The organism is Pantoea sp. BL1, assembly GCF_000963985.1.
Taxonomy (GTDB): domain Bacteria; phylum Pseudomonadota; class Gammaproteobacteria; order Enterobacterales; family Enterobacteriaceae; genus Pantoea; species Pantoea rwandensis_B.
The window spans coordinates 114792-157596 of record NZ_JZRH01000011.1 but is presented as its reverse complement, the minus strand read 5'-3'; the positions used below and the strand labels follow the sequence as shown (position 1 = coordinate 157596).

The 42805-nt window shown below is 55.3% G+C and carries 32 protein-coding genes and 1 riboswitch (1 of these 33 running past the window's edge); of the genes, 18 read left to right on the top strand and 14 right to left on the bottom strand.

Going from position 1 to position 42805, the window contains the following annotated elements; genetic code table 11:
- Window positions 1-111 precede the first annotated feature (111 nt).
- Entirely contained in the window at window positions 112-249 is a 138-nt protein-coding gene (locus VH86_RS25700; protein ID WP_156150568.1) for a hypothetical protein, read from the bottom strand.
- A gap of 427 nt (window positions 250-676) precedes the next feature.
- On the opposite strand from VH86_RS25700, the gene metA reads away from it, so the two are divergent.
- The 4 genes from metA (at window position 677) to aceK (ending at window position 6663) form a co-directional block, all read left to right on the top strand.
- Window positions 677-1606 (top strand): homoserine O-succinyltransferase, encoded by a 930-nt coding sequence (gene metA, locus VH86_RS07465; protein WP_034827128.1) that lies wholly within the window; start codon window positions 677-679, stop codon window positions 1604-1606.
- Window positions 1607-1878: 272 nt separating this feature from the next.
- Window positions 1879-3477 carry a malate synthase A gene (gene aceB, locus VH86_RS07460; RefSeq protein WP_045832424.1) on the top strand — a complete coding sequence of 533 codons (1599 nt, stop codon included), beginning with the start codon at window positions 1879-1881 and terminating at the stop codon, window positions 3475-3477.
- A gap of 16 nt (window positions 3478-3493) precedes the next feature.
- A complete protein-coding gene (aceA, locus tag VH86_RS07455) occupies window positions 3494-4795 on the top strand; it encodes an isocitrate lyase (protein WP_045832423.1) in 1302 nt (433 codons plus the stop codon).
- 134 nt (window positions 4796-4929) lie between these two features.
- On the top strand, window positions 4930-6663 hold the full coding sequence (gene aceK, locus VH86_RS07450) for a bifunctional isocitrate dehydrogenase kinase/phosphatase (RefSeq protein ID WP_045832422.1): 1734 nt from the start codon (window positions 4930-4932) through the stop codon (window positions 6661-6663).
- On the opposite strand, the gene iclR is transcribed toward aceK, so the two are convergent.
- Window positions 6660-7490 (bottom strand): glyoxylate bypass operon transcriptional repressor IclR, encoded by an 831-nt coding sequence (gene iclR, locus VH86_RS07445; protein WP_038643723.1) that lies wholly within the window; start codon window positions 7488-7490, stop codon window positions 6660-6662. The two genes, aceK and iclR, sit on opposite strands and share 4 nt — an antisense overlap.
- 198 nt (window positions 7491-7688) lie before the next feature.
- Between iclR and metH the strand changes: the two genes are divergently transcribed.
- Window positions 7689-11372, top strand: coding sequence for a methionine synthase (gene metH / locus VH86_RS07440; RefSeq protein ID WP_045832421.1), 3684 nt, complete (start codon window positions 7689-7691; stop codon window positions 11370-11372).
- Window positions 11373-11491: 119 nt separating this feature from the next.
- On the opposite strand, the gene VH86_RS07435 is transcribed toward metH, so the two are convergent.
- From VH86_RS07435 to pgi, 5 genes are all read right to left on the bottom strand, one after another.
- A complete protein-coding gene (locus VH86_RS07435; RefSeq protein ID WP_045832420.1) occupies window positions 11492-13582 on the bottom strand; it encodes a YjbH domain-containing protein in 2091 nt (696 codons plus the stop codon).
- Window positions 13582-14319: a capsule biosynthesis GfcC family protein gene (locus tag VH86_RS07430; protein WP_045832419.1), complete on the bottom strand. Its 738-nt coding sequence runs from the start codon at window positions 14317-14319 to the stop codon at window positions 13582-13584. The genes VH86_RS07435 and VH86_RS07430 overlap by 1 nt, the downstream gene beginning before the upstream one ends.
- On the bottom strand, window positions 14316-14963 hold the full coding sequence (locus VH86_RS07425; protein WP_045832418.1) for a YjbF family lipoprotein: 648 nt from the start codon (window positions 14961-14963) through the stop codon (window positions 14316-14318). The genes VH86_RS07430 and VH86_RS07425 overlap by 4 nt, the downstream gene beginning before the upstream one ends.
- A gap of 77 nt (window positions 14964-15040) precedes the next feature.
- Entirely contained in the window at window positions 15041-15289 is a 249-nt protein-coding gene (gene yjbE, locus VH86_RS07420; RefSeq protein WP_034827112.1) for an exopolysaccharide production protein YjbE, read from the bottom strand.
- 523 nt (window positions 15290-15812) lie between these two features.
- Complete coding sequence (gene pgi / locus VH86_RS07415; protein ID WP_045832425.1) at window positions 15813-17459, bottom strand: glucose-6-phosphate isomerase; 1647 nt, start codon at window positions 17457-17459, stop codon at window positions 15813-15815.
- A 394-nt stretch (window positions 17460-17853) separates the two neighbouring features.
- Window positions 17854-18048: riboswitch (Lysine riboswitch) on the top strand.
- 109 nt (window positions 18049-18157) lie between these two features.
- On the opposite strand from pgi, the gene lysC reads away from it, so the two are divergent.
- Window positions 18158-19513: a lysine-sensitive aspartokinase 3 gene (gene lysC, locus VH86_RS07405; protein ID WP_045832416.1), complete on the top strand. Its 1356-nt coding sequence runs from the start codon at window positions 18158-18160 to the stop codon at window positions 19511-19513.
- A gap of 290 nt (window positions 19514-19803) precedes the next feature.
- Window positions 19804-20727, top strand: a complete 924-nt coding sequence (gene panS / locus VH86_RS07400) for a ketopantoate/pantoate/pantothenate transporter PanS (protein WP_038643713.1) — start codon at window positions 19804-19806, stop codon at window positions 20725-20727.
- 42 nt (window positions 20728-20769) lie between these two features.
- Here panS and VH86_RS07395 read toward each other — a convergent pair whose 3' ends face one another.
- Entirely contained in the window at window positions 20770-21363 is a 594-nt protein-coding gene (locus tag VH86_RS07395; RefSeq protein WP_034827091.1) for a YhgN family NAAT transporter, read from the bottom strand.
- A gap of 321 nt (window positions 21364-21684) precedes the next feature.
- On the opposite strand from VH86_RS07395, the gene asd reads away from it, so the two are divergent.
- The 6 genes from asd to glgP all read left to right on the top strand — a co-directional run bounded on the left by asd (window position 21685) and on the right by glgP (window position 32586).
- A complete protein-coding gene (gene asd, locus VH86_RS07390; RefSeq protein ID WP_045832415.1) occupies window positions 21685-22794 on the top strand; it encodes an aspartate-semialdehyde dehydrogenase in 1110 nt (369 codons plus the stop codon).
- A gap of 357 nt (window positions 22795-23151) precedes the next feature.
- A complete protein-coding gene (glgB, locus tag VH86_RS07385) occupies window positions 23152-25338 on the top strand; it encodes a 1,4-alpha-glucan branching enzyme (protein WP_045832414.1) in 2187 nt (728 codons plus the stop codon).
- Window positions 25338-27317 carry a glycogen debranching protein GlgX gene (glgX, locus tag VH86_RS07380; RefSeq protein ID WP_045832413.1) on the top strand — a complete coding sequence of 660 codons (1980 nt, stop codon included), beginning with the start codon at window positions 25338-25340 and terminating at the stop codon, window positions 27315-27317. The genes glgB and glgX overlap by 1 nt, the downstream gene beginning before the upstream one ends.
- A 10-nt stretch (window positions 27318-27327) precedes the next feature.
- Complete coding sequence (gene glgC / locus VH86_RS07375; RefSeq protein ID WP_045815762.1) at window positions 27328-28611, top strand: glucose-1-phosphate adenylyltransferase; 1284 nt, start codon at window positions 27328-27330, stop codon at window positions 28609-28611.
- Window positions 28612-28683: 72 nt separating this feature from the next.
- Window positions 28684-30117, top strand: a complete 1434-nt coding sequence (glgA, locus tag VH86_RS07370) for a glycogen synthase GlgA (RefSeq protein ID WP_038643704.1) — start codon at window positions 28684-28686, stop codon at window positions 30115-30117.
- Between the two features lie 21 nt (window positions 30118-30138).
- Window positions 30139-32586, top strand: a complete 2448-nt coding sequence (gene glgP, locus VH86_RS07365; RefSeq protein ID WP_045832412.1) for a glycogen phosphorylase — start codon at window positions 30139-30141, stop codon at window positions 32584-32586.
- 319 nt (window positions 32587-32905) lie between these two features.
- Here the strand turns inward: glgP and VH86_RS07360 are convergent, their stop codons facing one another.
- Window positions 32906-33463, bottom strand: coding sequence for a DcrB family lipoprotein (locus VH86_RS07360; protein WP_045832411.1), 558 nt, complete (start codon window positions 33461-33463; stop codon window positions 32906-32908).
- Window positions 33464-33702: 239 nt separating this feature from the next.
- The gene (locus tag VH86_RS07355) at window positions 33703-34368 is read right to left on the bottom strand and encodes a 7-cyano-7-deazaguanine/7-aminomethyl-7-deazaguanine transporter (protein ID WP_045832410.1); all 666 of its coding nucleotides are present in this window, start codon (window positions 34366-34368) and stop codon (window positions 33703-33705) included.
- Between the two features lie 307 nt (window positions 34369-34675).
- Between VH86_RS07355 and tusA the strand changes: the two genes are divergently transcribed.
- Window positions 34676-34924, top strand: a complete 249-nt coding sequence (gene tusA, locus VH86_RS07350; RefSeq protein ID WP_034827082.1) for a sulfurtransferase TusA — start codon at window positions 34676-34678, stop codon at window positions 34922-34924.
- Here tusA and VH86_RS07345 read toward each other — a convergent pair.
- Window positions 34921-37197 carry a zinc/cadmium/mercury/lead-transporting ATPase gene (locus tag VH86_RS07345; RefSeq protein ID WP_045832409.1) on the bottom strand — a complete coding sequence of 759 codons (2277 nt, stop codon included), beginning with the start codon at window positions 37195-37197 and terminating at the stop codon, window positions 34921-34923. The genes tusA and VH86_RS07345 overlap by 4 nt on opposite strands.
- A gap of 92 nt (window positions 37198-37289) precedes the next feature.
- Window positions 37290-37919: a lysoplasmalogenase gene (locus VH86_RS07340; protein ID WP_038643698.1), complete on the bottom strand. Its 630-nt coding sequence runs from the start codon at window positions 37917-37919 to the stop codon at window positions 37290-37292.
- A gap of 162 nt (window positions 37920-38081) precedes the next feature.
- Between VH86_RS07340 and VH86_RS07335 the strand changes: the two genes are divergently transcribed.
- Window positions 38082-38438, top strand: coding sequence for a DUF2500 domain-containing protein (locus VH86_RS07335; RefSeq protein WP_038643696.1), 357 nt, complete (start codon window positions 38082-38084; stop codon window positions 38436-38438).
- Between the two features lie 27 nt (window positions 38439-38465).
- Here the strand turns inward: VH86_RS07335 and VH86_RS07330 are convergent, their stop codons facing one another.
- Both VH86_RS07330 and rsmD read right to left on the bottom strand, forming a co-directional pair.
- The gene (locus VH86_RS07330; RefSeq protein WP_034827067.1) at window positions 38466-38735 is read right to left on the bottom strand and encodes a DUF1145 family protein; all 270 of its coding nucleotides are present in this window, start codon (window positions 38733-38735) and stop codon (window positions 38466-38468) included.
- Window positions 38725-39324 carry a 16S rRNA (guanine(966)-N(2))-methyltransferase gene (rsmD, locus tag VH86_RS07325; RefSeq protein WP_045832408.1) on the bottom strand — a complete coding sequence of 200 codons (600 nt, stop codon included), beginning with the start codon at window positions 39322-39324 and terminating at the stop codon, window positions 38725-38727. Before rsmD ends, VH86_RS07330 begins: the two co-directional genes overlap by 11 nt.
- Window positions 39325-39554: 230 nt before the next feature.
- On the opposite strand from rsmD, the gene ftsY reads away from it, so the two are divergent.
- The 3 genes in view from ftsY to ftsX are tightly spaced (at most 5 nt apart) and all read left to right on the top strand, a layout consistent with a single transcriptional unit that may run on beyond the window.
- On the top strand, window positions 39555-41243 hold the full coding sequence (gene ftsY / locus VH86_RS07320; protein ID WP_045832407.1) for a signal recognition particle-docking protein FtsY: 1689 nt from the start codon (window positions 39555-39557) through the stop codon (window positions 41241-41243).
- A 5-nt stretch (window positions 41244-41248) separates the two neighbouring features.
- Window positions 41249-41917, top strand: coding sequence for a cell division ATP-binding protein FtsE (gene ftsE / locus VH86_RS07315; protein ID WP_034827061.1), 669 nt, complete (start codon window positions 41249-41251; stop codon window positions 41915-41917).
- On the top strand, window positions 41907-42805 hold the 5' portion of the coding sequence (gene ftsX, locus VH86_RS07310) for a permease-like cell division protein FtsX (protein WP_045832406.1). 88 nt of this gene lie beyond the right edge of the window; the window shows 899 of its 987 coding nt (coding positions 1-899); the start codon lies at window positions 41907-41909; its stop codon lies off the right edge, out of view. The genes ftsE and ftsX overlap by 11 nt, the downstream gene beginning before the upstream one ends.

The following is a 42805-nucleotide window of genomic DNA, read 5'->3' as shown; positions in this document are numbered from 1 at the left end:
GGGAACTGCCAGGCATCAAACAAGTGAAGAAACCCTGAACGCAAGTTCAGGGTTTTTTTACGTCTGAAATTTACGCCTGAAGTTTAGCCAGACGATCATAAAACCCTCTGTTTACCGGCCATTTCTCAGCCATTCTTCGATAAAATCAGCAACCTTAACCGGCTGATTAATATCACGAAGAGGCCGGTCGATCGTTAATTTCTCATCGCTGGCCATCGCAATCACATATTCATCCAGTAAATCAGCCACTTCACCTTTGACACCACGCCGCCACAGCGCGATTTTGGCTACGGGTTAACCTCAAAACCTTAAGCTAATCCTGATAAATCAGCAGTACTTTGATTCTATTTTGTATCCACTGAACGGCTACCACTCCGGAACCGAGTCGCTGTAGTGTTGACTACAAACAGCGGTCATTATCTGTTGAATTAGATCCACATTTCAGCAATAAAAAACCATTCTCAGAATCACGCCTATATGCAAAATAGGCATAAATCCAAGCGTCAGCACGGTGAAAACGCGACTTAAATAACCTATTTGCCGGAATGAATCCCGCTTTAAACTGAAACATTTTCATAATCCGCATGAAGACTCGACATTCAGCGGATGCCAGGCTAACCTCGGGCATCTGGATGTCTAAACGTTTATACGGTTATCAGTAAGAGGTCAGTCAGTTATGCCAATCAGAATCCCCGACGAATTACCGGCAGTGAATTTTTTGCGTAATGAGAACGTGTTTGTCATGGCCTCATCGCGCGCCAGTGTTCAGGAGATTCGTCCGCTTAAAGTACTGATCCTCAACCTGATGCCAAAAAAGATCGAAACGGAAAATCAGTTCTTACGCTTACTCTCCAACTCGCCACTGCAGATCGACATACAGCTACTGCGCATCGACAGTCGTGAGTCACGCAATACGCCGAGCGAGCATCTCAATAACTTCTACTGCAACTTCGAAGATATTGAGCACGATAATTTCGATGGTCTGATCGTTACGGGTGCCCCGCTGGGATTGGTAGATTTCAATGACGTGGCATACTGGCCGCAGATTCAGCGTGTGCTGCACTGGGCGAAAGAACACGTCACATCCACGCTGTTTGTCTGTTGGGCGGTGCAAGCAGCCCTGAACATTCTCTATGGTATTCCTAAGCAGACGCGGCAGAACAAGCTTTCGGGTGTATATGAACATCAAATCCTGCATCCACATGCCTTGTTAACCCGTGGATTTGACGACAATTTTCTCGCGCCTCATTCGCGTTATGCTGATTTCCCGAGCCAGTTAATTCGCGACTATACCGATCTCGAGTTGTTTGCCGAATCTGACGCCACCGGGGCTTACCTGATGGCGAGCAAAGACAAGCGCCTGGCATTTGTTACTGGCCATCCTGAATACGATGCGCTGACGCTGTCCGGTGAATATCATCGAGATTATGATGCCGGGCTGCACCCGGAAGTACCGTTTAACTACTTCCCGCAGGACAACCCTGAACTGCCACCACGTGCCACCTGGCGCAGCCACGGTAATCTGTTGTTCTCAAACTGGCTAAACTATTACGTTTACCAGATCACGCCGTTCGATCTGCGTCATATGAATCCCACACTCGACTAAAGCAAAGCTCGCTTTTCTCGTTAAATGTGCCGTGACAGCCTCGTGCTGTCGCGGCATTTTTTTTGCCTTGCGCAAAGTGGTGGAATCCATTGCCTTTAATTCGAGAGTTTAAATTACATTTAAATCATAAAGATAAATCAGTTAAGAAATAAAAATGGAAATAGTTTTTGAAAACAAAGTAAAAATCATTATGCTCTGATCTTGCCGGTTAAAAATCACCCTACACCCGGATCCCCGTAAGTGGGGGACGGATCAAAACAGGAGCAGCCCGCATGACAGATTCGGTTATCCACAATACGCTGACTTTCACTCAGCCCTTTACCCAAGCGGAAAAGCAGCTGCTCACACCGGAAGCCATCGACTTCCTGCATACACTGGTTGCACGTTTTGCACCGGAACGTGAGCGCCTGTTAAAGGCACGTCAGCAGCGCCAGCAACGTTACGATCAGGGGGCTTTACCGGACTTTGATTCGGAAACAGCTTCCATTCGTAATCGTGACTGGCAGGTACGTCCAATTCCCCAACTGCTGCGCGATCGTCGCGTTGAGATCACCGGTCCGCCGGATCGCAAAATGGTGATCAACGCGCTGAATGCTAACGTCAATGTCTTCATGGCCGATTTTGAGGATTCACTGGCACCGACCTGGCAGAAATTGATGGATGGCCAGCTGACACTGCGCGATGCGGTTAAGGGCACGCTGAGCTTCACCAGTGAAGCGGGCAAGATCTACCAGTTGAAATCCGATCCTGCTCTGCTGATGTGCCGTGTACGTGGACTGCATCTGAATGAAAAGCATGTTGAGTGGCGCGATCGTGCCATTCCTGGCGGACTGTTTGATTTTGCGCTCTATCTGTTCCACAACGTTGATGCGCTGCTGGAGAAGGGGCACGCGCCCTGGTTCTATCTGCCAAAAACCGAGCATGCGTCTGAAGTGGCGTGGTGGCGTGAGATCTTCCGCTTTAGCGAAGATCGTTTTGATCTGCCGCGCGGCACCATCAAAGCCACGGTGTTGATCGAAACGCTGCCGGCAGTATTCCAGATGGACGAGATCCTGTGGGAACTGCGCGATCACGTGGTCGGCCTGAACTGCGGCCGTTGGGATTACATCTTCAGTTACATCAAAACCCTGGCACAGCACGGCGATCGCATTCTGCCGGATCGTCAGCAAATCAGCATGGATCAGCCTTTCCTCGATGCCTATTCACGGCTGCTGATCAAAACCTGCCACCGCCGCGGCGCCTTAGCGATGGGTGGCATGTCCGCGCTAATCCCCAGTAAAGACGCCGAACGTAATGCGTGGGTGATGCAGAAAGTACAGGAAGACAAAGCGCGTGAAGCCGGTAACGGTCATGACGGCACCTGGGTCGCACACCCGGGCCTGGCCGATATCGCGATGGCAGAATTTGTTCGCCAGCTGGGTGAGCAACCGAATCAGCTGCATGTCAGTCGCGATCAGGATGCGCCCATCACCGCCGAACGCTTGTTGCGCCCATGCCGGGGGCTGCGTACTGAAGCGGGTATGCGCGCCAACATTCGTGTGGCGCTGCAATACCTTGAGGCGTGGATCGGGGGTAACGGCTGCGTGCCTATCGATGGATTGATGGAGGATGCCGCCACGGCAGAAATTGCTCGTACCTCCATCTGGCAGTGGATTCACCACAAACAGATCCTCAGCGATGGCCAACTGGTGACCACCGAGCTGTTTGAACGTCTGCTGGATGAGGAGATGCAAGCGCTGCAACACACGCTGGGTGAAGAGCGCTGCCGTAGCGGGCGCTTCGCCGATGCCGCCGCACTGATGGCGCAAATCACCACGGATAACGAGCTGGTTTCTTTTCTCACTCTGCCGGGCTACCGCCTGCTGCCATGAACCTGGAGATAACGCTATGAATCGTAACCAACAGATCAAACAACTGGAATCGAGCTGGAACGACGCACGCTGGCAGGGCATTACCCGTCCCTACAGCGCAGAAGATGTTATCAACCTGCGCGGTTCGGTGAATCCGGCCTGTACGCTGGCAGAGCGGGGGGCCAATAAACTGTGGTCGCTGCTCAACGGTGAATCCACCAAGGGCTATATCAACAGCCTTGGTGCCTTAACCGGCGGGCAGGCGATACAGCAGGCCAAAGCGGGAATCGAGGCGATCTATCTCTCCGGCTGGCAGGTAGCAGCGGATGCGAATATGGCCGGGCAGATGTATCCCGATCAATCGCTCTATCCGGCGAACTCGGTGCCCAATGTGGTCGAGCGTATTAATCAGAGCTTCCAACGCGCCGACCAGATTCAGTGGGCGAATGGTGTGTCACCAGAGGATGAGGGCTTTATCGACTACTTCCTGCCGATTGTGGCGGATGCGGAAGCCGGCTTTGGTGGCGTGCTCAACGCCTTCGAGCTGATGAAATCGATGATACAAGCAGGTGCTGGCGCGGTGCACTTTGAAGATCAGCTGGCCTCGGTGAAGAAGTGTGGCCATATGGGCGGCAAAGTGTTGGTGCCAACCCAGGAAGCGATTCAAAAACTGGTGGCCGCGCGACTGGCAGCCGATGTCATGGGGGTGCCCACCATATTGCTGGCGCGCACCGATGCGGATGCTGCTGATTTGATTACCTCCGACTGTGACGAGCGCGATGCGCCGTTTATCACCGGGCAACGCACTGCGGAAGGGTTCTTCCGCACTCGTGCCGGTATTGAGCAGGCGATCAGCCGAGGTTTGTCTTATGCGCCGTACGCAGATGTACTCTGGTGCGAAACCTCGACGCCGGATCTCGAACTGGCGCAGCGTTTCGCCGATGCGATCCACGCACAATATCCGGGCAAATTGCTGGCCTACAACTGTTCGCCATCGTTTAACTGGAAGAAGAACCTCGACGATCGCACCATCGCCCGTTTCCAGCAGGCATTGAGCGACATGGGCTACCGCTTCCAGTTCATCACGCTGGCGGGTATCCACAGTATGTGGTTCAACATGTTCGATCTGGCGCACGCGTATGCGCAGGGTGAAGGTATGCGCCATTACGTTGAGAAAGTGCAGCAGCCGGAATTTGCCGCGCGCGAAAAAGGTTACACCTTCTCCTCACATCAGCAGGAAGTGGGCACCGGCTATTTTGACCGTATCACCAACGTGATTCAGGGCGGCCAGTCTTCCGTCACTGCACTGACCGGTTCCACTGAGGCCGCGCAGTTCTGATCAGTCTGCATGCGTACCCTACGAAAATCGCACGATACATTCGTAGGGTCGCCATTGATGACGACCAAAAACCGCATCCCGGACTTTCATCACGCCTGGCCCACGGACGGGCGCCCTTTGCCGGAGCGTTGCCGATGACACCAAGAGAATCTCTGATCGCCCACACCATTCTGCAAGGTTTCGACGCGCAGTATGGCCGCTTTCTGGATATCACTGCAGGCGCCCAGCAGCGCTTCGAGCAGGCCGACTGGCATGCCGTGCAGCAGGCGATGAAAGCGCGTATCCATCTTTATGATCACCATGTCGGACTCGTGGCCAACCAACTGCGCATCCTCAATGACGTGTCGAACTGGGATGAGGCGTTCTGGCTGCGGGTAAAAAGCCATTATGAGACGCTGCTCCCCGGCTATCCGCGCCATGAAATCGCCGAAAGCTTTTTTAATTCCGTCTATTGCCGTCTGCAAGGCCATAGTCATCTGGATCCCGAACGCCTGTTTATCTTCCCGTCGCAGCCTTATGCCCCGACGCCGCTGGCCCAGCGTCCGCTGTCACGCTTGTATCGCCCGCAGCACAACTGGCATGAGGTGCTGCGTCAGGTGCTCAATGATATTCCTTTGCGCTTACCCTGGCAGGATCTCACCCGTGATATTGGCTGGATTGTCCGCCATCTGCATGAGCAGTTCAGCTCCACTCAACTGGCAGCTGCCACGCTGGATGTCGCCGGTGAATTGTTCTACCGAAATAAAACCGCATGGATTGTGGCGCGATTACAGCTGAGTGATGGCATGGTGCCTTGCTTACTGCCTATTCAGCGTGATGAGGCGGGACGCTTGTGGATCGACACCTGCTTAACCGACAGCGACGACGCCAGCATCGTGTTTGGCTTCGCCCGCGCCTACTTTATGGTATATGCACCCGTTCCTGCGGCGTTGGTTGCCTGGCTGCAACCGATTCTGCCGGGAAAAACCCTTGCCGAACGCTACATGGCTATCGGTTGCCAGAAACACGGCAAAACCGAATGCTACCGCGAATACCTGGATTATCTGGTACACAGCGACGAAGATTTCACCATCGCGCCCGGCATCCGCGGCATGGTGATGCTGGTGTTTACGCTGCCAGGATTTGATCGCGTATTTAAGGTGATTAAAGATCGCTTCGCGCCGCAGAAAGAGGTCACTGATGCGCAGGTGCGGGAATGCTATCGCATGGTCAAAGAACACGACCGCGTGGGACGCATGGCGGATACCCAGGAATTTGAGTACTTCGCGATACCGTGCGCACGTATCCCGGCAGAGCTGATGGAGGAATTTCAACGCGACATTCCGGAGAAGATGGAACTGCGTGACGACGTGCTGATCATTCGACATCTGTGGCTGGAGCGTCGCATGGAGCCACTCAATTTGTGGCTGGCGCAGGCCACGCCGGAACAGCGTCAGCACGCGGTGGGTGAATATGGCGACGCGATTCGCCAGCTGGCGGCAGCCAACATTTTTCCCGGCGACATGCTGTTCAAAAACTTCGGCATGACGCGCCACGGCCGCGTGGTGTTTTACGACTACGATGAAATTCGCCCCATGACCGAATTGCAGTTCCGCGATGTGCCGCCAGCGCGTTACGAAGAGGATGAACTGCAGGCCGAGCCGTGGTACAGCGTGGGACCGGATGATGTGTTCCCGGAAACCTTCCGCTATGCGCTGTGCAGCGAGCCTGGCACCGGAAAGTTATTGCAGACGTTGCATCCGCAATTGTTTGATCCGGGCTGGTGGCGCGCGCTGCAAGCGCGCATTCGTCAAGGTCACATCGAAGAAGTGATCGCCTGGCGCGCTGGACAACGTTTCAGCGCGCGCTATGCATCAGTGGCCGCTTAGCGGCCAGAATAGGTTTGCGTGACCTGCCTGGCAGCGCGGATCACCAGCGCGCCCAGTTCGGTCACGCGGTCGTCGGTCATGCGCGCGATTGGGCCGGAAATCGAGATGGCGGCAAAAGGCTCGCCGTGCTCGTCATAAATCGGGGCCGCTACGCAGCGCAGGCCCAGCGCGTGCTCTTCATCATCGTGTGAAAAGCCCATCTTACGGATCAGCGCCAGATTCTCTTTGAGGCTGTGCGGAGACATCAACGTTTTCGGCGTGTAGTGGTGCAATCCTTTCTGATGCAACAGCGCGGTCACCTGCTCATCGCTGAGATGGGCGAGAAATGCTTTGCCAGCGCCAGACGCGTGCATCGGCAGCTTACCGCCAATTGGTGCCGACATACGCATCAGCTGCGTACACTGCACCTGGTCGATAATCACTGCCTGATAGTCGCTGAGATCCAGCACCGCCAGATTCACCGTCTCTCCGGCATCTTCCATCAGTTTACGCAGGATGGGATGCACAATCGCCAGCAGATTGCGGCTCTGCAGGAAGCTACTGCCGACCACAAACGCGTGCGATCCAATCGTCCAGAAGCCCAGATCGCCCACCTGATGCACAAATCCCTGCTGCTGCATGGTGGTCAGCAAGCGATGCGTGGTGGAGTTCGGTAAACCGGCCTGTTGAGCCAGCTCGGTCAGCGCGACGCTGCCGTGAGATTCGGCGATCAGTTCGAGTAAACGCAGACCGCGCGTCAGGGATTGAACTTGCCCACCTGCCGGGGCGCTGGTGGCTGTTGCGGCACGCGGTTTTTTTCCACGTTTCGCCGGTACTGGGGTTGCCATAACGTCTCCACAATCGCATCAATGCTGGAAACCATTTTCGTTTTTGAGCGTATGAATGCAAACGCTGCTTTACTGGTCGGATCTGTGATGCTTTCAGGCTGAAAATGTCTCATCTGTCGTGACTTTTGCTCACCGGAAAGTTATGCCAGTATGTCTGGCTGGCATATTAGCCAATGCAATGACGTGGACGGGGCGAGAGTGAGCAACAAAACCGAAATGCTGCATCAGCAGCTGGCACAGCGCATTATGATTTTGGATGGTGGCATGGGCACCATGATCCAGAGTTATAAACTGATTGAAGCAGATTTCCGGGGCAGCCGTTTTGCCGACTGGCCCTCTGATTTAAAAGGCAATAACGATCTGTTAGTGCTCACCAAACCGGACGTTATTCGCGAAATTCATGATGCTTATCTCGCCGCTGGCGCAGATATTCTGGAAACCAACACCTTCAACTCCACCACCATTGCGATGGCCGATTACGCGATGGAAGCTTTGTCAGCGGAGATTAACTTTGAAGCGGCAAAACTGGCGCGTGCCAGTGCGGATGCATGGACGGTAAAAACACCGGACCGACCGCGCTATGTTGCGGGCGTGCTCGGTCCCACCAACCGCACCTGCTCCATTTCGCCCGATGTGAACGATCCTGCCTTCCGTAACGTCACCTTCAATCAGCTGGTGGAAGCCTACCGCGAATCAACGCATGCCCTGATTGCGGGTGGCTCCGACCTGATCATGATTGAGACAGTGTTCGATACCCTGAATGCCAAGGCGGCGATTTACGCTGTGCAGGTCGAGATGGAAGCGATGGGTGTGAAGCTGCCGGTGATGATCTCCGGCACCATCACTGATGCGTCGGGCCGCACGCTCTCCGGGCAGACCACCGAAGGTTTCTACAACTCACTGCGCCACGCCGAGCCGCTGTCGTTCGGCCTCAACTGTGCACTGGGCCCGGACGAGTTGCGTCAGTATGTGCAGGAGCTATCCCGTATTGCGGAAGGCTATGTCACTGCCCACCCTAACGCCGGATTGCCGAATGCGTTTGGTGAATATGATTTAGATGCGGCAACCATGGCTGAACAGATCGGCGAATGGGCGCGAGCTGGCTTTCTAAATATCATCGGCGGCTGCTGCGGTACCACGCCGGAGCATATCGCGGCGATGGCGGCGGCGGTTGAGGGCGTTGCACCCCGTCAGCTGCCTGAGATCCCTGTTGCCTGCCGTCTGTCCGGTCTGGAACCCCTGAATATTCACGCTGATTCACTGTTTGTGAACGTCGGCGAACGCACCAACGTCACCGGTTCGGCCAAATTTAAGCGTCTGATTAAAGAAGAGAAATATAACGAAGCGCTGGATGTGGCCCGTCAGCAGGTGGAAAGTGGCGCGCAAATTATCGATATCAACATGGACGAAGGCATGCTGGATGCGGAAGCTGCGATGGTGCGCTTCCTTAACCTGATTGCCGGTGAACCCGATATCGCACGCGTACCGATTATGATCGACTCCTCCAAGTGGGAGGTGATCGAGAAAGGGCTGCAGTGCATTCAGGGCAAAGGCATCGTTAACTCCATTTCGATGAAAGAGGGCGTTGAGCCGTTTATCGAACACGCGCGTAAAGTGCGACGCTACGGTGCCGCCATGGTGGTGATGGCGTTTGACGAAGTCGGCCAGGCGGATACCCGCGCACGCAAAATCGAAATCTGTCGTCGCGCCTACAAGATCCTGACGGAAGAGGTCGGTTTCCCGCCAGAAGATATCATTTTCGACCCAAATATCTTCGCAGTCGCCACCGGTATTGAAGAGCATAATAACTATGCGATGGACTTTATTGGTGCCTGTGAAGACATCAAACGCGAACTGCCGCATGCGATGATCTCCGGCGGCGTCTCTAACGTGTCGTTCTCGTTCCGCGGTAACGATCCGGTGCGTGAGGCGATTCATGCGGTGTTCCTCTATTACGCGATTCGCAACGGGATGGATATGGGCATCGTCAACGCCGGGCAACTGGCGATTTATGATGATTTGCCCGCAGAATTGCGCGATGCGGTGGAAGATGTAGTGCTGAACCGCCGCGACGATGGCACCGAGCGTTTGCTGGAGCTGGCGGAGAAATATCGCGGTAGCAAGAGCGACGGTGAGCAGGAGAAGCAGCAGGCCGAATGGCGTAGCTGGGACGTGGTCAAGCGTCTGGAATACTCGCTGGTAAAAGGCATCACTGAATTTATCGAGCTGGACACCGAGGAGGCGCGTCAGGCTGCCGCACGGCCTATTGAGGTGATTGAAGGGCCGCTGATGTCCGGCATGAACGTGGTCGGCGATTTGTTCGGCGAGGGCAAAATGTTCCTGCCGCAGGTGGTGAAATCGGCGCGCGTGATGAAGCAAGCGGTGGCCTATCTCGAACCTTATATTGAAGCCAGCAAAGAAGCCGGGCGCAGCAACGGTAAAATCGTGCTGGCGACGGTGAAGGGCGATGTGCATGACATCGGCAAAAACATTGTCGGCGTGGTGCTGCAATGTAATAACTACGAAATTATCGATCTTGGCGTGATGGTGCCAAGTGACACAATCCTGAAAACCGCCATGGCTGAAAATGCCGATATCATTGGGCTTTCTGGGCTGATTACGCCATCACTGGATGAAATGGTCAACGTGGCGAAAGAGATGGAGCGCCAGGGCTTCACCATTCCGTTACTGATTGGCGGTGCGACCACGTCGAAAGCGCATACGGCGGTGAAGATCGAGCAGAACTACAGTGGTCCAACGGTGTATGTGCAAAACGCCTCGCGTACCGTGGGTGTTGTCTCTTCACTGCTCTCCGAAAGCCTCAAAGAGGAGTTTGTGGCACGCACGCGCAAAGAATACGACACGGTGCGCATTCAGCACGCACGTAAAAAGCCACGTACGCCGCCGGTCAGCCTGCAAACCGCACGCGACAACGATTATGCCATCGACTGGGAAAGCTATACGCCGCCGGTCGCGCATCGCCTTGGGGTCAGCGCGGTGGAAGCCAGTATCGACACGCTGCGTCACTACATCGACTGGACGCCGTTCTTTATGACCTGGTCGCTGGCGGGGAAATACCCGCGCATTCTCGAAGATGAAGTGGTGGGTGAAGAGGCTAAACGCCTGTTTGCCGATGCCAACGCTATGTTGGACAGGCTCAGTGAAACCGGCACCCTCAATCCGCGTGGCGTAGTAGGGATTTTCCCGGCAAACCGCGTCGGAGACGATATCGAAGTCTACCGTGATGAAAACCGCGATCAGGTGATAGGTGTGAGCCATCACTTACGTCAGCAGACCGAGAAGACTGATTTCGCCAACTACTGCTTAGCTGACTTTGTTGCACCGAAATCCAGCGGTAAAGCCGATTATCTCGGCGCTTTTGCGGTGACCGGTGGGCTGGAAGAGGATGCGCTGGCCGAAGCGTATGAGCAGCAGCATGATGATTACAACAAGATCATGGTTAAGGCGCTGGCAGACCGGCTGGCAGAAGCTTTTGCCGAATATCTGCATGAGCGGGTACGTAAGGTGATTTGGGGCTTTGCTGCCCATGAGAACCTGAGTAACGAAGAGTTGATTCGCGAAAATTATCAGGGCATTCGTCCTGCTCCGGGCTATCCGGCCTGTCCGGAACACACGGAGAAAGCGCAAATCTGGCAGTTGCTGGATGTGGAGACGCACACTGGCATGAAGCTCACGGAATCCTTTGCTATGTGGCCGGGCGCGGCAGTATCCGGCTGGTATTTCAGCCATCCGGACAGCAAATACTTCGCTGTGGCGCAGATACAGCGCGATCAGGTGGAAGATTATGCGGCGCGTAAAGGGATGAGTGTCAGTGAGGTTGAGCGCTGGCTGGCACCGAATCTGGGTTATGACGCGGATTGATGGGCTGATGGCGTAAAAGGACACGCAGAGCATGCAGTCGGGGCCCAACCAGGCAAGGCCCCGAGACCTCCAGGTAAGCACCTGGAGGTCAACGCCGTTTCAACCTTCCACACTTGTCGTTAATTAAACCGCGCATCACGATCTGAGGTCATGTCATACAGCTGATATTTACGCCCCAGCATCTGTCCGCCATCACGCGTTAGCGGCACCCAATTCACCTGCGCACGGCCACGAGTTGGCGTCACGGTAAACAGATCCATTGGAATCGAGATATAGAAGCCTTTGGTGAAGTCGCCTTCGCCATAGGCCTCGGCGGACACGTTGGTTTTAGTGGCGTAGAAGCCGACCATCACACCGCTGTCGAAGCGCTTCGACACATCAACCGTCACACCTTTATCTTTCGCCAGATATTCACCGACGCTGGCTTTCACCAGCACGTCCTGCATGAACCATGGGCGCCAGTACGCGGTGAAGTGTCCGGTTGGGGCTTTGTAGTCGGTGAACTGCATCATGTTGTCCCAGTCACGTTGTTTCACGTAGTTGGCATCAACACCAAAAGCCCAGTTGCTGTCTATCGGACGATACAACACTTCACCACCCACGCCGCCGTACATGGTTTCGAGATAACCGCCGTACACCTGGCCATAGAAGCCATTGCCGAGATACCTCATGTAGTTGGCTTGCAGGTCATTAACGTAAACATTGTTCTCGACGTAGTCGCGAATATGGGTTCGCACGCGCGGCAGGGTGGAGTCAGCCGGCGCGCCATTGTAGTTAAATTTGTCGTAGTTATTGGCGAGGTTACCAAACAGGCTACCGCTAACCAGCAGGTGATCGGTCAGTGCGTAATCAACGCTGCCCATCACGCCCAGTTGGTACATGTAGAAGCTTTCAGGCCCACCAACCGACTGATTGAGCACCGGTGCCAGATTGTAGTGAAGGCGATCTTTGCGGATAAAGAAGCCTTGTTCAGTCTCGCCTGGATCGACCGGATTCTCACGCGTCTGCTGCAGCGGCTGCTCATGACCCAGCGGGTAACCGCTGAGTTCGTTATGCAGGCTGGCAACGTCGGTGCGGGTGGTCACCTGCGGCATATTGAGGCGCGACTCGGTGACATCAATGGTATCAATGCCGGCCGGCAGGTTGTTCATGATGATGCGATTGGCACGATCGACGCCTTCGCGCGTATCGCGATATTTCGTCTGTTCGCCAGAGACATACAGCGTACTGCCTTTAGTCTGGATGCGCGGACCGCTTAATCCGGCGTTGTACTTCAGATCGGTCAGCTGGTTGGCTACCACCGTCGGTTGCAACAGATCGCCCTGCGGCTGCGGATGGTAAGCCGGTTTGGCACTATCAATGTGCGACTGGCGCAGATCGTTGAAGTTAGTGCGCACGGTCACGCCAAACATAAAGGTGTTGCCACGCTCATAGCTGGCGTTGATATCGGCCCAATCGGTCAGGCGATAAATCGCTCCAACGTTGACCTTGCTGCGCTGTTCCAGACGTCCGGCAAAGTCATCCTGATAGTCATTGCCTTCATATTCCAGCTTCAGGCGTAGCGGCTGCCAGGGGGTTTGATACTCCACGCCGCCAAACAAGGCTGCCGGGCCGTGGAACATCTGGGAACCATTGATAGAACCCGCTGAGCCACCGCCGGTGCGGCTACAGAAGCTGTCGCTGTAGGAGCAGAACGGGTTTTTGATGCTGCCGCTGTTACCGAGGTAGCCCCAGCCGATGCCCATGGTGAAATCAAACGGCCCCCAGGCTTTGGTTGCCACCAGATATTCACTGTCAAACAGGCCGGTACCGCCCAAATCACGCGATCCGACTGCCACTTCAGGCAGCCAGTAGCTCTCCTGCCACAGACGCAGTTTCACATCGAAGGCTTTGTCTTTATAACTTTGGTCGCCACTGAAGCCTTCAACTGCGCTGTAGCGACGCGTGCGCACGTCAGTGTAACGCACGGTGGTTTCCAGCCATGGGAACAGCTGCAGCGAAGCAGAGTAGTAGCGATATTGATCGTTATCGCGGAAGTTCAGGCTGAATTCGCCCTCTTTCGCCATACGTGCCGTGGGGGTCTGCATCAAACCCACGCCGCCGAAATCCGATTGTGATGGCCCGATGGGTTCCGGCCAGGTTTCCGCGTGCACCTGGCATGCCGCAGAGACAGAAGCAGCCAACAGGCTGAGAAGTAATTGTTTTTTCATCAGTCTGGAATCCGGTGTGTCAGAACAGAAAGCATGCGCGCATTCAAATCAGCTTTGCCCCAGGGCAGGCTCCACGAGGTAAAGCCCAGCCAGATGATGCTGCCGGGTGCCACTTCCACGTGACGTTGATTCCAGTAGGCGACCGGCACCTGCTGCATCTGACCGGCAGGCGAGATCACCGTGGCGAAACTGCGCTCGGCTCCTGACAGGCGATCGTGCGTATCAAGGTAATCACGCACGGTACGACCGGGTTGCCAGCTTGCTTTGCCGGGATGTTCCAGCGCGCCGAGAATCAGCACCTGATTAGGTTGCGACAGCGTGTAGAGGTCGTAGCTGCCCTGTAGCGTGCGATTGGCTTCTGGACGCAGGCGCACCCAATCAGGATCGAGCGCAGTGAACAGGCGCCCGGTGACCTGTATCGCGCTGAGCTGGTGGATCACCGCGCCAATGGTCGCTGCCAGCGTATCGCCGCTGTCAGCCTGCCAGGTGCGTAAATCAGCCAGCAGCTGTTTCTGTTGTTGCTGTGCCACCGTCGTTGCGTCACGTTCAGCGATCACCGTGCCGGACCACCAGGTGTGTATTGCCGGGTTGGTGACCAGCTGCGCCAGATTCTGTGCATGATCGATCTGCAGGCTGTTTTGGCTGTGCAGGTCATGCACCGTGACCTGACTATCTGCCAGCGCATAACCGGCCGTCAGCAGCGCGATGGCCGTTAACAGAGGGGAGATTATTTTCATGATTTCGCCGGCTTCAGAATAGTGGTTTCAACAGGGAAGGCATCTGCGGCGAGCATTTGATTTGCCTGCAAAACGCTGCCATCACGGTTATCGATCCAGAAGGTGTTTTGCCATTCTGCGCCGACATCATCCATTCGCACGGTCTCGATCCAGACACGGCAGGGCACGCGCTCACCAGCGATGTTCAGCACGGTGTCATAGCCGCGCTGAAAGGTGGAAATGGCGGTGGCAGCGCGCACTTTCTCTTTCTCGCGCCACTGCACCACGCGGGTCCAGTTGGCATTGTTTTGCAGATGCAGCGCATCGGCGAGCGGATCCTGCGCCAGATTGCTGACCTCATCAAGATTGCTGGTCAGCCCCAGCGTTTTGACCAGCCTGCCATGCTGCATCACCAGCATCGCCTTATCCTGAGTGATCCATTTCTGTTGGCCGTTTTCGTCGTAACCAAGCACCACAAAAATGCGTGGCCCTTCATTGATTCGCGCATACAGGCTGGCGTAAGGGAGACTGGCGACCTGCTCATCGGTGACGGTGACATCATCCGGACCGTTCACGGCCAGCATCACGGTTTGTTCCAGGCCTTTTTGCGTTTGTGTGCAGGCCTGCAGCAGCAGGCAGAAAAGCAGCAAGGAGAGTCGGTGCACTGTGTATATCCCTGTCAAAAATAAAACCAGGCAAAAAATAACCACACGGCTGTGTGGTTATGTTTAAAGGTGCTACATCAACGCGTGGTGCTCGTTGTGGTGGTCGTTGTTGTGCCGGTATTTGCGCCGTCGCCACCGCCAGCAGCAGCGATGCCGAGACCGACTAACGCGCCCAGTGCGCCGATACCTACAGCAGTAGTGGCACCGGTCGAGATTGCTCCCGCCTGCGCACCTGCTGCAGCACCAGCTTCTTCCGGTGCGGCAATCGCAGCGGAAGAAACGGCGACGTAAAGTAAGGCTGCACCGGCAACCATCAGTTTTTTCATAACAACGTTTCCTGCATTTTTAGAAACAAATGAATGAAGGATGTACCCTAATTTCGGGCGCGTTCAGTATAGGGCAACAAATTACCAGAGTTCATTGCCAGTAAAAGAGGGTGATAATCAGGGGTTATTCTGGTGATAAATACGGCGAAATGGCGATAGCTGCTTTTTTTTAATGAAGATTTTTACGAGGGTGGAATATTTGCGTGGCTGAGGTTGATGCGGCAGGATTTTTCACTTTTGCATTAAAAAATGGTACGGAATAGGAATAATCAGAATTTCCTGAACAGGGTTTAATTTTAATAACTGTTTAATCAATCAGATACATATTATAAGCGGCTTATTTAGATCCATTTTTTTATCAATGAACTGTCGTTGTTGAACGGCAACTTCCGATTTTCCTTAGACCATTTTAAGAATTATCTAACCGCGATGGGGCCACTCAGTATCAAATTTAGGAGGATAACCGCATGTTTGACAAAAATAAGGCGGCAATGAAGCCGCCTTATTCGTATCGGCAGGAAAATTAGCGCCAGGATTTGTAGCGGTTAATTAAGCCATTAGTGGAACTGTCATGGCTGTTAATCTGCGCTGCATTTTCCAGCTCTGGCAGAATACGGTTTGCCAGCTGTTTGCCCAATTCAACACCCCATTGGTCAAAGGTGAAGATGTTAAGAATCGCGCCCTGAGTGAAGATCTTGTGTTCGTACAGCGCAATCAGTGCACCCAGGCTGAACGGGGTGATCTCACGCAGCAGGATGGAGTTGGTTGGGCGGTTACCTTCGAAAACCTTGAACGGCACGATGTGAGCAACAGACTCAACGGATTTACCGGCATCGGTAAACTCTTTCTCGACCACATCACGAGATTTACCAAACGCCAGTGCTTCGGTCTGCGCGAAGAAGTTCGACAGCAGTTTCGGATGGTGATCGGTCAGTGCGTTGTGGGTCTGCGCCGGGGCGATAAAGTCGCAAGGGATGAGTTTGGTGCCCTGATGAATCAGCTGATAAAACGCATGCTGGCCGTTGGTGCCTGGCTCGCCCCAAATAATTGGGCCGGTCTGGTAGTCTACCGGGTTGCCTTCGCGATCCACGTACTTACCGTTGGACTCCATGTTGCCCTGCTGGAAGTACGCCGCGAAGCGGTGCATGTACTGGTCGTAAGGCAGGATGGCTTCGGTTTCGGCACCAAAGAAGTTGTTGTACCAGATACCAATCAGTGCCAGCAGCACTGGCAGGTTCTGCTCGGTTGGTGTGTTGGCAAAGTGGTTGTCCATCGCATGCGCGCCGCTCAGCAGCTGTTCGAAGTTCTCGAAGCCCACTGACAGGATGATCGACAAGCCAATCGCTGACCACAGTGAATAACGACCGCCGACCCAGTCCCAGAACTCAAACATGTTGTCGGTATCGATACCGAACTCGCCCACCGCTTTACCGTTGGTCGACAGCGCAGCAAAGTGTTTGGCGACATGCTGCTGATCGCCCGCGGTTTTCAGGAACCAGTCGCGCGCGCTGTGGGCGTTGGTCATGGTCTCCTGCGTGGTGAAGGTTTTAGACGCCACGAGGAACAGGGTGGTTTCCGGGCTGAGATCTTTCAGCGTTTCGGCAATGTGCGTGCCATCCACGTTAGAAACAAAGTGCATGTTCAGGTGATTTTTATACGGGCGCAGCGCCTCAGTCACCATGAATGGACCGAGATCCGAACCGCCGATACCGATGTTCACCACGTCGGTGATCGCTTTGCCGGTATAACCTTTCCACTCGCCGCTGATGATGCGCTCCGAGAAGCCTTTCATCTTCGCCAGCACCGCGTTCACTTCTGGCATCACATCTTTGCCATCAACAATGATTGGCGTGTTGCTGCGATTACGCAAAGCAACGTGCAGCACGGCACGCTCTTCGGTGCGGTTGATCTTCTCACCAGAGAACATGGATTTGATGGCGCCCGCCAGATCGGTCTCTTTTGCCAGCGCCTGTAACTTATCGAGGGTTTCCTGGGTGATGCGGTTTTTTGAGAAATCCACCAGCATCTGATCGTCGAAAGTGGCAGAGAATTTCGCAAAACGATCGGCATCATCTTTAAACAGATCGGCGATCTGCACCGATTTCATCTGGTCAAAATGCTGCTGCAGCGCTTTCCAGGCTGCGGTTTGTTTCGGATTGATATTTTTCATGGCAACACTCTTGTTGAAATAAGAACCGTCATTCCAGCCGGGCGCGTCCTGCTGGCCCAGCGTGCTAAGCATTTCTTGTGGCTGATACGCTACCGCGAACGGGTTTCAGTATGACCACAGTTGCAAACGAAGGGAAAAAATTTGTGACCGTGGCCGCAAGGTTTCAGGTTAATCCGGCGGCGATTGTCGATGTTCTGGCAAACAAATTCCCTGTGCCGCATCAGCAAAAAGCCGCGTTTTTGCGCGCCGTTGACTACTTTAGGCGGGTGCTAGCGCCAGCGTTTGTTCTGCGATGCGCTGGCGTAATGCTAAAAAAGAATTTTCAACGTGTTGCAAGGCTGGACAGCGGAAGAATTAATCAGTATTTTGTGCCCGCGACTTGCACCTTTGGGTGCAAGCCAGAAGAGGCGCGTCGCCCAGGCAGTGTGTTTGAGGATCCGTATCCAACGACAACACATCATGGGGTGCGACGCCGAGATGGAACAACACGCGGAGTGTTGTCCTGTCGGCTGCAGGGGCTGAATCCTCTGGGTTGTCACCAGAAGCGTCCGCAGTCGGACGTTTCGCAAGGTGAAGTGCTTTTGGTGACTCATCTCCTGATCTTGTCTGTCCAATTCTGCTCTTCTCTTGTGCCAAGGCTGAAATCACCGCTTCCGTTTAACAACGGGAGAAAGCTAATCTGACACGAGGTTCGTTACATGTCTCAAAATCTGATCGTGGCGAAATTTGGCGGCACCAGCGTTGCCGATTTTGATGCCATGAACCGCAGCGCGGATGTTGTGCTCTCCGATGCCAACACCCGTTTAGTGGTGCTCTCTGCGTCTGCTGGCGTGACTAATCTGCTGGTTTCTCTGGCTGAAGGCCGGGAACTGGAGCAGCGCGCGCACCTGCTGGACGAAATTCGCAATATTCAATACGCCATCATTGATCGCCTGCAATCCCCTGATGTGATTCGCCAGGAGATTGATCGCATGCTGGAAAATATCCTGATGCTGGCGGAAGCCACTGCGCTGGCGACATCACATGCGCTGACCGATGAGCTGGTGAGCCACGGTGAGCTGATGTCGACCCTGCTGTTTGTGGAGGTCCTGCGTGAGCGTCAGGTCAATGCCGAATGGTTTGACGTGCGTAAAGTGATGCGTACCAGCGACCGTTTCGGTCGTGCTGAGCCTGATGTTGCCACGCTGAAAGAGCTGTCCACCGCGCAACTGGCTCCACGTGTTGCAGAAGCGCTGGTCATTACTCAGGGCTTTATTGGTAGCGAAGGCAAAGGGCGCACCACCACGCTGGGACGAGGCGGCAGCGACTATACCGCAGCACTGTTAGGGGAAGCCCTGCAGGCGTCGCGTGTGGATATCTGGACCGACGTGGCCGGTATCTACACCACCGACCCACGCGTGGTGCCCACCGCGAAACGCATCGAAGAGATCACCTTCGAGGAAGCGGCTGAAATGGCGATTTTCGGCGCGAAAGTGTTGCATCCGGCGACCTTACTGCCTGCGGTGCGCAGTGACATTCCGGTGTTCGTGGGTTCAAGTAAAGATCCCGCTGCGGGTGGCACGCGCGTGTGCAATGAAACCCAGAATCCGCCGCTGTTCCGTGCGCTGGCGCTGCGTCGTAAACAGACGCTAATGACGCTGCATAGCCTGAACATGCTGCACGCGCACGGCTTCCTGGCCGAAGTGTTTGCGATTCTGGCCCGCCATAACATCTCTGTCGATCTGGTCACCACTTCAGAAGTGAGCGTGGCGCTGACGCTGGATACCACCGGTTCTTCGACCACCGGTGAAAGCTTGTTGACGCAAGCCCTGCTGACTGAGCTCTCTTCACTGTGCCGCGTGGAAGTGGAAGAGAACCTGGCGCTGGTGGCCATTATCGGCAATAACCTGTCGAAAGCCTGCGGCGTCGGCAAAGAGGTGTTTGGTGCCCTTGAGCCGTTTAACCTGCGCATGATCTGTTATGGAGCCAGCAGCTATAACCTGTGCTTCCTGGTACCAACGCCAGACGCAGAAGAAGTGGTGCGTGCGCTGCATAAGAATCTTTTTGGTTCTTAAGGCAAATTTTTAGCGCAATCCATCAAGCCGGACCTGGTCCGGCTTTTTTATTTTTGCGACTGGCAACAGGCGTGTGATATCTCGTTCACTGCCCTAAAAGTAGCGGATATCTTCGCTGTTTACCCGGATTTGCCGCAGACGATCCGCATTTTATTCTGCCAGCGACTTCCCGCCTTACGTCACGATAATGAAATGTTATGATCCCGCGTCCGTCGCTGTGGTCGTTCCCCGCGCGGCACTTCATCTGTGGCATATGAAATAAATTAAAAAATATCTAAGGAAGTCTCCCCATGCTCGCCAAATTAACCCGCCTGTTCCCGCTCTGGGCCGTGCTGCTGTCGGTCGCGGCGTATTACTCACCCTCGACGTTCCTCGGCATTGGGCCGTGGGTGACTTATCTGCTGATGCTGATCATGTTCGGCATGGGCGTCACTCTGAATATTGATGATTTCAAACGTGTACTGACGCGTCCGGCACCGGTTATCGCCGGCACTTTTTTGCACTATCTGGTGATGCCACTCGCCGCCTGGGGCCTGGCAAAACTGTTCCATATGCCGCCGGATCTCTCGGCTGGGATGATTCTGGTAGGCAGCGTGGCCAGCGGCACCGCGTCCAACGTGATGATCTATCTGGCGAAGGGCGATGTGGCCCTGTCCGTGACCATCTCTTCAGTGTCTGCGCTGGTGGGTGTTTTCGCCACGCCACTGCTGACGCGCTTCTATGTCGATACTCACATTCAAGTTGATGTGATCGGCATGCTGCTCAGCATCGTTAAAATCGTGGTCATCCCGATTGGTCTGGGTCTGATCATCCACCACTCGATGAACAGCGTGGTGCGCCGTGTTGAGCCGTATCTGCCGGCATTTTCCATGGTCTGTATTCTGCTGATTATCAGCGCAGTGGTAGCGGGTTCTCAGGGCTTTATCGGTTCTGTCGGCCTGGTAGTGATTGCGGCGGTGATCCTGCATAACGCCATCGGCCTGCTGGGCGGTTACTGGGGCGGCAAGCTGTTTGGCTTTGACGAATCTACCTGCCGCACGCTGGCGCTGGAAGTGGGTATGCAGAACTCCGGTCTGGCAGCCACACTGGGCAAACTTTACTTCTCACCGCTGGCCGCGTTGCCGGGCGCACTGTTCTCGGTGTGGCACAATCTGTCAGGTTCACTGCTGGCGGGTTACTGGTCGGGCAAACCGATTGAGAAGAAGCAGAAATAATAATGCGAGCGGGCGACCAATGAGCCGCCCGCTGTCTATTCGCTACAGTTTCAGATAAGCGCGAATCCCATCCAGAAACATCTGTGTTGCCAGCATAATCAAAATCAGTCCCATTAACCGCTCCAGCGCGTTAACGCCTTTGTCACCCAACAGGCGTAAAAACAGTCCTGACATCAGCAGAATGACCACGGTCACGCCCCAGGCAATCAGCAATGCGCCAACCAAATGTGACATCTGATTAGGATATTGATGTGACAGCAGCATCAGCGTGGCTAACAGCGAAGGACCTGCGACCAGCGGAATCGCCAGCGGCACCAGAAACGGCTCTTCACCCGCCGGTAATCCGCTGGTGCTGGTTTCGCCAGAGGGGAAAATCATGCGAATGGCGATGAGGAACAGGATGATACCACCAGAGATCGAGACGGTTTCGGTGCGCAGATTGAGGAACGCCAGAATACGTTCGCCGGTAAACAGGAACAGCAGCATGATGATCAGTGCGATCAGCATTTCACGTATCAGCACCGCACGTCGGCGCTTGGGTTCGAGATGCTTGAGCACCGACATAAAAATCGGCAGGTTGCCCAGCGGGTCCATAATTAACAGCAGCAATATGGTCGCAGATATCATTTCAGTCATAGGTAAAAGCCATCCCTTTTTCCCGTCATTTTTTAAACTGAGGTGCGTTGGCGACGACAGGCTTCCGAAACGCTGACTCGCGTAGCCGTCGAGATACGCCGAATTTCCGCCTGCCCGTACCTCGATTCACTGAGGGGAGTATTAGTTGTACTGCTGAAAAAGTTGGCGCAATCGAATTAATTCACTTGCCAGAAAGCCTGCATTTTGTAGAGTTGGAGGTCGCAGGTAAACCTGATTATTACGCAGATCAACTGGATATTCCGCTTGGTCTTTTCCTCGCACCACGAAGGGCACAGTGAAAACGCCCCGGACGGACAGAAAATGAAGAATGTAGGCTTTATTGGTTGGCGTGGCATGGTCGGCTCTGTGCTGATGTCACGCATGAGTGAAGAACGTGATTTTGATGTGATCAATCCGGTCTTCTTCTCCACGTCTCAGCTTGGTCAGGCGGCACCGACATTCGGCGGCAAGTCGACCGGTGCGCTGCAGGATGCTTTTGATATCGAGGCGCTGAAGGCGCTGGATATTATTATCACCTGTCAGGGCGGTGACTACACCAGTGAAGTCTATCCGAAGCTGCGTGAAAGCGGCTGGCAGGGTTACTGGATTGATGCAGCCTCCACGCTGCGCATGAAAGATGACGCCATCATCATTCTCGATCCGGTTAACCATAATGTGATTCGCCAGGGCCTCGACAACGGTATCAAAACCTTCGTCGGCGGTAACTGCACCGTCAGCCTGATGCTGATGTCACTCGGCGGCCTGTTCGCTAACGATCTGGTGGAGTGGGCGTCTGTTGCCACCTATCAGGCGGCCTCCGGCGGCGGCGCACGCCATATGCGTGAATTGCTGACGCAAATGGGCATGCTGCACAACCACGTGGCCAAATCATTGCAAGATCCGGCCTCGGCGATTCTGGAAATTGAACGCAGCGTCACCGATTTCACCCGTTCTGGCACTTTACCGACCGACAATTTCGGCGTACCGCTGGCGGGCAGCCTGATCCCGTGGATCGACAAGCAACTGGATAATGGCCAGACGCGCGAAGAGTGGAAAGGCCAGGCAGAAACCAACAAAATCCTGCGTACCAGCAGCCCGATCCCGGTTGATGGTCTGTGTGTGCGCGTCGGTGCACTGCGTTGCCACAGCCAGGCATTCACCCTGAAGCTGAAGAAAGATATCCCGCTGAACGAAATCGAACAGCTGCTGGCTTTTCACAACGAGTGGGTGAAAGTGGTGCCAAACGACCGCGAAATCACCCTGCGTGAGCTGACGCCTGCGGCCGTCACCGGCACGCTGACCACGCCAGTTGGCCGACTGCGCAAGCTGAACATGGGGCCGGAATACCTTTCTGCCTTCACCGTGGGTGACCAGTTGCTGTGGGGCGCGGCTGAACCGCTGCGCCGCATGTTGCGTTTGCTGATCGACTAAGCGCAGCGACAAATCAGACAGGCCGGGGTTTCCCGGCCTTTTTTGTAATCCAGGCTGCAAAACTTAACGCAAATTGCGCCTGACAAGTGATCCGCTTCCCCTTTTTGCTCGTCTAACAAGATTTTTTTGCTTTCCCCCCTGGCTTCTGCCAGCCCCAAGCTATGATTTAACAGTGATGTGCCGGTTGTTAACTGTTTTTGCTTTCCGAACTGAATGGTTGTTGTACACGGCTAAGATCTTCTCCCATGGACGGTGTCCTCTCTTGCTGGTGTATGTATGGCTCAATGAAAAGCAGCGCACCAGAGGCGGCATTGTTGTCCACTCCGGTCGCCTGCGCAAAATCATAGGAAGAAAGTCATGTCAGAGCTTCCCGATCGCCATGCGATCAATGCCCTTTTTGCCGGGAATTATGCCGATCCCTTCTCGTTTCTGGGGATGCACCAAACTGTCGAAGGCCTCGAAGTGCGTGCACTGCTGCCTGATGCCTCCGAAGTCTGGGTGATTGAAACCAACACCGGACGCAAATGCGCGCAGCTTAAATGCCTCGATTCGCGCGGCTTCTTCAGCGGGGTGATCCCCCGTCGTAAAAACCTGTTTCGCTATCAACTGGCGGTCACCTGGCACGGCCAGCAAAACCTGATCGACGATGCCTATCGCTTCGGCCCGCTGCTGGCGGAAATGGACGCCTGGCTGCTGGGCGAGGGCACGCATTTGCGGCCCTATGAAACCCTGGGAGCGCATGGCGCAACCATTGATGGTGTCAGTGGCACGCGATTCTCGGTGTGGGCACCCAATGCACGCCGGGTCTCCGTGGTCGGTGAATTCAACTTCTGGGACGGTCGCCGCCATCCCATGCGCTTCCGCCGTGAACTGGGTGTCTGGGAACTGTTTGTGCCGGGTGCCGTGAATGGTCAGCTGTACAAATATGAAATCATTGATGCGTCTGGGCAGATGCGGATCAAAGCCGACCCGTTCGCCTTTGAGGCACAGATGCGCCCGCAGACCGCCTCAATGATCTGTGGCCTGCCGCCAAAAGTAGAGATGCAGCCGCAGCGCAAAGCCGCCAACGCCTTTGATCAGCCGATTTCAATTTACGAAGTGCACCTGGGTTCGTGGCGCCGCCACACCGACAACAATTTTTGGCTGAGCTACAAAGAGCTGGCCGAACAGTTGGTGCCTTACGTCAAAGAGATGGGTTTCACCCACATTGAGCTGTTGCCGATCAACGAACATCCGTTTGATGGCAGCTGGGGCTACCAGCCTCTCGGCATGTATGCGCCGACGCGTCGCTTCGGGACGCGCGACGAGTTCCGCCACTTTATCGCCGCAGCGCACGATGCAGGCCTCAACGTGTTACTCGATTGGGTGCCAGGCCACTTCCCCAGTGATGACTTCGGGTTGGCGAAATTTGATGGCACAGAGCTGTATGAACACAGCGATCCCCGCGAGGGTTACCATCAGGACTGGAACACGCTGATTTATAACTTTGGTCGCCGTGAAGTCAGCAACTATCTCTCCGGTAACGCACTGTACTGGATGGAGCGATTCGGCATTGACGGTTTACGTGTGGATGCGGTGGCTTCCATGATCTATCGCGATTACAGCCGCAAAGAGGGCGAGTGGATCCCTAACCACTTTGGCGGGCGTGAAAATCTTGAAGCGATTTCCTTCCTGCGCCACACCAATCGCACGCTAGGTCGTGCGGCACCGGGCACCATCAGCGTGGCGGAAGAGTCCACCGATTATCCAGGCGTGACACGCCCATCTGAAGATGGCGGTCTCGGCTTCTGGTTCAAATGGAACCTCGGCTGGATGCACGACACGCTCGACTACATGAAGCTCGATCCAGTGCACCGTCGTTATCATCACAATCTGATGACCTTCGGCATGCTCTACAACTACACCGAAAACTTCGTGCTGCCGCTTTCGCACGATGAAGTGGTGCACGGCAAACGTTCGATACTCGATCGCATGCCCGGCGATGCGTGGCAGAAGTTCGCCAACCTGCGTGCTTATTACGGCTGGATGTGGGGCTTTCCGGGCAAAAAGCTGCAGTTTATGGGCAACGAGTTTGCCCAGGGACGTGAGTGGGACCACGATACCAGCCTGGATTGGCATCTGTTGGAAGGGGAAGACAACTGGCACAACGGCGTGCAGCGCTTAGTGCGCGATCTTAACCACAGCTACAAACACTTCACGCCATTACATCAACTGGATTTCGATGCGCAGGGCTTTGAGTGGCTGGTGGTTGATGACCATGAAAACTCGGTATTTGTGTTTGTACGGCGCGATCGCGAAGGCAATGAAATCATCGTTGCCAGTAACTTCACGCCGGTAACGCGTCACGATTATCGCTTTGGCGTCAATCAACAAGGCGGCTGGCGTGAGGTGTTGAACACCGACCAACAGGACTATCACGGCAGTGATACCCGCAATCACGGCATTGTGCACACGGACAATATTGAGAGCCATGGCCGCGCGCAATCGCTTAGCCTGACCTTGCCGCCGCTGGCCACCATTTGGCTGGTGCGGGAGGGCGACTGATGCTGGAGACCGGGCAGCCGACGCCGTTAGGCGCCCATTACGATGGGCGCGGCGTTAACTTCACGTTGTTTTCTCGTCATGCTGAGCAGGTGGAGCTGTGCCTGTTTGATGCGCATGGTGTCGAGCGCCGCTTCTCGCTGCCCGCTCGCAGTGGCGATATCTGGCACGGCTATTTTCCGGCGTTAAAGCCCGGCCAGCGTTATGGCTATCGTGTGTATGGTCCGTGGTCACCTCAACAAGGGCACCGCTTTAACCCCGCCAAACTGCTGGTGGATCCCTGTGCCAAAGCAGTGGTGGGGGATGTGCCGGACGATCCGCGTTTCAACAGTGGCGATCAGCAGCCAGACAGTCAGGATAACGCCGCGATCGCGCCAAAATCCTTGGTCATCAGTGAAGACTTCGATTGGGAGACGGATAAGCCGCTGCGCACGCCCTGGGGCAAGACCGTGATTTATGAAGCCCATGTGCGCGGCTTAACTCAGCAACATCCGGAAATTCCGGAAAGGCTGCGCGGGACTTATGCGGCACTGGGCCATCCTGCTATGGTGAAGTACTTACACCATCTTGGCATTACCGCGCTGGAGCTGCTGCCGATTGCGCACTTCGCCAGCGAGCCGCGTTTGCTACGACTCGGGCTGAGCAATTACTGGGGTTACAACCCGTTCGCGCTGTGGGCGGTGGATCCCCGCTACGCGTCTGGTGAGCAGGGTTTAACGCCTTTGCTGGAGTTTCAGCAGGCAGTCAAAGCGCTGCATGCGGCGGGTATCGAAGTGATCCTCGATGTGGTGTTTAACCACACCGCCGAACTGGAAGAGATTGGCCCCAACATTTCACTGCGCGGCGTGGATAACGCCAGCTATTACTGGCTCGACGCGCAGGGTGAATACCAAAACTGGACCGGCTGCGGCAACACGCTCAATCTCAGCGATCCGCAGGTGATGGAATGGGCATTAGAGGCGCTGCGCTATTGGGTGCGGGACTGCCATATTGATGGCTTCCGCTTTGACCTTGCCAGCGTGCTGGGCCGTACGCCTGACTATCGTCAGGATGCCCCGCTGTTCGCCGCCATCAAAGCTTGTCCGCTGCTGTCACAGGTCAAAGTGATTGCTGAACCGTGGGATATCGGCCCCGGTGGTTATCAGGTGGGCAATTTTCCCGTGGGATTCGCTGAGTGGAACGACCATTTCCGCGATGCCGCGCGCCGTTACTGGCTGCACGGCCAGCTCAATAATGGCGAATTTGCCCGGCGCTTTGCCGCCTCCAGCGATGTGTTCCAGCGAGAGGGGCGCTTACCGCACGCCAGTATCAATCTGATCACCGCGCATGACGGCTTTACGCTGCGCGACGTGGTGAGCTTCAACAACAAACACAATCAGGCCAACGGCGAGGACAATCGCGACGGCAGTAGCAGCAACTTCAGCCATAACCATGGCAAAGAGGGGCTACAGGTCAATTTCGATATTGTCGAACGTCGTCGGCGTAGCGTGCATGCTCTGCTGACCACGCTGCTGCTGGCGCAAGGTACACCGATGCTGCTGGCCGGGGACGAGCGCGGTCACAGCCAGCACGGCAATAATAACGCCTACTGTCAGGATAACCCGCTCACCTGGTTGCACTGGCATCAGGATGATTTTGGACTGGTCGACTTCACTGCCGCGTTAATCCGGCTGCGTCAGCGCATTCCCGCGTTGACGGCAGACCGCTGGTGGCAGGAGGGCGATGGCAATGTGCAGTGGTTCAATGCCAGCGGCAAACCACTGGGAAATGAGGAGTGGGAACAGGGGGCGCACAGAATGCAGATCCTGCTCTCCAGCCGCTGGTTAATAACAATCAACGCCACGGAATCGGTGAGTGACCTTGCCTTACCAGACGGAGAGTGGCGTGCCATTCCTCCTTTCGCCGGGGAAGATAACCCCATCCTGACAACTGTCTGGCACGGGCCCGCACACGGCGTGTGTGTGTTCCTAAAGCAATCATAAGGAGTCAGACATGGTTAAGTTAGATAGAACAGATCCACTGATGCTGGCGCGCCAGCTCCCTACACAAACGGTGGCGTTGATCCTTGCTGGCGGGCGCGGTACGCGTCTGAAAGATCTCACCGCGAAACGCGCCAAACCTGCCGTTCATTTCGGCGGCAAGTTCCGCATCATCGACTTTGCGCTGTCGAATTGTATCAATTCGGGTATTCGGCGCATTGGCGTGATCACCCAATATCAGTCGCATACATTAACGCAGCACATCCAGCGCGGCTGGTCGTTATTCAACGAAGAGATGAATGAATTTGTTGATTTGCTGCCGGCGCAGCAGCGTGCCTCCACCGAGCATTGGTATCGCGGTACTGCCGATGCGGTTTCGCAGAACCTCGACATCATTCGCCGCTATCGCGCGCAATACATCGTGATTCTCGCCGGGGATCATATCTACAAAATGGATTACTCGCGGATGTTGCTCGATCACGCTGAACGCGGCGCGAAGTGCACTATCGCCTGCTTACCCGTGCCGCTCGCCGAAGCCACGGCGTTTGGTGTGATGGCGGTGGATGCGGACAACAACGTGATCGATTTTGTGGAAAAACCGCCGAAACCCCCTTCAATGCCGGGTGATGACACCAAAGCGCTAGCCAGTATGGGCATCTACGTGTTCGACGCGGATTATCTCTACCAACTGTTGGAAGAGGATTTGCTGATCCCCGAATCGACCCATGATTTCGGCAAAGATCTGCTGCCGAAAATTGTCGCCAGCGGTGAGGCGTATGCGCACTCCTTCACCTTATCGTGCGTGCAGAACGATGAAAACGCCGAGCCTTACTGGCGTGACGTCGGAACGCTGGAAGCCTACTGGCGCGCGAATCTCGATCTGGCCTCGGTCACGCCAGAACTGGATATGTACGACCACGACTGGCCAATCCGTACGCATATGGAACCCTTGCCGCCCGCCAAATTTGTGCAGGATCGCTCGGGCAGCCACGGCATGACGATGAATTCACTGGTTTCCGGCGGCTGCATTATCTCCGGTTCGGTGGTGGTGAATTCGGTGCTATTTCCACGCGTGCGTATCAACTCGTTTTGCAATATCGACTCATCGGTGCTGTTACCAGATGTGGTGATCAATCGTTCCTGTCGTCTGCGCCGTTGCGTGATCGATCGCGCCTGCGTGATTCCCGAAGGCATGGTGATTGGTGAAAACCCAGATGAAGACAGCCGCCGTTTTTACCGTTCAGAAGAAGGCATCGTTTTGGTGACGCGCGCCATGCTGGCCAAATTGGCTGGCTGACCACGAAAGCTACGAGCAAGACATACAGGCAATCGCCGCGGGGAACGCGCGATAACACAATAGGGGTCCAGGATGCAGGTTTTACATGTCTGTTCAGAACTTTTCCCGCTGTTAAAAACAGGCGGGTTGGCTGATGTTGTCGGCGCATTGCCTCAGGCTCAAATTGCCGGTGGAACGGATGCGCGGGTACTGATTCCCGCGTATCCGGATCTGCGAAAAGGGATTCCTGATACCGAAATCGTGGCGGAGTTACATACTTTTGCTGGGCCGGTCCGTTTATTATTTGGACAATTTAACGGTGTTGGCATTTATTTAATAGATGCGCCGGGATTGTATGAGCGTCCCGGTAGCCCTTATCACGACACATCGCAGTTTGCCTACGTGGATAACTATCTGCGTTTTGCGCTGCTGGGCTGGATGGGCGCCGAGCTAGCCAGCGGGTTGGATACCTACTGGCAACCCGATGTGGTGCACGCGCATGACTGGCACGCAGGGCTGACCTGCGCCTATATTGCGGCACGAGGTCGCCCGGCGAAAACGGTGTTTACCGTGCACAACCTGGCGTACCAGGGTTTATTCAATGCGCGTCACCTTGATGAGATTCAGCTACCGCGCGCTTTTTTCGACATGCACGGGTTAGAGTTTTTCGGGCAAATTTCGTATCTCAAGGCGGGATTGTTTTATGCCGATCATATTACGGCAGTCAGCCCTACGTATGCTCTGGAAATCACCCGGCCAGAATTTGGTTATGGCATGGAAGCGCTGCTGGAGCAGCGTCTGAAAGAGGGACGGTTAAGTGGCATCCTGAATGGCGTTGACCCGGGTATTTGGGACCCGGCGCACGACCTGCTGCTAACGGCGCGTTACGATCGGGAAACGCTGGAGAGCAAGGCGGAGAACAAGCGCCAATTGCAGATCGCCATGGGCCTGAAGGTGGATGACAAAGTGCCTGTATTTTGTGTCATCAGCCGTTTGACCAAACAGAAAGGGCTGGATCTGGTGCTGGAAGCGTTACCGGGGCTGCTGGCGCAAGGCGGCCAACTGGTGCTGTTGGGCCAGGGCGATGCAGAGTTACAACAAGGTTTCCTCGCTGCGGCGGCGGAACATCCAGGCAGCGTCGGCGTGCAGATCGGTTATCACGAAGCTTTCTCGCACCGTATTGTCGGTGGCGCCGATGTGATTATGGTGCCGAGCCGCTTTGAGCCTTGCGGCTTAACCCAGTTGTACGGTTTGAAATACGGCACATTGCCGTTAGTGCGCCGCACCGGCGGGCTGGCGGATACCGTGCAGGACAGTTCGCTGGAGAACCTCGCTGACGGGGTCGCAAGCGGTTTCAGTTTTGAAGACAGTAACGCCTGGTCGCTGCTTCGCGCGATTCGACGTGCTTTTGTCCTCTGGTCCCGTCCTTCTCTCTGGCGCTACGTTCAGCGGCAGGCGATGGGGATGGATTTTAGTTGGCAGGTGGCCGCACAAGCCTACCGCGATCTTTATCAACGTTTGCTGTAATCAGAGATTGGGATACTGGATATGAATGCACCTTTCACCTATGCCTCACCCACGTTAACGGTTGACGCACTGAAGCACTCAATCGCCTATAAACTGATGTTTACTATTGGTAAAGACCCGTCGATCGCCAATCAGCATGAGTGGCTTAACGCCGCCTTGCTGGCAGTGCGCGATCGTATGGTGGAACGTTGGTTGCGCTCCAGCCGTGCGCAGCTGTCGCAGGATGTGCGTCAGGTTTACTACCTGTCGATGGAGTTCCTGATGGGACGCACGCTGGGCAATGCACTGCTGGCGATGGGCATCTATGACGATCTCAATCAGGCGCTGGACGAGATGGGGCTCGACCTCAGTGAACTGATGGACGAAGAGAACGATCCGGGGCTTGGCAATGGCGGCCTGGGTCGTTTAGCGGCCTGTTTCCTCGACTCGCTCGCCACGCTGGGCTTGCCGGGACGCGGTTATGGCATTCGTTATGACTACGGCATGTTTAAGCAGAACATTGTCGACGGTCAGCAGCGTGAATCTCCGGATTACTGGCTGGAATACGGCAATCCGTGGGAGTTCCAGCGCTTCAATACCCGCTATAAAGTCCGCTTTGGTGGCCGTCTGCAGCATGAAGGCGCGCGCGTACGTTGGCTGGAAACCGAAGAGATTATCGCGGCGGCTTACGATCAAATCATTCCCGGTTTCGACACCGATGCCACCAACACGCTGCGCTTGTGGAGCGCGCAGGCCAGCAATGAGATCAACCTCGGCAAGTTTAACCAGGGTGATTACTTTGCGGCGGTGGAAGATAAAAACCATTCAGAGAACGTATCGCGCGTGCTCTATCCGGATGATTCTACCGATTCTGGTCGTGAACTGCGTTTGCGTCAGGAGTATTTCCTCGTCTCCGCCACAGTGCAGGATATTTTGAGTCGCCACTGGCAAATGCATGAAACCTGGGACAACCTGGCGGATAAAATTGCTATCCATCTCAATGATACCCACCCGGTTTTAGCCATCCCTGAATTGATGCGCCTGTTGATCGACGAGCACAAGTTCAGCTGGGATGACGCTTTTGAGGTCACTTGCCAGGTGTTCTCGTACACCAACCACACGTTGATGAGTGAAGCGCTGGAAACCTGGCCGGTGGACATGTTCGGCAAGATTCTGCCGCGCCATCTCAGCATCGTGTTTGAAATCAATGATTACTTCCTGAAAACCATCCAGGAGTATTATCCGGACGATTGGGATTTGATGTCGCGCATCTCGATCATCGACGAAAACAACGGCCGTAAGGTGCGCATGGCGTGGCTGGCGGTGGTGGTCAGCCACAAGGTGAATGGCGTTTCAGAGCTGCATTCCAATCTGATGGTGCAGTCGCTGTTTGCTGATTTCGCTCGCCTGTTCCCGGGGCGTTTCTGTAATAAAACCAACGGCGTGACGCCGCGTCGCTGGCTGGCGCTGGCCAACCCGGCGCTGTCCGATGTATTGGACGAGACTATTGGTCGCACCTGGCGTACCGATCTCAGTCAATTGAGTGAACTGACGCCGCACATCGATTATCCGGCCTTCATAGAGCAGATTGCCGATGCCAAGTTCGCCAACAAAAAGCGTCTGGCGGATTGGGTGGCGAAGAACATGGATATCGTGCTGGATCCGCATGCGCTGTTCGATGTGCAGATCAAACGCATTCACGAATACAAACGTCAGTTGCTCAATGTGTTACATGTCATCACGCGCTACAACCGCATCAAAGCTGATCCTACTGCGGATTGGGTGCCACGCGTGAATATCTTTGCCGGTAAAGCGGCATCCGCCTATTACGTGGCGAAGCACATCATTCATTTGATCAACGATGTGGCCAATGTGATCAACAACGATCCCCAGGTGAAGAACAAGCTGAAGGTGGTGTTTATTCCCAACTACAGCGTAAGCCTGGCGCAAATCATTATTCCGGCGGCGGATCTCTCTGAGCAAATTTCCACAGCGGGAACCGAGGCATCGGGTACCAGTAACATGAAGTTTGCCCTCAATGGCGCGTTGACCATCGGTACGCTGGATGGTGCGAACGTCGAGATGCGCGAGCATGTTGGTGAGGAGAATATCTTTATCTTCGGCAACACCACGCCGCAGGTCGAGCAGCTGCGCAAGGATGGCTACAACCCGCGTAAATATTATGAGGATGATGCCGAGCTGCACCAGGCGCTGACGCAAATTGCCAGCGGCGCATTCAGTCCGGGTGAGCCAGGTCGCTATCGCAATCTGTTTGATGCGTTGGTGAATTTCGGCGATCACTACCAGCTGCTGGCCGATTATCGCAGCTATGTCGATGCGCAGGATAAGGTGGATACGCTCTATCGCCAGCCGGATGAGTGGCAGCGCCGTGCGGCATTGAATATCGCCAATATGGGCTACTTCTCCGCGGACAGAACGATTCAGGAGTACGCGGACGAGATTTGGCATATTTCGCCGGTGAGGTTGTAAAGCAAGCAGTCTAAAGGGCGGGGGCTAACGCAGTCTGGTATGGGTTTGCGGCTGGCGTCCTCGCGCCGCTGACGCGGTTACTTCGCTTCATTCGTCTGCCTGACGGACCGGCGGGGATGGCACATCGTGTGCCGCCCCGCCTTTCGCCCGCTTCCTGCGGGCTCTCCTGACAGGCTCATTCTGTTAAGCACTGTGGATTGCCAGCCCCTGAGCTATCCCAGCCTGCTCCTTCGCTTCCCTGCGCGTCGTTAACAATAACTATGATCCCAACATCATTTAAACGCAGCCAACGCATCTGCCGTTCGAAGGATGAAGGGGATTACTTCAGAGTGATGCTCTTCACAATGGCATCGGCATCGCTCTGCGCCTGCTGCTGATTATCCGCTGGCAGGGTAATTTGCAGGGTCAGCAGTTTGCCATCTACTTTTGCCAGGATCACGGAAGACCATGACGTCTGGTTGTTGGCCGAAATCACGGTATCCAGCTGCTGAGCAGGTTGATCTTTCAGCGTCACCGCTTTATTGGAAACCACCTGCAACTGCGGATCGCGAGCGCGCTGTTGTTGTTCCAGACGCTGTGACAGGGCATCCAGCGCTTCGTTGGTTGGGTCACCAGCAATCACGATAATGGCGCGCTGACCGGTTTCATCGGCGTACACATGCATATTGGTGGATTCAGAACCGAGCTTGCCGCTCTTATCCGACATGCCCGCAGGCAGAGTGAAGCTCAGCTTGCCGTCCATCAGGTTGACAGTCTGGGCCGACTGGCTGGCGCTGGCACCGTTGCTGCCCGCAGCGGTATCCTCTTTCTTCTGGTCACAGGCCGCAAGACCCAATACCAACAAACCAATACCTGCATATTTCACTAAGTTACGCATTCTTTTCCCTTTTACATGATTCCAGTCGTTCAGGCTTTTAGCCTAAATAATTCAAGCGTCAAAAAGGTCGCCAGCGCGTCTCCCCAGCGCTTACGTGAGTAAGGAAGTGGGAAAACCGCGCGCGGCCAACAGATCAGCCGTTTGAAGTATGACGGCTATCAAAACGGAATCGGCGGTCAAAAGCAACCGCCGGTCTGTCAGGAAATCTTAGCGTGCTGTCGCGTTTCGTCTATGTGCAATTAGCCGAAATTCACCTGGCGTTGAGAAGAGCGTTCAGCCAGACGCTTCAGCAGGCTGTTCAGCAGCACACCGTAAGCGGGCAGGAAGAAAATCATGCAGATCAGCACTTTGAAGCTGTAATCCACCAGTGCGATCTCCACCCAATGCGCGGCCATGAACGGGTCTGGACTCTTGTAGAAGGCGATGAAAAAGAAGGCCAGCGTATCGCTGATATTACCGAGGAACATGGCCGCTGCAGGGGCGATCCACCACTGCGGTAAACGACGCAAACGGTTAAAAACGTGGACATCCAGAATTTGGCCCAGCGCATAGGCCATAAAGCTGGCACTGGCGATACGTGCGACAAACAGATTCACCTGTTCCAGCGATGCCCAGCCTTGCCATTCGCCCTGATAGAACACGCAGGACACCACGTAAGAGATAAACAGCGCCGGGATCATCACCGCCAAAATAATACGACGGGCTAAGGGCGCGCCAAAGATGCGCACGGTGAGATCGGTAGCAAGGAAAATAAACGGAAAGCTAAAGGCACCCCAGGTGGTGTGGAAGCCGAAGATGGAAACCGGCAGCTGTACCAAATAGTTACTGGAAGTGATCACCAGCAAATGGAATAGCGATAGCCAAAACAGCGCATGCATGCGCTGACGTGCAGAGAAATTAATCATGTAAGACCTTTTTAGTAATGGGGTGAGGGAACCCAACAATCCTCTTCATCCTTCGCGTTGTAGCGGCGTTGGCTGCGTTCGCGTACCTCAGTCACTGACTTGTGTAAGTTCCCGGGGATACACGCTCTTGCCGCCTTACTACAGCGGGAATTATTTCGAGGATTGAGCAATGTGGTAAAAAAACGGCGGCGATCTTAGCGCGTTGCGCAATTAATGCAATGGTTAATTTTAACGCAATCGTTATCGCCTTGCGCTGTGCATTTAGCGCGCTAGAATGAGCGCCCATCTTGAATGAAGACAGAGAATCATGAGCGATCCCTTTTCTGCGCCGGACCACAAGCTTGATGCACTTGGCCTGCGCTGCCCGGAGCCGGTGATGATGGTGCGTAAAACCGTGCGCACCATGCAGGCGGGCGAAACCTTACTGATCATTGCCGACGATCCGGCCACCACGCGTGATATTCCCGGTTTTTGCCGCTTTATGGAACATCAGTTGCTGGCACAGCAGACGGAAACGCTGCCGTACCAGTATCTGATCCAGAAAGGCACGGCTTAACGCTGTCGCAGTAATCGCAAGGCGTTGGCTGTGACCAACGCTGTCGCACCTGAATCGGCCAGCACCGCCAGCCACAAACCGGTGAAACCGAGCAGTGTAGTGATCAGGAAAATGCCTTTCAGCCCCAGCGCTATCGCGATGTTTTGACGGACAATGGCACGCGTGCGACGGGCCAGCGCCACGGTACGCGGCAGAATCGCCAGGCGGTTTTGCGTCAGCGCGGCGTCGGCGGCTTCCAGCGCGACATCGGTGCCGCTGCCCATGGCAATGCCGAGGGTGGCGGCTTTCATCGCCGGAGCGTCGTTAATACCATCGCCCACCATGGCCAGCGGCTGCTGCTGCTCCAGTTTACGCACCATCTCCACTTTATCGGCAGGCAACAAGCCGGCGCGATAATCGATGTTGAGTTGCGCCGCCATCGCCGCTGCCGCACGGGGGTTATCGCCAGTCAGCATCAGGCTATTAATGCCCAGCGCTTGCAACTGTGCCAGCGCCGTGACGGCTTCCTCGCGTAGCTGATCCTGCAACGCCAGGGTGCCGAGCACCGTCTCATCCTGCAACAGCACCACAACGGTTTTACCTTGCGCTTCTCGTTGCGCGATCGCCTGCTGCTGGTCGACGGTGAGTGTGGAGATATCGCGCGGTGCCAGCAGCTGAAACGTCACGTCATCAATCTGCGCACGGATGCCGCTGCCAGCCAGCGTTTGCTGCTGCCGGGCGCGCGGTAGCTTGAGCTGGCGTTTTTCTGCCTCGCGCACGATGGCGATCGCCAATGGATGGCTGGAACCTTGCTCCACGGCCGCTGCCATCCGCAACATCTCGTGTTCATCCATCGCACTGAAGGAATCGACCTCGGTCACCTGCGGTTTACCGAGGGTGAGGGTGCCGGTTTTATCGAATGCCATGGTCTGGATACGGCTAAGACGTTCCAGCGCGGCTCCGCCTTTGATCAGGGCGCCCTGACGCGCGGCCGCCGCTAAGCCAGAGGTGATCGCTGCGGGTGTTGAAATCACCAGCGCACAAGGGCAGCCAATCAACAGCAGCGTCAGGCCCTTATAAATCCACGGCAACCACGCGGCCCCCGCTAACAGTGGCGGCAGCACCATCACTAACAGCGCCAGCAGCATAATGGCAGGCGTATAAATGCGGCTGAAGCGATCAATAAAGCGCTCAACCGGCGCACGGTGGCTTTCAGCTTCTTCGATAAGCTGCAGGATGCGGTCAATCGCGCTCTGGCCAGGTTGGGAGATCACTTTCAGCGTGACCAGACGATCGACGCTGGTGGCGCCAGCCATCACCGTTTCGCCCGGCTGACGCGCAACCGGCACGGATTCGCCTGTCAGCGCACTTTCATCAAAACTGGCGCTCTGGTTCAGCAGCTCGCCATCGGCCGGCAAACGACCGCCAGCCGCGACTTCAATCGTATCGCCAGGGTGCAAGTCAGCCAGCGCCACCTGCTCACGCTGCGTGCCTGTCAAACGCGTAGCGGTATCGGGGCGCAGTGCCATTAACGCCGTCACACCGCGACGTGCGCGAGAAGCTGCAAATGACTCCAGCCGTTCGCCCAACTGGAACAGCAGCAGCACCATGGCGGCTTCGGCATGTGCGCCAATCACCAACGCACCGGTGGCGGCAAGGGTCATCAGGGTTTCGATACTGAAGGGTGAACCGCCTCGCAGCAGTTTCCACGCGCTGAATGCAATCGGAGCCAGGCCGATCAGCGTGGTCATTACAAACAGGCGATCGCCCCATACCGGAGAAACCTGGCTCAGCAGCCAACTGGCAAGCATCAGCAGCGCCAGTAACAGCAAACCGGCATTTTCCTGCCAGCGGCGTTGCGGTGCGGGCTGAGATTGCGGATCGTTTGCGGTCAGGGTAAAGCCGACATTTTTTACCGCTTGTTCGATGGCCGGGCGGATATCCTGGTCGGCATCCACTAGCAGTTTTTCACTGGCAAAAATCACGCGAGCAGTGCGTACTTGTGCCAGCTGTTGCACGGCACTTTCAATTTTTCGCGCGCAGCTGGGGCAGTCCATTCCAGCAATCTGCCAGCGGAATTGATGGGCGCTGAGCGTGGGCCTGTCGCTTTCGGCGTCGCTTTCGCCACCGGGACTGCCGCTCTCGTTGTCGCAGCAACCGCAACCACTTTCTGGTGTGGCGGGAAGGGCGGCTGAGATTTTCAGCGTCGTGGGTGAAACGCTGCGAATGGCGCACAGCGGCTGGGTTTTGCTGTGGGATTTTCCACAACGGCATGAATGAGAATGGGCGTGCATAGAGCCTCCGGGATCAATGCGGGCCACTGCCCGCATCCCGAATGCTACACTCTGGAGTCAACTCCAGAGTCAAGCAAAAGGTCATCTTTTCTTCAATACAGCCACAGTGAACGCACAATCATAAAGTGGCCGGCGAAGTAGCAAGCGGCAACAATGGCGCTATCGGCACTGAAGCGGCGGCGATAATGGGTGATAAACCAGACAATGTTGCCTAACAGCAGCAATCCAGCGCCAACTAACAGTGAGAAGCTGTAATCCGTCGGGCGGAAGAAGTAATTCTCTGCCGCCATCCAGTTCATCACCAGCGTCATCCCAATGAGGGTACAGATCGGCCAGCGCAAATCCTCCAGCTTCGACCAGATAATGCCAATCACCACCACCCCAATCACCAGCAGCGTGACCGGAATCGGCCAGAAGAAACTCATGGTCATGTGGGCAGCAAAGCTGATGGTGTAGAGCAGATGTGACAGGAAGAATGCGCCCAGTGCATAGAGCATTTGCTGGCGAGGCAGTAATGTCAGTGCATCACCGACCAGAGTGGCAACCAGGCCCGCCAGAATCAGATAGTCGGTAGTATTCAGTGTGGGGGCTTGCCATGCCCAGGCGACCAGCAACAGCAAGGTAACGGGTTTGAACAGCCAGCGTTGCCACTGCGGGCCGCGGTATGAAGCATCAACGTACAGCCAACCGGAAAAAAGTACGGCAAGGAAAGACCAAAGCATGTTTTCTCCCTTTTCTGAACGTGCTGTTCAGAGTCATGAATTTTCCCAAAATCGCGATCTCAGTGTAAGTTACCGGCGACGAATGTGACAATCGGTCAACTCTGGTTGTATGCTTTGTCGTCTTTAACTGTTCCGACACTAACGCAAAGTGCGAGAGAAAACATGAGCAAACCACCGCTAATCTTTTTCATCGTTCTGGCGATTATTGCCGTATTGGCGACCCGTCAGTTTATTAAGCAACGCCGTGAAACCGCGGTAAATGATGCTTCACCGATTCGCTCACTTAGCGTTGAAGTGAAAACCAAACGTGAGTTCCCTTCGCCCAATCGCCGTACGCGCCAGCGTGAAGAGATTGTGGCTGAAGATATGAAGTACGAAGCCTGGTTTCATCCACTCAATGGGGCGAGTGATATCAAGGTGGTGGTGAGCGCTAATGACTATCATCATATTGATAAAGGCGCGAGGGGAGAGTTGAAAATGCAGGGTAGCCGCTTTGTCAGTTTCACGCCTGCGCAATAAAACGGGCCGCTGCTGCGGCCCGTATCGTTACATCTTCGGGTAATGCTTCTTCTGCCATGCCAGCAGTTCAAACACACCAAAAAAGAAAATCTTCGCCTGCGTGACGCCACTGAGTTTTGGCGCCTCTTTCGGCTGGGTAGCGCGCAGCAGAACCAGCTGCAAGCCGTGCATGATCACCATGAAGAACAGTGCCACATGCACAAAGTAGCGCAGCGGTGTCGGGAAAGGATGCACCAGATTGAGCAGCAGAAATGCCCAGACGCAAATCATCAGTAATCGTCCCAGATTAAGCCACATCGTGCGTCTCCTGTTGGCGTTGATAAAGGCGATAAGCCACCTGACCGGCAATTTTTTCGCGGTACAAGTCCCAGTTAGCGGGAGCCACTGGCGTGCCGTGCTCCACTTCACTTTCGACGTAAATCAGCGCGTTCTCCGCCAGCCAGCCGTTGTTTTCCAGCAGCGTCAGCGTCTCCAGCAGTAACCCTTTGCGGAAGGGTGGATCAACAAACACCACATCGAACGGCTCTCCGGGTTGGCTCAACCACTGAAGAGTATTGGTCTGCACGACATTGCCTTGCGTCGCACGCAGGGTTTGCAGATTCCGCGACAGCTGTTGGGCGACGGAACGTTCCATCTCAAGCAGCGTAGCAGACGCCGCATAGCGTGACAGTGCTTCCAGCCCGAGCGCACCGCTACCGGCGAAGCAATCAAGACAACGCGCTTCCTGAATATCCGGCGCTAACCAGTTAAACAGGGTTTCACGCACGCGATCAGTGGTCGGGCGCAGACCCGCGCTATCCGGCACCGGTAATTTGCGACCGCGCCACTGTCCGCCAATGATACGAATCTGGCCAGCAGCGCCGCTGCTGCGGGGGGATTTACTCATTTTGCTCACAACTCGTCATAATTTGTTGCGTAGTTTAACGGGCGTGGCAGGCAGAAGAAACGTAAAAAAGGGTGCTGTGGTGCGCTGGCTGGAAAGTGTTAGACTACTGAGTTGATATGGCGCGCGTAATTGCCTGATTTTTACGCCGCTCGCGAACAAAAAATTGAATTTTTTATCCCCTGGGAACAGCGTGCTACCGGGAATAAGCCATCGAGGAGTGTGGTTACACAATGGCAAAAGAGAAAAAACGTGGCTTTTTTTCCTGGCTAGGCTTTGGCAAAGAAGAAGAGAAGCAGCAGCCTGCGGAAGAGCAGCAACCGGCCGAAGCGGCGCAACAGCCGATCGCTGAAGAGAGCGCGTTAGTAAGCGCCGAAGCGCAGGCGGAAGAGACGGTTGCCGTCACTGAGCACGTAGCCGAAGAACAACGGGCACAGCCGGAAGCGGTGGTGTCCGAGCCGATCACGGCAATTGAAGAGGAAGTGCTGCCGGAAGAGGAAGTCCATTCGGATGTGGCGCCTATCGAAGAGGAGCCTCAGGCAGAAGAACTGATTGTTGAAGCGCCTGCTGCGCAGCATGAGCCAGAGATCGAAGAAGCGGTCGTTGAGCCAGTGATTGCGCAGCATGAGCCAGAGATCGAAGACGCGGTCGTTGAGCCAGTGATTGCGCAGCACGAGCCAGAGGTCGAAGCAGCGCCTGCTGAACCCGTGATTGTACATCATGAGCCAGAGATCGAAGAAGCGGTCGTTGAGCCAGTGATTGCGCAGCATGAGCTAGAGATCGAAGAAGCACCTGTTGAACCCGTGATTGCGCAGCACGAGCCAGAGGTCGAAGACGCAGCCGTTGAATCTGAAGACGACGCGTTGAGCGACGAAGAGCTTGAAGCATTGGCGTTGGCCGAAACCTATGCAGAAGACGCTGAAGCCGAAGCGCAGGATACCGTCAGCGATTTACCGCTGGCCGCTGCGCCGCTGGTCACGCAGGAGCAGGATCGTCCGACCAAAGAGGGCTTCTTTGCTCGCCTCAAGCGCAGCCTGGTCAAAACCCGAGAAAACCTCGGTTCTGGTTTTGTTAGCCTGTTCCGCGGCAAAAAAATCGATGATGACCTGTTTGAAGAGCTGGAAGAGCAGCTGCTGATTGCTGATGTGGGTGTGGAGACCACGCGCCGCATCATCACCAATCTGACGCAGCAGGCTAACCGCAAGCAGTTGCGTGATGCTGAAGCACTTTACGGCCTGCTGAAAAGTGAAATGGCCGGCATTCTGGAAAAGGTTGATCAGCCACTGGATGTGGGCGGCAAGGCGCCATTTGTTATCCTGATGGTGGGCGTCAACGGCGTGGGTAAAACCACCACTATCGGTAAGCTGGCGCGTCAATATCAGGCGCAGGGCAAATCAGTGATGTTGGCGGCGGGTGATACCTTCCGTGCAGCAGCCGTGGAACAGCTTCAGGTCTGGGGTCAGCGTAACAACATTCCGGTGGTGGCTCAGCATACGGGTGCTGACTCGGCTTCCGTTATCTTCGACGCCATCCAGGCCGCGAAGTCGCGCAACGTCGATGTATTAATTGCAGATACCGCTGGTCGCCTGCAGAACAAAGCCCATCTGATGGAAGAGCTGAAAAAAATCACCCGCGTGATGAAAAAGTTGGATGAGGATGCACCGCATGAGGTGATGTTGACCCTCGATGCCAGCACCGGGCAAAACGCCGTTAGCCAGGCCAAACTGTTCCATGAAGCGGTGGGACTGACAGGCATCACGCTGACCAAGCTCGACGGCACCGCCAAAGGTGGTGTGATCTTCTCGGTTGCCGATCAGTTTGGCATTCCGATTCGCTATATCGGTGTCGGGGAAGGCATCGAGGATTTACGGCCGTTTAAGGCCGCAGACTTTATTGAGGCACTGTTTGCCCGAGAGGAATGATTGGGATGATTCGCTTTGAAGAGGTCAGTAAAGCATACCTGGGAGGACGTCAGGCGCTGCAGGGAGTGGATTTCCATCTGCGCCCCGGCGAAATGGCATTCCTGACCGGCCACTCCGGCGCAGGGAAAAGTACCTTGCTGAAGCTGATTTGTGGCATTGAGCGCCCGAGCGCCGGGCAAATCTGGTTTAGCGGCCACGATATTTCACGTCTGCGTCGCAGCGAAGTGCCTTTCCTGCGACGTCAGATCGGGATGATTTTCCAGGATCACCACTTGCTGATGGATCGTTCGGTCTATGACAACGTGGCGATTCCGCTGATCATTTCCGGCGCCAGCGGTGAAGATATTCGTCGCCGTGTATCGGCAGCGTTGGACAAAGTCGGCTTGCTCGACAAAGCGAAGAGTTATCCGATCCAGCTTTCTGGTGGTGAACAGCAACGTGTGGGCATTGCCCGCGCGGTGGTGAACAAACCTGCGGTGCTGCTGGCGGACGAACCCACCGGTAACCTGGATGATGCCCTGTCAGAAGACATTCTGCGTCTGTTTGAAGAGTTCAACCGCGTCGGTGTGACCGTCTTGATGGCGACGCACGACACCGGTTTGATTGCCCGCCGCAATTACCGCTTGATGACGCTGAATCAGGGACGCCTGCACGGAGGCCATGATGGTCAATAAACGCAATAAGCGCCCAGCGGCGCCGAAGGCGGCCAAGGCGCCTTCAAAAAGTAAGGCGCTGAAAGGCGGCTGGCAGGAGCAGTGGCGCTATGCGCTGCGCGGCACGCTGTCGGATATGTGGCGTCAGCCGCTGGCCACGCTGCTGACCGTGATGGTGATTGCCATCTCGCTGACGCTGCCCAGCGTCTGCTATATGGTGTGGAAAAACGTCAGTCAGGCGGCGACGCAGTGGTATCCGGCACCGCAGTTGACGGTGTATCTGGATAAAGCGCTGGATGATACGGCTGCTGAGAATGTCGCTGCTGAGCTGAAAAAGTTAGATGGCGTGGATAACGTTAACTATCTGACCCGTGAAGAAGCGCTGAATGAGTTCCGCAACTGGTCTGGTTTCGGCGGTTCAATGGACATGCTGGAGCAAAACCCGTTGCCCGCTGTGGCTATCATCACGCCGAAACTCAATTTCCAGAATTCGGACACCATGGCTAACCTGCGTGATCGCGTGTCGAAAGTGCAGGGCGTGGATGAAGTGCGCATGGATGACAGCTGGTTTGCCCGTTTAGCCGCGTTGACCGGTCTGGTGGGGCAAATCGCTTCGATGATTGGTCTGCTGATGGTGGTGGCGGTGTTCCTGGTCATCGGTAACAGTGTGCGCCTGAGCATCTTTGCCCGTCGTGATACCATCAACGTGCAAAAGCTGATTGGTGCCACCGATGGTTTCATCCTGCGTCCGTTCCTGTATGGCGGCGCGCTGTTAGGTTTCAGTGGTGCAGTACTTTCATTGCTGCTGTCCGAAGTGCTGGTATTGCGTCTGCAATCGGTGGTGGCGCAGGTTGCGACGGTGTTTGGTACCACCTTTGTTCTGGAAGGTTTTTCCTGGGATGAAGGGCT

Coding starts and splice junctions, on each gene's coding strand:
- metA (WP_034827128.1), top strand. CDS start 677: ATGCCAATCAGAATCCCCGACGAATTACCGGCAGTGAATTTTTTGCGT.
- aceB (WP_045832424.1), top strand. CDS start 1,879: ATGACAGATTCGGTTATCCACAATACGCTGACTTTCACTCAGCCCTTT.
- aceA (WP_045832423.1), top strand. CDS start 3,494: ATGAATCGTAACCAACAGATCAAACAACTGGAATCGAGCTGGAACGAC.
- aceK (WP_045832422.1), top strand. CDS start 4,930: ATGACACCAAGAGAATCTCTGATCGCCCACACCATTCTGCAAGGTTTC.
- iclR (WP_038643723.1), bottom strand. CDS start 7,490: ATGGCAACCCCAGTACCGGCGAAACGTGGAAAAAAACCGCGTGCCGCA.
- VH86_RS07435 (WP_045832420.1), bottom strand. CDS start 13,582: ATGAAAAAACAATTACTTCTCAGCCTGTTGGCTGCTTCTGTCTCTGCG.
- VH86_RS07430 (WP_045832419.1), bottom strand. CDS start 14,319: ATGAAAATAATCTCCCCTCTGTTAACGGCCATCGCGCTGCTGACGGCC.
- yjbE (WP_034827112.1), bottom strand. CDS start 15,289: ATGAAAAAACTGATGGTTGCCGGTGCAGCCTTACTTTACGTCGCCGTT.
- pgi (WP_045832425.1), bottom strand. CDS start 17,459: ATGAAAAATATCAATCCGAAACAAACCGCAGCCTGGAAAGCGCTGCAG.
- lysC (WP_045832416.1), top strand. CDS start 18,158: ATGTCTCAAAATCTGATCGTGGCGAAATTTGGCGGCACCAGCGTTGCC.
- panS (WP_038643713.1), top strand. CDS start 19,804: ATGCTCGCCAAATTAACCCGCCTGTTCCCGCTCTGGGCCGTGCTGCTG.
- VH86_RS07395 (WP_034827091.1), bottom strand. CDS start 21,363: ATGACTGAAATGATATCTGCGACCATATTGCTGCTGTTAATTATGGAC.
- asd (WP_045832415.1), top strand. CDS start 21,685: ATGAAGAATGTAGGCTTTATTGGTTGGCGTGGCATGGTCGGCTCTGTG.
- glgB (WP_045832414.1), top strand. CDS start 23,152: ATGTCAGAGCTTCCCGATCGCCATGCGATCAATGCCCTTTTTGCCGGG.
- glgX (WP_045832413.1), top strand. CDS start 25,338: ATGCTGGAGACCGGGCAGCCGACGCCGTTAGGCGCCCATTACGATGGG.
- glgC (WP_045815762.1), top strand. CDS start 27,328: ATGGTTAAGTTAGATAGAACAGATCCACTGATGCTGGCGCGCCAGCTC.
- glgA (WP_038643704.1), top strand. CDS start 28,684: ATGCAGGTTTTACATGTCTGTTCAGAACTTTTCCCGCTGTTAAAAACA.
- glgP (WP_045832412.1), top strand. CDS start 30,139: ATGAATGCACCTTTCACCTATGCCTCACCCACGTTAACGGTTGACGCA.
- VH86_RS07360 (WP_045832411.1), bottom strand. CDS start 33,463: ATGCGTAACTTAGTGAAATATGCAGGTATTGGTTTGTTGGTATTGGGT.
- VH86_RS07355 (WP_045832410.1), bottom strand. CDS start 34,368: ATGATTAATTTCTCTGCACGTCAGCGCATGCATGCGCTGTTTTGGCTA.
- tusA (WP_034827082.1), top strand. CDS start 34,676: ATGAGCGATCCCTTTTCTGCGCCGGACCACAAGCTTGATGCACTTGGC.
- VH86_RS07345 (WP_045832409.1), bottom strand. CDS start 37,197: ATGCACGCCCATTCTCATTCATGCCGTTGTGGAAAATCCCACAGCAAA.
- VH86_RS07340 (WP_038643698.1), bottom strand. CDS start 37,919: ATGCTTTGGTCTTTCCTTGCCGTACTTTTTTCCGGTTGGCTGTACGTT.
- VH86_RS07335 (WP_038643696.1), top strand. CDS start 38,082: ATGAGCAAACCACCGCTAATCTTTTTCATCGTTCTGGCGATTATTGCC.
- VH86_RS07330 (WP_034827067.1), bottom strand. CDS start 38,735: ATGTGGCTTAATCTGGGACGATTACTGATGATTTGCGTCTGGGCATTT.
- rsmD (WP_045832408.1), bottom strand. CDS start 39,324: ATGAGTAAATCCCCCCGCAGCAGCGGCGCTGCTGGCCAGATTCGTATC.
- ftsY (WP_045832407.1), top strand. CDS start 39,555: ATGGCAAAAGAGAAAAAACGTGGCTTTTTTTCCTGGCTAGGCTTTGGC.
- ftsE (WP_034827061.1), top strand. CDS start 41,249: ATGATTCGCTTTGAAGAGGTCAGTAAAGCATACCTGGGAGGACGTCAG.